Source organism: Varibaculum cambriense, from assembly GCF_022133705.1.
GTDB lineage: Bacteria > Actinomycetota > Actinomycetes > Actinomycetales > Actinomycetaceae > Varibaculum > Varibaculum cambriense_A.
In genome coordinates, this window is the sequence record NZ_JAKNHJ010000004.1 from 57,336 (window position 1) to 115,006 (window position 57,671).

The 57,671-nt window shown below is 52.6% G+C and carries 53 protein-coding genes (2 of these 53 cut by a window edge); 9 read left to right on the plus strand and 44 right to left on the minus strand.

The window, feature by feature from the left end; translation table 11 throughout:
• Positions 1-406, plus strand: partial view of a BCCT family transporter gene (locus L0M99_RS02730; RefSeq protein WP_238127651.1) — the final stretch only. It extends 1,925 nt beyond the left edge of the window; the window shows 406 of its 2,331 coding nt (coding positions 1,926-2,331); the start codon falls outside the window, past its left edge; its stop codon occupies positions 404-406.
• Between the two features lie 126 nt (positions 407-532).
• Here L0M99_RS02730 and L0M99_RS02735 read toward each other — a convergent pair whose 3' ends face one another.
• Positions 533-1,426 carry a hypothetical protein gene (locus tag L0M99_RS02735; RefSeq protein WP_238127652.1) on the minus strand — a complete coding sequence of 298 codons (894 nt, stop codon included), beginning with the start codon at positions 1,424-1,426 and terminating at the stop codon, positions 533-535.
• A gap of 135 nt (positions 1,427-1,561) precedes the next feature.
• Between L0M99_RS02735 and L0M99_RS02740 the strand changes: the two genes are divergently transcribed.
• Positions 1,562-2,266 carry a DUF4191 domain-containing protein gene (locus tag L0M99_RS02740; RefSeq protein WP_024059070.1) on the plus strand — a complete coding sequence of 235 codons (705 nt, stop codon included), beginning with the start codon at positions 1,562-1,564 and terminating at the stop codon, positions 2,264-2,266.
• 74 nt (positions 2,267-2,340) lie between these two features.
• Here L0M99_RS02740 and L0M99_RS02745 read toward each other — a convergent pair whose 3' ends face one another.
• The 5 genes from L0M99_RS02745 to glgA all read right to left on the minus strand — a co-directional run bounded on the left by L0M99_RS02745 (position 2,341) and on the right by glgA (position 9,720).
• Complete coding sequence (locus L0M99_RS02745) at positions 2,341-3,042, minus strand: histidine phosphatase family protein (RefSeq protein WP_238127653.1); 702 nt, start codon at positions 3,040-3,042, stop codon at positions 2,341-2,343.
• A gap of 29 nt (positions 3,043-3,071) precedes the next feature.
• A complete protein-coding gene (locus L0M99_RS02750; protein ID WP_238127654.1) occupies positions 3,072-6,206 on the minus strand; it encodes a bifunctional [glutamine synthetase] adenylyltransferase/[glutamine synthetase]-adenylyl-L-tyrosine phosphorylase in 3,135 nt (1,044 codons plus the stop codon).
• A 2-nt stretch (positions 6,207-6,208) separates the two neighbouring features.
• Complete coding sequence (locus L0M99_RS02755; RefSeq protein WP_024059073.1) at positions 6,209-7,546, minus strand: glutamine synthetase family protein; 1,338 nt, start codon at positions 7,544-7,546, stop codon at positions 6,209-6,211.
• 72 nt (positions 7,547-7,618) lie between these two features.
• Positions 7,619-8,407, minus strand: a complete 789-nt coding sequence (locus tag L0M99_RS02760) for an ABC transporter ATP-binding protein (protein WP_238127655.1) — start codon at positions 8,405-8,407, stop codon at positions 7,619-7,621.
• 107 nt (positions 8,408-8,514) lie between these two features.
• On the minus strand, positions 8,515-9,720 hold the full coding sequence (gene glgA / locus L0M99_RS02765) for a glycogen synthase (protein ID WP_238127656.1): 1,206 nt from the start codon (positions 9,718-9,720) through the stop codon (positions 8,515-8,517).
• A 270-nt stretch (positions 9,721-9,990) separates the two neighbouring features.
• Between glgA and L0M99_RS02770 the strand changes: the two genes are divergently transcribed.
• A complete protein-coding gene (locus L0M99_RS02770) occupies positions 9,991-11,226 on the plus strand; it encodes a glucose-1-phosphate adenylyltransferase (RefSeq protein ID WP_238127657.1) in 1,236 nt (411 codons plus the stop codon).
• Positions 11,227-11,352: 126 nt separating this feature from the next.
• On the opposite strand, the gene L0M99_RS02775 is transcribed toward L0M99_RS02770, so the two are convergent.
• Complete coding sequence (locus L0M99_RS02775) at positions 11,353-11,841, minus strand: SixA phosphatase family protein (RefSeq protein WP_238127658.1); 489 nt, start codon at positions 11,839-11,841, stop codon at positions 11,353-11,355.
• Between the two features lie 51 nt (positions 11,842-11,892).
• Here L0M99_RS02775 and L0M99_RS02780 point away from each other — a divergent pair, with 51 nt between their 5' ends.
• Complete coding sequence (locus L0M99_RS02780) at positions 11,893-12,120, plus strand: hypothetical protein (protein ID WP_238127659.1); 228 nt, start codon at positions 11,893-11,895, stop codon at positions 12,118-12,120.
• 52 nt (positions 12,121-12,172) lie between these two features.
• Here the strand turns inward: L0M99_RS02780 and L0M99_RS02785 are convergent, their stop codons facing one another.
• On the minus strand, positions 12,173-13,837 hold the full coding sequence (locus tag L0M99_RS02785) for an ABC-F family ATP-binding cassette domain-containing protein (RefSeq protein WP_238127660.1): 1,665 nt from the start codon (positions 13,835-13,837) through the stop codon (positions 12,173-12,175).
• A gap of 142 nt (positions 13,838-13,979) precedes the next feature.
• Between L0M99_RS02785 and L0M99_RS02790 the strand changes: the two genes are divergently transcribed.
• On the plus strand, positions 13,980-14,711 hold the full coding sequence (locus tag L0M99_RS02790; RefSeq protein WP_238127661.1) for a hypothetical protein: 732 nt from the start codon (positions 13,980-13,982) through the stop codon (positions 14,709-14,711).
• Between the two features lie 272 nt (positions 14,712-14,983).
• Here L0M99_RS02790 and L0M99_RS02795 read toward each other — a convergent pair whose 3' ends face one another.
• Genes L0M99_RS02795 through L0M99_RS02805 form a run of 3 tightly spaced genes read right to left on the minus strand, consistent with a single transcriptional unit; the run spans position 14,984 to position 16,775 of the window.
• Positions 14,984-16,036 (minus strand): virulence RhuM family protein, encoded by a 1,053-nt coding sequence (locus L0M99_RS02795; protein ID WP_238127662.1) that lies wholly within the window; start codon positions 16,034-16,036, stop codon positions 14,984-14,986.
• 57 nt (positions 16,037-16,093) lie between these two features.
• Positions 16,094-16,339 carry a TfoX/Sxy family protein gene (locus tag L0M99_RS02800; RefSeq protein ID WP_238127663.1) on the minus strand — a complete coding sequence of 82 codons (246 nt, stop codon included), beginning with the start codon at positions 16,337-16,339 and terminating at the stop codon, positions 16,094-16,096.
• On the minus strand, positions 16,332-16,775 hold the full coding sequence (locus tag L0M99_RS02805; protein ID WP_238127664.1) for a MarR family transcriptional regulator: 444 nt from the start codon (positions 16,773-16,775) through the stop codon (positions 16,332-16,334). The genes L0M99_RS02800 and L0M99_RS02805 overlap by 8 nt, the downstream gene beginning before the upstream one ends.
• 182 nt (positions 16,776-16,957) lie before the next feature.
• Between L0M99_RS02805 and L0M99_RS02810 the strand changes: the two genes are divergently transcribed.
• Together L0M99_RS02810 and L0M99_RS02815 are read left to right on the plus strand one after the other, a co-directional pair.
• Positions 16,958-17,911 carry a sugar-binding transcriptional regulator gene (locus L0M99_RS02810; protein ID WP_238127665.1) on the plus strand — a complete coding sequence of 318 codons (954 nt, stop codon included), beginning with the start codon at positions 16,958-16,960 and terminating at the stop codon, positions 17,909-17,911.
• Positions 17,912-18,116: 205 nt separating this feature from the next.
• Positions 18,117-18,908: an HAD-IIA family hydrolase gene (locus tag L0M99_RS02815; protein ID WP_238127666.1), complete on the plus strand. Its 792-nt coding sequence runs from the start codon at positions 18,117-18,119 to the stop codon at positions 18,906-18,908.
• 90 nt (positions 18,909-18,998) lie between these two features.
• Here the strand turns inward: L0M99_RS02815 and argF are convergent, their stop codons facing one another.
• From argF to dxs, 23 genes are all read right to left on the minus strand, one after another.
• Positions 18,999-20,003 carry an ornithine carbamoyltransferase gene (argF, locus tag L0M99_RS02820; protein ID WP_238127667.1) on the minus strand — a complete coding sequence of 335 codons (1,005 nt, stop codon included), beginning with the start codon at positions 20,001-20,003 and terminating at the stop codon, positions 18,999-19,001.
• A gap of 51 nt (positions 20,004-20,054) precedes the next feature.
• Positions 20,055-21,284 (minus strand): arginine deiminase, encoded by a 1,230-nt coding sequence (locus L0M99_RS02825; protein ID WP_238127668.1) that lies wholly within the window; start codon positions 21,282-21,284, stop codon positions 20,055-20,057.
• Between the two features lie 43 nt (positions 21,285-21,327).
• Entirely contained in the window at positions 21,328-21,744 is a 417-nt protein-coding gene (locus L0M99_RS02830) for a metal-sulfur cluster assembly factor (RefSeq protein ID WP_238127720.1), read from the minus strand.
• Between the two features lie 130 nt (positions 21,745-21,874).
• Positions 21,875-22,336, minus strand: a complete 462-nt coding sequence (sufU, locus tag L0M99_RS02835; protein ID WP_238127669.1) for a Fe-S cluster assembly sulfur transfer protein SufU — start codon at positions 22,334-22,336, stop codon at positions 21,875-21,877.
• Positions 22,336-23,604 carry a SufS family cysteine desulfurase gene (locus L0M99_RS02840; RefSeq protein ID WP_238127670.1) on the minus strand — a complete coding sequence of 423 codons (1,269 nt, stop codon included), beginning with the start codon at positions 23,602-23,604 and terminating at the stop codon, positions 22,336-22,338. Before L0M99_RS02840 ends, sufU begins: the two co-directional genes overlap by 1 nt.
• A 51-nt stretch (positions 23,605-23,655) precedes the next feature.
• Positions 23,656-24,402, minus strand: a complete 747-nt coding sequence (sufC, locus tag L0M99_RS02845; RefSeq protein WP_024059091.1) for a Fe-S cluster assembly ATPase SufC — start codon at positions 24,400-24,402, stop codon at positions 23,656-23,658.
• Positions 24,403-24,747 carry a non-heme iron oxygenase ferredoxin subunit gene (locus L0M99_RS02850; protein ID WP_238127671.1) on the minus strand — a complete coding sequence of 115 codons (345 nt, stop codon included), beginning with the start codon at positions 24,745-24,747 and terminating at the stop codon, positions 24,403-24,405.
• Positions 24,744-25,925 (minus strand): Fe-S cluster assembly protein SufD, encoded by a 1,182-nt coding sequence (sufD, locus tag L0M99_RS02855; RefSeq protein ID WP_238127672.1) that lies wholly within the window; start codon positions 25,923-25,925, stop codon positions 24,744-24,746. The genes L0M99_RS02850 and sufD overlap by 4 nt, the downstream gene beginning before the upstream one ends.
• Complete coding sequence (gene sufB, locus L0M99_RS02860; protein WP_238127673.1) at positions 25,925-27,379, minus strand: Fe-S cluster assembly protein SufB; 1,455 nt, start codon at positions 27,377-27,379, stop codon at positions 25,925-25,927. Before sufB ends, sufD begins: the two co-directional genes overlap by 1 nt.
• A gap of 36 nt (positions 27,380-27,415) precedes the next feature.
• The gene (locus L0M99_RS02865; protein WP_238127674.1) at positions 27,416-28,108 is read right to left on the minus strand and encodes a helix-turn-helix transcriptional regulator; all 693 of its coding nucleotides are present in this window, start codon (positions 28,106-28,108) and stop codon (positions 27,416-27,418) included.
• A 190-nt stretch (positions 28,109-28,298) separates the two neighbouring features.
• Positions 28,299-28,967 (minus strand): NUDIX domain-containing protein, encoded by a 669-nt coding sequence (locus tag L0M99_RS02870; protein ID WP_238127675.1) that lies wholly within the window; start codon positions 28,965-28,967, stop codon positions 28,299-28,301.
• A gap of 32 nt (positions 28,968-28,999) precedes the next feature.
• A complete protein-coding gene (murJ, locus tag L0M99_RS02875; protein ID WP_238127676.1) occupies positions 29,000-30,610 on the minus strand; it encodes a murein biosynthesis integral membrane protein MurJ in 1,611 nt (536 codons plus the stop codon).
• 50 nt (positions 30,611-30,660) lie between these two features.
• The gene (locus L0M99_RS02880; RefSeq protein ID WP_024059097.1) at positions 30,661-31,575 is read right to left on the minus strand and encodes a hypothetical protein; all 915 of its coding nucleotides are present in this window, start codon (positions 31,573-31,575) and stop codon (positions 30,661-30,663) included.
• Positions 31,575-32,501, minus strand: coding sequence for a copper transporter (locus L0M99_RS02885; protein WP_238127677.1), 927 nt, complete (start codon positions 32,499-32,501; stop codon positions 31,575-31,577). Before L0M99_RS02885 ends, L0M99_RS02880 begins: the two co-directional genes overlap by 1 nt.
• Positions 32,502-32,517: 16 nt before the next feature.
• The gene (gene steA / locus L0M99_RS02890) at positions 32,518-33,714 is read right to left on the minus strand and encodes a putative cytokinetic ring protein SteA (protein WP_238127678.1); all 1,197 of its coding nucleotides are present in this window, start codon (positions 33,712-33,714) and stop codon (positions 32,518-32,520) included.
• A 9-nt stretch (positions 33,715-33,723) separates the two neighbouring features.
• Positions 33,724-35,409: a DNA repair protein RecN gene (gene recN / locus L0M99_RS02895; RefSeq protein ID WP_238127679.1), complete on the minus strand. Its 1,686-nt coding sequence runs from the start codon at positions 35,407-35,409 to the stop codon at positions 33,724-33,726.
• Entirely contained in the window at positions 35,410-36,243 is an 834-nt protein-coding gene (locus L0M99_RS02900; RefSeq protein WP_238127680.1) for an NAD kinase, read from the minus strand.
• Between the two features lie 25 nt (positions 36,244-36,268).
• Positions 36,269-37,102 carry a TlyA family RNA methyltransferase gene (locus L0M99_RS02905; protein ID WP_238127681.1) on the minus strand — a complete coding sequence of 278 codons (834 nt, stop codon included), beginning with the start codon at positions 37,100-37,102 and terminating at the stop codon, positions 36,269-36,271.
• 2 nt (positions 37,103-37,104) lie between these two features.
• On the minus strand, positions 37,105-37,308 hold the full coding sequence (locus L0M99_RS02910) for a hypothetical protein (protein WP_238127682.1): 204 nt from the start codon (positions 37,306-37,308) through the stop codon (positions 37,105-37,107).
• Positions 37,292-39,937 (minus strand): HAD-IIA family hydrolase, encoded by a 2,646-nt coding sequence (locus L0M99_RS02915; protein WP_238127683.1) that lies wholly within the window; start codon positions 39,935-39,937, stop codon positions 37,292-37,294. The genes L0M99_RS02910 and L0M99_RS02915 overlap by 17 nt, the downstream gene beginning before the upstream one ends.
• A gap of 233 nt (positions 39,938-40,170) precedes the next feature.
• Entirely contained in the window at positions 40,171-41,232 is a 1,062-nt protein-coding gene (locus L0M99_RS02920) for an NAD(P)H-dependent glycerol-3-phosphate dehydrogenase (RefSeq protein ID WP_238127684.1), read from the minus strand.
• Between the two features lie 41 nt (positions 41,233-41,273).
• Positions 41,274-42,236 carry a sugar-binding transcriptional regulator gene (locus tag L0M99_RS02925; RefSeq protein ID WP_238127685.1) on the minus strand — a complete coding sequence of 321 codons (963 nt, stop codon included), beginning with the start codon at positions 42,234-42,236 and terminating at the stop codon, positions 41,274-41,276.
• A gap of 147 nt (positions 42,237-42,383) precedes the next feature.
• The gene (dxs, locus tag L0M99_RS02930) at positions 42,384-44,255 is read right to left on the minus strand and encodes a 1-deoxy-D-xylulose-5-phosphate synthase (RefSeq protein WP_024059108.1); all 1,872 of its coding nucleotides are present in this window, start codon (positions 44,253-44,255) and stop codon (positions 42,384-42,386) included.
• A gap of 96 nt (positions 44,256-44,351) precedes the next feature.
• On the opposite strand from dxs, the gene L0M99_RS02935 reads away from it, so the two are divergent.
• On the plus strand, positions 44,352-46,151 hold the full coding sequence (locus L0M99_RS02935; RefSeq protein ID WP_238127686.1) for a chloride channel protein: 1,800 nt from the start codon (positions 44,352-44,354) through the stop codon (positions 46,149-46,151).
• 174 nt (positions 46,152-46,325) lie between these two features.
• Here L0M99_RS02935 and acnA read toward each other — a convergent pair whose 3' ends face one another.
• The 5 genes from acnA to L0M99_RS02960 all read right to left on the minus strand — a co-directional run bounded on the left by acnA (position 46,326) and on the right by L0M99_RS02960 (position 53,142).
• On the minus strand, positions 46,326-49,028 hold the full coding sequence (gene acnA, locus L0M99_RS02940) for an aconitate hydratase AcnA (RefSeq protein WP_238127687.1): 2,703 nt from the start codon (positions 49,026-49,028) through the stop codon (positions 46,326-46,328).
• A gap of 293 nt (positions 49,029-49,321) precedes the next feature.
• A complete protein-coding gene (locus L0M99_RS02945) occupies positions 49,322-50,740 on the minus strand; it encodes a hypothetical protein (protein ID WP_238127688.1) in 1,419 nt (472 codons plus the stop codon).
• Positions 50,741-50,748: 8 nt separating this feature from the next.
• Positions 50,749-51,540, minus strand: a complete 792-nt coding sequence (locus tag L0M99_RS02950; RefSeq protein WP_238127689.1) for a metal ABC transporter permease — start codon at positions 51,538-51,540, stop codon at positions 50,749-50,751.
• Complete coding sequence (locus tag L0M99_RS02955) at positions 51,521-52,204, minus strand: metal ABC transporter ATP-binding protein (RefSeq protein ID WP_238127690.1); 684 nt, start codon at positions 52,202-52,204, stop codon at positions 51,521-51,523. The genes L0M99_RS02950 and L0M99_RS02955 overlap by 20 nt, the downstream gene beginning before the upstream one ends.
• On the minus strand, positions 52,201-53,142 hold the full coding sequence (locus L0M99_RS02960; RefSeq protein ID WP_238127691.1) for a metal ABC transporter solute-binding protein, Zn/Mn family: 942 nt from the start codon (positions 53,140-53,142) through the stop codon (positions 52,201-52,203). The genes L0M99_RS02955 and L0M99_RS02960 overlap by 4 nt, the downstream gene beginning before the upstream one ends.
• A 419-nt stretch (positions 53,143-53,561) precedes the next feature.
• Between L0M99_RS02960 and L0M99_RS02965 the strand changes: the two genes are divergently transcribed.
• Positions 53,562-53,846, plus strand: coding sequence for a type II toxin-antitoxin system RelB/DinJ family antitoxin (locus L0M99_RS02965; RefSeq protein WP_238127692.1), 285 nt, complete (start codon positions 53,562-53,564; stop codon positions 53,844-53,846).
• A gap of 256 nt (positions 53,847-54,102) precedes the next feature.
• Here L0M99_RS02965 and L0M99_RS02970 read toward each other — a convergent pair whose 3' ends face one another.
• The 5 genes from L0M99_RS02970 to L0M99_RS02990 all read right to left on the minus strand — a co-directional run.
• Positions 54,103-54,423 (minus strand): type II toxin-antitoxin system RelE/ParE family toxin, encoded by a 321-nt coding sequence (locus tag L0M99_RS02970; protein ID WP_238127693.1) that lies wholly within the window; start codon positions 54,421-54,423, stop codon positions 54,103-54,105.
• The gene (locus tag L0M99_RS02975) at positions 54,420-54,725 is read right to left on the minus strand and encodes a type II toxin-antitoxin system RelB/DinJ family antitoxin (protein ID WP_238127694.1); all 306 of its coding nucleotides are present in this window, start codon (positions 54,723-54,725) and stop codon (positions 54,420-54,422) included. Before L0M99_RS02975 ends, L0M99_RS02970 begins: the two co-directional genes overlap by 4 nt.
• Before the next feature lie 462 nt (positions 54,726-55,187).
• Positions 55,188-55,862 (minus strand): DNA alkylation repair protein, encoded by a 675-nt coding sequence (locus tag L0M99_RS02980; RefSeq protein ID WP_238127695.1) that lies wholly within the window; start codon positions 55,860-55,862, stop codon positions 55,188-55,190.
• Between the two features lie 311 nt (positions 55,863-56,173).
• A complete protein-coding gene (locus tag L0M99_RS02985) occupies positions 56,174-56,662 on the minus strand; it encodes a TIGR00730 family Rossman fold protein (protein ID WP_238127696.1) in 489 nt (162 codons plus the stop codon).
• A gap of 203 nt (positions 56,663-56,865) precedes the next feature.
• On the minus strand, positions 56,866-57,671 hold the 3' portion of the coding sequence (locus L0M99_RS02990; protein WP_238127697.1) for a class I SAM-dependent RNA methyltransferase. 685 nt of this gene lie beyond the right edge of the window; 806 of the gene's 1,491 nt are visible here — the last part of the coding sequence; its start codon lies beyond the right edge, outside the window — the gene reads right to left on this strand; its stop codon occupies positions 56,866-56,868.

The window sequence follows — 57,671 nt, forward strand, 5'->3', positions numbered from 1 at the left end:
CACCATTAGACGTAATTTTGAACGTTCCGCGCTTTCTAAAGCAGTAGTAGGCGGCCTTAAGAGCTATGGTGATGATTTCAAGATCGTAGTGGTTCCCACTAAAGAAGGAGAGGGAGCGGGTGCAGATTTTGATTCCACCGCCCCTGAACTCACTGAATGGTATCGGCGCACCGATACCGAAGGTAATCCTATTGATTATGACTATTCCTCCCAGACTTATCTAGATAAGCATGGCAACCCGGTCTATTGGGACGAAGAGGAAGAAACCTATAAAGATCCCGAGGGACATCCGGTTCCCTCAGATAGCGTGGAGGATTCCTCAGTCGATCCAGAAAGCGGAACTGAGGAAACTATTTCAGCACCGGTTGATTCTGCTACCGAGACTGCCCGGGATAGCAGTAAGTAGCTGTTTTATTTCTGGCGAAGCACTGGACAAAGCGGCTTACCGGCTTGGCCAGACGCCAACCGCCCCCTAGATACAACTAGGGCGCGGTTGGCACTGCTAACTCACACAATGACTCAACGACAGGTTTTAGTAGCCTACCGCGAGCTGCCAAGAACCTAAGGCAAGTAAGGCCACTGAAGCTGGCGGTATCATGCGACGCAACCACAGTTTCCAGGCGGCGACAGGCTCGGTGAGAATCTCAATATCCCCAAAATCGGTCTGCTCACTGGCCTTGGTCTCCCGCTTGGCCTTGGCTTTTAGTCTCTCCCACATGGGTTTAACCAGATAGGTTTCGCTGTCCGAGGCGGGCGCACTTGCGGGCGCCGGAGCGCCACCAGCCGCTCGGGGCGGCGAGCCTGTTTTTTCTGTCTCAGTTTTTGGGGCAAATACCGAGGGCGGGGCTGCCGCAGGTTTTGCTGCAAACGAAGCTTTCCCCGGTAAAGCCGGTCTTACGGCAAGGGAAACTGCCCGGGGTTTACCTGCCGGCTTGAGCAAAGGGCTTTTTACGTTTAAGTCGGTTGCGGGGCTGCGCACTGCCGTCAGATCTAGGCTGGGGTTTAGGTTTGTTTGTGCTGACGGATCAGATACAGCAAATTTCCCGACACTATTAGCCCTGGCAATACCGATTTTTCTGGGTGCGGTCGCGATCCTAAGTCCCGTTGTTTTTGCCAGCTTTCCGTCAGGCGCTAGCGCCCCCAGTCCCCTACCACTTTTTAATTTTGCGGTTTGGCTATTTGTATTAGCCGCTAACAGATTTTGGGGATAGTCGGGTCGCAGGAGCCAGTTTTTTCCCTGGTCATCAAATATCAAGTGGGGACAGGGAAAAATAGTTCTCCCCTGCGGTACTATCAGTTTTAATAACGCCGCTTGCTCAGCGTCTACCGCCAGGGCTATCCAGTTGCTACCGGCGGCGTCCACGATATTTTTTTGCTTACTTCGCTGCGGACAAGTCGGATTGTTTAGGGCATGTTTAGTTTCCATGTCTCCACTAAAGTGCTTTGATCCTGATTTGTCACTGCTATATCCACGCTCGCCAGTAACATTTTTCCCAACTTTGCTTTGGGGATAACCGCGCAATATACGATTTACGCATTTTTTCGATAGGCTTAGAGCATCATGGCTACACAAAATAACCCACAGAAAAAGAAGCACTGGTGGAACAACTTCGCGGATGTTTACCGCGTAACCAAACGTACCTATCCGTGGATCGGGTGGGCGATGCTAGCCGTCCTGTTAGCGGTTCCTTTGCTAGTGCTGATAATCTGTCTACTCACCTCGGTGAGCATAGGACGCACCATCTTCTACATCATAATTGCAGCCTCGGTAGGAATGCTGCTGGCGACTACCCTGCTTACCCGTATGGCTAATAACGCCATGTATAAGCAGCTAGAGGGAGTTAAAGGAAATGTGTACGCAATTTTGCGTTCTATTAAACGCGGTTGGATAGTCGAAGAAGAACCAGTAGCTTTTAACCGCAAACAAGACCTGGTGTATCGCTTGGTAGGCAGGCCAGGGATTGTGCTTATTTCCGAAGGCCCCTCCTCGCGGGCTGCCGAGCTGCTAAATGAGCAAGAACGCAAGTGTCACCGAGTGGCACCTTCGGTACCTATTCATAAGATCCAGGCAGGGCAAGGGAAAAATCAGGTTCCGATCTCCAAGCTCCTTAAAACTATTAATCATTTGAAGAAAGAGATTAGTAAGGACGAGGTTCCGATTGTGGGACAACGGCTGCAGTCTTTGCAAAATAAAGCCTATCGTCTCCCCGGTGGAGTCGATCCCAACAAAGCAAAGATTAACCGCCGGATGCTGCGCGGAAAGTAAGCGATATAGCCGCACCGGATAACGGTTCCCATAGGACGCTAGTAAGACTAGCTCGGCAGGTTATCGCTTGCTTCCTATGCTTTTTTAGGAGTCCCGAGTACCTTATCTAGTAGCTCTTTCGAGGGACGCAGTTCAGTTACACTCTCGTCTACTTCCCAGTCTTCTACCGGACGCGAAGACCAGATCTGAGCAGAAAAGCTCCCGGGTTCGCCCTCGAAAACCGTTAGCGAAGCATTGGAAACAGGTTTCGTAGCAGCCAGCGCGAAAGTAATCTCCGGGCTATTCATATACGACCAATAGCGAATAATCGCGCCATGAGCGACAATTACCGCGCACCCATCAGCACCGACCTCATCTGCAGCCTGTGCGACCACCCGGTTAAAACGTGCCAAAATTTCTGCGCCGCTTTCTGCCCCCTCCATCCTTACCTGGGTATCTCCCTGCATCCAGGCTCCGATAGTACGCACATATTGTTCAACTGAAGCCAGGTCACTGGCCATTTCTAGTTTTCCCGCCTGCACTTCATTGGCGCCCCCGTTTTGTATCCGGGTTAGGGCGAATCGTTCTTCCAGAGGGCGAGCCGTTTGGTGGGTGCGAATCAGATTCGAGGTCACGATAAGTTGGGGGTCAGGCAGACCGAGTTCTTCCCAAGTCTTTACCGCTGCTCGTGCCTGCCGCTCCCCCTCGGCATTAAGGGGCGAACCCGGCTCGGCAGTATCCAGGGCTCCAGTAAGATTTGCGCTAGTTTGCCCATGACGCATCAAAACCAGTTTCATCTGTTCCTCTTTCGTCCTATTTGTGCATTTTAAGAATTGTAAAATACCCTCTCCATGACCGCACGAGCGCGGCGAGCCTGCCGTAAATAGTCTTCTCGCAAATCGTTCTCTTTGCCGGGAGCATATCCCAGCAATCGCGCCAGGGCATAGCTAGGAGCAGCAGCGGTAGGTAGGTAATCCAGTTTATTGCCACTCATTCGATTCGTAACCAAGACATTTCCGCACCGGATTCGGCATGCCAACTTCCAGGCCTGCGTCAAAACCTTTAGATCGGCATCCGACAGCATTCGTTGTTCACCGGCTACCTTTAAGGCTTCCAACGTTGACGTTACCCGCAACTGCGGGCAAGAATCCGCTCCCTGTAACTGCAATAACTGGGCAACCCACTCCACGTCACTTAGTCCCCCCGGCCCCAGTTTTACATGCAAAGATGCGTCCTGACCGCCGGGAATTCGCTCATTTTCCATACGGGCTTTAAGTAGACGTATTTGCCGGATACCGCCTTCACTAACGGGACGTTCATAGCGAATCTGATCAATAGTATTGGCGAAACGCGTGATTAGCTCCTGGTCGCCACAAAAAGCGCGCGCACGTAGTAGCGCCTGTATTTCCCAAGGCTCAGCCCAACGTTCATAGTAGTCACCCAGAGCCGTTAAGGAGCGAGAAAGCACTCCATCCTCGCCCTCGGGACGCAGTCCGTAGTCTATTTTCAAACTGGGGGCAGTAGCTGGCCGATTCATTTCTTCTTGCAGCCGCGTCGCGAATAGGACGGCAATCCGGGAAGCCTCGGGGGCGGATAGTTTAGCGTGAGACCGCAAAGTAGCACCAGGAGGAGTATTTTCCGTCCGCGGTGCCGGTATTGTTGCCACTGCCCCCGGCTCGCTCCAACGCGGATCAATTAACGGAGAATGTACCACTAGCAGATCAGCATCGGAGGCATAAGCAGATTCGCGTCCTCCCCCTCTGCCCATCGCCACTAGAGCAATCCGGGGAATAGCCTTCTCTTTAGCCGATAGTTCGCGCAGGATTACTTGGCTGGCGGCAGCAATGGTGGCATCGTTAATATCAGTGATGGCCGCCTGGGTAGAAATAGGATCTAAATGGTTAACCACATCGCGTAAGGCACAACGCAGTAATTCTCGCCCCCGGGTTTGGCGAATCAAATCTATCGCTGCCGAACTGTCCCGGTGACGCCGCGACAAGGCCTCCATTTCGGCATAAAGTTGAGCGTAACTGCGGGTAGCGAGCTTTTCATCATCGTCTAACCACTGCACCGCTTCCGGTACATGTTCAAGACGCTGAGCAATATAGGGACTGAGCGACAAAATGGTACACAGGCGGTGGGCAACCCGGGATGAATCCCGCAACAGTCCCATATACCAGTGGGATTTCCCAATTGCTTCCGAGAGGCGACGAAAACGCAACAAGCCCGCATCGGGAGACGGCCCCTCAGCCAACCAACCGAGCAGCACCGGCAGAATATGGCTCTGGATTTGACTGCGCCGAGAAACCCCGGCGGTCAGAGCAGCAATATGCCCTAAAGCTCCGCGAGTGTCCCGGTATCCGGCCAAGCGGAGGCGATCGGCTGCCGCCTGGGGATTGAGGGCGGCCTCGGCTTTGGACAGCCCCGCGGTTGCCGGCAGCAAGGGGCGGTAAAAAATATCTTGTTGCAGGGCACGGATCTGTGGTTTCAGCTTTTCCCAATAACTGGTGAGTTCCCCGCTCTTGCCAAAACGTTCTTGACGCAAAGACCTGCCCACCCGGCGCTCATCTTCACGATTTTGCGGGAATAAATGGGTACGCGCCATCCGCTGCATTTGCATCCGGTGTTCGACAACCCGCAAGAACCGGTAGGCGTCTGCCAACTGCCGGGCAGGATCCCGGCCGATATATCCGCCCTGGGCGAGAGCGTCTAGCGCTTGTAGCGTGGGGCGCACTCGCAGGTTCTCATCGGTGCGTCCATGCACCATTTGCAACAGTTGTACCGAGAACTCAATATCGCGCAGCCCGCCCGGCCCCAGTTTAAGTTCTCGGCCAGCTGTAGGGCTAGGGATTGATTCTTCTACTCGAATCCGCATTGCTCGAGTGTCGCTAAAGAAGCCTTCCCGCTCGACTGCTGTCCACACTAGCGGCCATACTGCCTGCATATAGGCATCTGCCACTCGGGGAGATCCAGCTGCCGGACGCGCCTTTAACAGCGCCTGAAACTCCCAAGTTTTTGCCCATTTTTGGTAATACTTGGCGTGAGCAGCTACGGTGCGACAAGTAGCTCCATCTTGCCCCTCCGGGCGCAGCGCTAAATCTATTGGCCACAGCGGCATCTCGATTCCTGGCCCAGAGCACCCGGCCGAAATACCGATTGCTAAGCGGGAAGCTACCTTAAGAGCCTCTTCTTCATTGAGACTGCCATTTTCAGCCGGCTCAGCCACATAAATCAGGTCGATGTCACTATGATAGTTCAGCTCTCCCGCGCCGGTTTTACCCAGGGCAATCACCGCGAAATCTACCTCGCCTGCGGGATCATATTTTCCGCGTGCCAGGGCGAGGGCTCCTTCTAAAGTAGCGTCGGTTAGGGCGCTGAGTTTTCCGGCTACTACGGAAAAGAAAGCTAAAGGATCGGGATGCGAGGCGTCCTCCGCAATTATTTGTAATAGCTGGGCGCGGTAGGCGCGGCGCAGATCATTGAGATTACTTTCCGGAGCTATCCAGGTATCATTGCGGATTTCTTGGGCATTAACCGCCTGTAAAATTTCTTGGCGCACCTGGGCGCGGTAGCGCTCAATAAAATCTAGTTCCTGACGGACTTGATAGCGTTTACCATCCCAATACACCTCTGACTGTGAGGCTTCTAGCTGTGACAGGAGCTGCGGATGGCTAATCAGGTAATCACCTGCAAAACGAGAAACTCCGCAAATAGCTATCACCAGGGCGCACTGGCGAGGATTCTCCGCCAGGTAGTCTCCCGTCCCCTCTATCGCCTCTAACAGATTGATTAAGCACACTAACACCTGGTCGGGGTGGGCAGAGGCTGACAATTCCCGCCAAAAGTCTTCATTTTGTACTAGCGGGGCAAAGACCGGGCTACTTACCCAGCCTTCGGCGCGCGCTACTTCGGTAACCCCGCTAGAGCGCAGGCGCGAAGCGAGACTAACTCTCCTAGCCATAGCTATACTCGCAAGAACTTTGCGAGTTCTCCCCGGGTTATCTGCGCCGAGTATTCGCGCCATTCGCGTTCTTTATTCCGCAGCACATAGGCAAAAACTTCCTCCCCCAATACCTTGGCCATGAACTCGGATTGGCGCAGCTCCGACACGGCTTCTTCTAAAGTTAGAGGTAGGGCGGGGATTCCTTGGGCGCGGCGTTCCTTATCAGATAGGCGCCAAACATCGTCCTCGGTTTCTAGAGGCAGTTTCATTTCTTTTTCAATCCCATCTAGTCCCGCAGCCAGCAGCGCGGCATAGGCTAAATAGGGATTAGCGGCCGGATCGGTTCCGCGATATTCGATGCGGGCATCGCCGGCTTTTTCTGGTTTATACAGCGGCACCCGCACCAGCGCCGAGCGGTTGTTGTGTCCCCAACAGATATAGGAGGGCGCCTCCGAGCCTCCCCACAAACGTTTGTAGGAGTTGACGTGCTGGTTTACTACCGCCGAGTATTCACGCGCGTGAGAGAGCAGCCCGGCGGTAAAAGCCTGTCCGGTGGCAGAGAGCTGATAAACATCGCTGGCACCATCGTAAAAAGCGTTATGCTCGCCCTCGAAAAGTGACATATGGGTGTGCATTCCGCTGCCGGCCTGCCCCGCCATGGGCTTCGGCATGAAGGTGGCCACCATCCGGTCTTGCATCGCGATCTCTTCAATCAGGATCCGGAAAGTCATGATGTTATCGGATCCGGTCAGGGCATCGGAGGCGCGCAGATCGATTTCGTTTTGCCCCGGCCCGTTTTCGTGATGCGAAAACTCTACCGAAATTCCCATTTCTTCCAGCATTGCCACTGCTCGACGGCGAAAAGAGTTGTCTCCCCCGTTAGGCACATGGTCAAAATAGGAAGCATTGTCGATAGGACGCAGTGGCTCATCCAAGGAAGTTGGTGGCTGCAGCAGGTAGAACTCAATTTCGGGGTGAATATTGAAAGTAAAACCAAGATCGGCGGCGCGCTCTAATTGCCGCTCTAGTACGCGGCGAGGATCGGACCGGGCGGGCTGCAGATCTGGAGTATAGACATCGCAAAACATTCGCCCGACTTCGGCGTCCTCGCCTCGCCACGGCAAGATTTGAAAAGTAGAGGCATCGGGACGCAGCAACATGTCAGATTCGTAGACGCGAGTAAAGCCCTCAATGGCGGAACCATCGAATCCGATTCCCTCGTTAAAGGCGTCCTCAAGTTCTGCGGGGTCAATTGCCACTGATTTTAGGGAGCCAGATACATCGGTAAACCACAGGCGAATGAACTTTACTCCCAGTTCCGCAATCTTTTGTAGTACATCTTCTTGCGCTGAGTCCACGATTCTTTCCTTACTGTTTACCAATATTTGGGGTTTAAATTTATTTGTTCCAGCTAGGACGGTTACCGGACACTACCGGGCGTGCGCCCACCAACGTCCGTCATCGCTGCGTCCACATTTTAGTGGCAAACTAAATGCTTCTGAAAGCTTTTCGCTGGTCAGAACCTGATCGATATCGCCGCTAGCCATGATTTTACCTTCCTTCATCAAGGCTGCGCGATTAAAGGATGCCGGTATTTCTTCTAAATGGTGGGTGACCATCACGATCTGTGGTGACTTTGGATCCGAACTGAGCTCATCGAGAGCGGAAAGTAAAAGTTCTCTAGCCTGCAGATCCACCCCCGCTACCGGTTCATCCAAAAGTAGGATCTCCGGATCAGCCATTAGAGCCCGAGCAATCAACACCCGCTGGCGCTCCCCATCGGAAAGCGTAGCTATCTTACGGTCTTGGAGAGCTGCCACCCCGAATAATTCCATCAGGTTTGTACGGCGCTGATAGTCGATATCTTCGAAATCTTGATCCCGTCCGCGCACCATAGTGCCATAGGCGGCGGAAAGAATCAGCGCCTTGACGGTTTGTGAGCGCGGGATTACCCGCAGCGCCGCCGTTGAACACAGCCCCACCCGCTCATGCAATTCTTGCACCGGTACTGCCCCTAGACGTTCCCCTAGCACTTTGGCTTTCCCACTGGAGGGATAGCTACGCGCAGCTAGAATCGATACTAGAGTGGTTTTCCCTGCCCCATTGGGGCCGAGGATTACCCAGTTCTCGCCCAGTTTGGTTTTGAAGGAAACATCCTGAAGGATCGGGTTTCCTCCACGCGAAAAACTGACGTGTTTTAATCGGAGCAGAGTATCCATATGTCCCATCTTAACCAGTGTGCTTGCCGATAAGTGGCGGGGGCGAGCATCTTCCCCAAAGTGCTCGCCCCCGCTGCAGCTAGCAGACTTCTAGCTGCGTATTGGCTCTATAACAAAGAGCGGTATAGTTCCACAGTTTTATCGGCAACAGTCTGCCAAGAAAATTTTTCTTCCACCCGTTTACGTCCAGCTTTACCCATTTTCTTGGCCAGCTCGGGATTTTCAACCAGCTTAGTGATGCGCTCGGCCATATCCCGGTGGAATTTATCTGGATTCGTGGGGGTACCGCTGCCGTCAGTTAACTGTTCGATCGGCACTAGATAACCGGTCTCGCCCTCGGCAATACAATCGGGAATCCCACCGGTAGCAGTTCCTACCACCGGCAACTCCATTGCCGCGGCCTCCAAATTGACAATCCCCATCGGTTCATAAATCGAGGGGGTAACAAAAACATGCGCTGCCGACAAAATGTTGACCAGCTGGTCGTGCGGGAGCATCTGCTCAATCCAGATGATTCCGTTACGCTCCGCTGATAATTCGTCAACCAACTCGCGTACTTCTTTTTCAATCTCCGGGGTGTCGGGCGCCCCGGCGCATAGCACTACTTGAGAATCTGCCGGAATCTGTTTGATCGCCTGCAAGAAGTGTGGCAGACCCTTTTGGCGGGTTATCCGCCCTACGAAAACCACCGTCGGTACATCCGGGTTAATGCCGTACTTAGCTAGGGTTTGGGCAACCGCTTCCTGGTCAGCAGGTAGCGCCCAATCGCTTAGATCCAAACCATTGTGGATAACATGAACCTTATCCGGGTCTATCTGCGGATAGGCACGTAAAATATCTTCCTTCATCCCGTGGGAAACCCCCACCACCGCATCGGCTGCTAGGTAGGCCGTTTCTTCTGCCCAGGATGACAGGTTATAACCGCCACCTAATTGTTCTCGTTTCCAAGGACGGAGCGGCTCTAAAGAGTGAGCCGTCACCACATGCGGAACCTCGTACAATTTCTTTGCCCAGTGACCAGCCATATTGGCATACCAGGTATGAGAATGCACCAAGTCGGCCCGGTCGCAATGCTGCGCCATCTGTAAGTCGATCCCCAGGGTACGCAGCGCGGCGTTCGCTCCGTCCTGCTTGCGGCAATAGTCGTATCCGGTAACCTGGATTTTCCCGCCACTATCGGGACGGGAGCCATCGAAACAATGTACCCCCACCTCAATTCTTTCCGCCAGCACCTTTGCCAACTCAGTTACATGGACGCCAGCGCCACCATAGACATGTGGGGGGTACTCACGACTCAACAAATCGACACGCATCTGGGGATCCTTTCCTAGGTGACCTTTAATTTTGCCGCTATCTACTAGATTAGTGGAATCGTGAAGGCGCGGGGCAAAAACGGGAAATCCTTCGCTCCTACCCCGCACCAAAAACGCTTATCCCGGGGAAAGTCTCTGCGCTGAATTCTGGGGCAAGGCAAAAAGCGGAAGACTAATATTTTGTAAATTCTACGTAAGCGGACTATTACCATTTAATTAATCAAGCTCAAATCCCCGCGCAAGCCCTGCAGCTTGGCATAAGCTGACGTCATGGGAAAAATTAATGTGTTAGCAATGATTCTGGCTGGCGGCGAAGGCAAGCGCCTGATGCCCCTTACTTTAGATAGAGCGAAACCGGCGGTTCCTTTTGGTGGAACCTACCGTTTGATCGATTTCGCGCTTTCCAATGTGGTGAACTCCGGTTATCTCCGCTCGGTGGTACTCACCCAATACAAATCGCACTCGCTAGACCGTCACTTAGCTACCACCTGGCGGATGTCAGACTTGCTGAGCAACTATGTTGCCCCGGTGCCCGCCCAACAGCGGCGCGGCAAGCATTGGTATTTGGGCAGCGCAGATGCGGTCTACCAGTCGCTAAATATTGTGCGTGATGAGAATCCCGACTACGTCCTGATTATTGGGGCGGACAATATCTATCGCATGGACTTTTCACAAATGGTAGATGACCACATTAAATCCGGCCTGCCGTGTACGGTCGCCGGGATTCGGCAACCGGTTGAACTGTCCAGCGCTTTCGGGGTTATTGATCAAACTAATGGAACGATTAATCGCTTCATCGAGAAACCCGATACCTGCGAGGGTCTGCCTGATGATCCCACCAAGTTCTTGGCGTCGATGGGTAACTACGTTTTCACTACCAAAGACTTGGTGGCTGCTTTAGAAGAAGATGCCAAGAATGAAGATTCAAAGCACGATATGGGTGGGGATTTGGTTCCCTATTTTGTAAAGCATGGCGGGGTTAACTGCTATGACTTCATTGAGAACGAAGTTCCGGGCGCTACCGACCGCGACCGTGATTATTGGCGCGATGTGGGTACGATCGATGCCTTCTACGAGGCCCACCAGGACTTGCTCTCAGTATCCCCAGTGTTCAACCTCTACAACTTTGACTGGCCGACCTACACAAAGCTAGACGCCTGGTTGCCCCCCGCCAAGAGCACTTTTAGTGACGAGAATCGCCGCGGCATGGCTCTGGATTCAATCGTGTCTCCCGGGGTAATTATTTCCGGGGCACGCGTGGAACGTTCCATGCTCTCTCCCCGAGTGCACTTGCATTCCTTCTCATCTGTGGACGGCTCAGTGTTAATGAATGGGGTAGATGTGGAACGCTCCGCCGTGATCCACAATGCCATCTTGGATAAGAATGTGCAGGTCGCCGAAGGGGTACAGATCGGCGTTGATCACGCTAAAGACCGCGAACGGGGCTTTACAATTTCCGAGGGCGGTATCACCGTAGTCCCCAAGGGAACTATCGTCGATCATTAAGCTAAAACTCTCTAAGTTGCTGGGGAGCACTTCTTTTGAAGTGCTCCCCGCACTGGCTCTAACAGTGCGTTAGGCAATTTAAGCCAAGTAGCAGCACAACGAAAATGTCAGGGTATGCGTCTGGGCCTAGGCGCGCGGTGGGGCGTGAAAAACTCCGGTTAGTTCCCCACTGGAAGAACCAAGGTGATTAAATCCGGTAACTTTAAAAGCAATAGCGGTAGCGGTGGATACTCCATAGGGAATACCGGCGTTGTCTGGAGCTAATAGCTGGGCAGTCATCGAGATAATCGGTTCGTGTCCCACTACCAAGATGGCTGTACCACCGACGGGCGCATACTCCCCCACTAGACGGAGTAGCCGCTCCGGGGAGCAGTGATAAAGCTCGTCCTCTGGCAGTAGTTGCGCGTCTGGGTATGATTGCCCAAGCTGCTCCGCACTTTGAGCCGCGCGAGTCGCCGTAGAATGCAATATCAGCTCGACCTCAACGCCCTCTTTAACCAATAACGTCCCCAGCTGCCGCGCCTGCCGCACCCCAGCTGGAGTCAAGGGACGGCAGTGGTCGCCGCGGCCGTAACCTGCCTGGGCGTGGCGTACCAGGGTAAATTCGTAGCTCATAGCCCTATCCTAGCTAAGCCTTTAGAATGAAAATCAAGGACAAGGAGGAACATGGCTTTAGCTAAAGGACCAGAAGACAATATTTGTTCAGCGCGCCGGTGCGAAAACCCGGCAACCAAAGCGGTACTGTGGCGCAACCCCAAGATTCCCCGCCCGGTACATAAAACCTGGCTAACCTGCGATGAACACACCGAGTTTTTGCGCCAATACCTGGCTTATCGCTCTTTTCCCACTAAGGTAGTTCCCTTTAGCGAGGTCGATACGGCAACTTTGGATTAGCGCAGGATTATTAGCTAACCTCAGCAAAGTTCCGAGCAGAGCCAGCGACTAGCTACGTCAGCTCGACCAAATCTAGGTAGTCATCACTCCATAAATCCTCGTCCCCATCCGGCAGCAACAACACCCGCTGCGGATTGAGCGCCTGCACGGCTCCCGGATCGTGGGTGACCAGCACCACTGCCCCCTCGTATTGGTCGAGGGCGTGCAAGATTTCTTCCCGAGACGCCGGATCTAGGTTATTGGTAGGTTCATCAAGCAGCAGCACATTGGCGCCGCTAACCACCAAGGTGGCTAAAGCTAGCCGGGTTTTTTCTCCCCCCGACAGCACGCTGGCCGGCTTAAAAGCGTCCTCACCCGAAAATAGGAACTGTCCCAAAATGTTGCGCACATGGGTTTCATCCAGGTCGGGAGCCGCCGCTGTCATATTTTCGTACACCGTGCGGGCGGGATCTAGGGTTTCGTGTTCTTGGGCGTAGTAGCCTAGTTTCAGGCCGTGACCGGGAACGACTTCCCCCGCATCTAGCTCCTCGATCCCGTTTAATAGGCGCAGCAGCGTGGTTTTCCCGGCACCGTTTTCCCCTAAAACCACCACTTTGCTGCCGCGATCGATTGATAAATCAAGGCCGGAAAATACCTCTAGGCTGCCATAAGATTTCGCGAGGCCGCGCGCATTCAGCGGCACTTTGCCGCAAGCTAGCGGAGTGGGAAAACGCAGGCGCGCGACTTTTTCGGCTTTGGTTTCACTCCCGGCCTCTTTTACCAGTTCCTCGGCCCGGCGCAGCATTTGTTGCGCCGCGACAGCCTTAGTGGCTTTGGCGCGCATTTTTTCGCCCTGTTCGCGCAATGCCTGCGCTTTCGCCAAAGCGTTTTGCCGCTCCCGGCGCCGCCGCGCCTCATCTTGGGCGCGCTGCTTCAGGTAGGCATCCCACCCTAGTTTGTATTGATCGATGACCGCCCGGGAGGCATCCAAATACCAAACCTGGTTTACCGTGTCTTGTAGTAGCGCCGTAGAGTGGGTGACCATTACGAAGCCGCCGGCATAGGTGCGCAAGAAATCGCGGAGCCAAATGATGGAGTCATGGTCTAAGTGGTTGGTGGGCTCATCTAAAAGCAGTACGTCCGGCTGGGAAAACAGTACTCGCGCCAGTTCTACCCGGCGGCGCTGTCCTCCGGAAAGAGTCGCCAGTGGCTGAGTAAGCGCGGCTTGGTCTAACCCTAAGTTATGGGCTATCTGCATAGCTTCCGAGCGGGCAGCATACCCCCCTAACCGGGTAAACTCTTCATCCAGGCGCGCGTATCTTTCTATCGCCTTCGCCTGAGTTTCCCCGCTCGTGGTGGACATTTTTTCTTGGGCATTCTCGATTGCTCGCAAAGTGCGATCCAAATCCCGCACCGCCATAATCCGGGAAATCCCGTCCTTTTGTTTCACTCCGACCGTCGGGTCCTGTGACAGATACCCTACCGACCCGGAGGAAGTAACTTTGCCTTGAAAATCGATATTGTCGATTAGTTCTTGGGCTTCTTCCTCACTGAGGGAACCGCTGGAGCGATGTTTACCGAGAGCCACTAGCGCCGCAATTAAGCGCATAGTAGTGGTTTTACCAGCGCCATTGCGCCCCACTAGGCCGATGCGCATTCCTTTATCAATCCGCAAATTGGTGCGAGACACCAAGAGCCGCTGCCCGATCCGCACTTCCATATCTTGCGCATTAATCACCCCGCGATTCTACCCAGGAGCTGCCAGTAGTTAAAACTGCTGAGCCTATTGCTTGCCCCGCTACTTTCCCGTAATTTCGAGGATAGGAGTAGCTCGAAGCGAGTACCAGCCCCGGCAGAGCAGGTGGAGGTGAAGAATAACCATGTTTTGCGGCTTCCATATTTCCCTACTGGGAAAGCCAGATAGCCCCCTACCGGAGATTACAGAGGATAGCGAACCGCTGGTTAATGCTATCTACGCCTGGCAGCACACTTTTATCGATAATTTTCCGGAGCGATGTGACAGTGGAGAAACCTGGCAAGTTGCAGAAGTTACTGTAAAACCCGGACTGCAGCATACTGAAGCGACCGCATATTTTATTGCTCCCAGCTTTACGGATTCACCAGCTGCTATATCTCAGACGCTGGAGGCATTTTGGAAAGCTACTGAAAAGCTGTACCAGCTCCAGATTTCAGAAGTTATTTTTCAGTTTGATCCCACTACCAGCGCAGATTTTTCCCAGCTGACTCCGAATTTCAGCAGCTACCACGCAGCTGCGCAGTGGATGGATTCCGAATTAATTCCTGCGAGCACCATCGCTAATTTATCCGTCACCGCAGATACCCGGTTACCCGGGGAAGTTGCTAGGGAAACGATAGCTTTTATTAACTCCTGCGGAATTTCCGTAACCGATGACACTTCGCGCGGTTCCGTCCTCCCTAAAAATACCAACGCGAAAATACCTGAGGATCGTTACCGGGCACTTATTCCGGGGTGGGATTCCATCAGTGTTTCTTGGCTTTTGGCTGCGCTAGTTGCCAGCTATGCCCCGAAGATTCGGGAAAAGCTTACTATTTCTATTGGGCTAGCTCCCTTACCCGGCGATTCAAAATGATAGATATAAGCAAGCTCATTTAATACACAGTGGACGCACAGTTTTTGCACATAATTGCAGCGCTTTCCCTTGTAATGGCCTATTTTGATGTTGAGTGAACCTTTGCGGAGCAAGCTGTATATCTCCGTTCGCCGGGCGGTTTCCGGTGTTTACAGAGCTTCGCGGGCGTGAACCGCTGACAAGTATCAGAGCCACAATAAAGTGTCGAAAGAGATAAAGGTTTGCGGATGTAGGGGGACAGAGTGACGGGCGAGAGTGCGTAGCTTTCGGAATCAGAGAGTGTCTTGCCCAGTCTTTTGGACTCTAGTCTCAAGCCTTTTAATGGTTCTCAGATAGTCTCGCTCGACCTGAGAAAGTGTGTTTGTCTGGTATTTGCGGTACTCAGCAGTTGCCTTGGCGATCGCGTTTTGGTGACTAATTTTTCCGGCTCCCTGAAGCTGCTGTTGCCCAGTCGCTGCCAGAACATTGTCAAGATGTTCAACGTAGTCGCTCATATGCATGGGGCGGTGATTCATAGCTTGAACTTCCGCAAAATCAAAATAACCGGAAACAAGACGATTCAGAACCTTTAGCTCGTCCTCTGTCAAGTAGTTTTTAGCCACCTTTATTTCCGCAAGTGCGGGTTGGTCGCCCTTGAAAGTAGTCAGTCCCATAAAAGGCTTGGAAGCGTCCGCCCGCTCGTGGATTATTTCCGCCGCTGTGTGTCCGTGAGCCGCGTAATGCAACTTGTTCTGAACCATCTTGAAAAACGCAATCGACTCTTGGCTCTTCGGGTCATAGTCCACACTGGTGGCATACAGATCCAGCACTTGTCGGTACATGACTTTTTCCGAGGAACGAATATCGCGGATGCGTTCGAGAAGTTCATACCAGTAAGGTCCGCCGCCGAGCTTCTTAAGTCGCTCGTCATCTAAGGTGAAACCTTTGAGAAGATATTCTTTTAATCTCGCAGTCGCCCAACGTCTAAACTGCGTAGCAGTTTTTGATTTGACTCGATATCCCAAGGAAATAATCATGTCCAGGTTGTAGTGAGGTAGCGTCCTTGCTACCTTGCGGCTACCCTCAAGGCGAACCTGTCGGAATTCCCGACAGGTTGCCTCCTCATCTAACTCTCCCTCGGCATAGATATTGCCAATATGTTCCACAACATTAGACCTAGAACTCTGAAAAAGCTCCGCCATCTGCTGCTGCGTAAGCCAAACCGTCTCGCCCTCAAGCCTGACCTCAATACTGACCGGGCTCTCAGGATCCTGATAAATCAGCATCTGCCCTTTGGGTTCAACGGGTCGGCTACCGTCCTCTACGGTCATGGAACTGCCCTTCATACGAAAACATCTATTCAGGTTACTTGCGCTCGCCCGTAAGTAACTAACTACACCCCATCAACCACTAAGTGTTTCCTGCCGCAATCGTTCGCGAGTTTTCTGGTCAAGTAAGCTTTTAGGAATACCTTGAAGCGCACCCTCAAGAGCAAGTAACGAGTGCAGACAGGTGAATTGAGGATGAACCCGCCACCACGCCTCTATGCTTCCGAGATCGGCTAGTTTCTCAGGGGTGTCAATCCCTACCTCAATAAGTGCCTGTGCTAGCTTTGGCCCGATATTTGGAAGATCAGTCAATTCATTCATCAATGCTCCATTGCTCCAGTCCGAAAGCACTTAGCGCAATCTCAAATCCTCGCTTCATTACCGCCAAATCCTCCGGATTAATCTGCTGCGTTCGTAGCCGTACCGGCCCTACTAGTGGAACCCTCGACAGAAGATCCCGCCCCTGCTCGGTTACGACACATACGCGTCGACGTCGATCCACAACATCGTTTTCTACCTTAAGTAAGTCGTGACTTTCCAGACGGCTAATTGCTTGCCCCAAAGACGCTGGGTGCCAGTCTAATTCCTCCCGGAGACGGAGAATCGACACCGGATCACGCTCCTTAATGATGCGCAGTAAGGCCACCTGAGATCCAGTTACCCCTACCTCTCGCTTCACCTGAGCGTCGAACTTGGCGCGTGCACGTTCCAATTTCCACCAAGAGCGAATCGCGCTAATCGATTCATTATTTGACACATAACAATTATATGCAAAGCAATCCTCCAAGTCGAGCAATTACCAAGAATTGATTGGCGCTCACCCGGAAGCATACTGAGTAACAACGCGAGCATTCGCGTTTCGGCGGAGTTACTTCCCCCCGCTATCGGACAGGATTACAATAGTGCTGTAGCAAAGGTGCCGTCACAAAGGGAAAAGCCATGCCCGTAAATCTGAGTCGCAAAGACATTCAAGCTATTGATGCCGCCAAAGCCTACTATGGAGGTCTTCCCCAAAATGAAGTGGCGGCGCGCCTAGGAATCTCGCGTCCTACCGTTTCTAAGCTGCTGCGTTATGCCCGCGCCAAAGGATATGTGAAAATCACGGTTAATGACCCCCGACTAGCAGACTCGTCGACTGCGAAGGCTCTGATTTCACGTTTTGGCCTGGAGGAGGCGGTGGTGGTTTACCCCAGCGCTCCCGCAGATAACGAAGTCCGCAAAGCGCTAGGGGAAGCCGGGGCCCGAATGGTGGAAAAGGTGATTAAAGATGGTGATACCGTGGGGGTTTCCTGGTCGCGAACCGTCGAAGAAATCTCTAAAAACCTCACCGCCCAGCCGCGCAAGCAGGTAGAGATCGTGCAACTGCGCGGAGGGGTAGGCGGGTTCGCGCGCGGACAAAGCGAAATCGAGGCGGTCAATCGTTTCGCCGAGGCTTTTAAGGCCAAGGCACACCTTTTAGGAGCACCCACCGTATTTCAAAGCGCCGAAGCTAAAGAGGCAATGACGAAAGAAAAGCAGGTGGCGTCAGCTTTGAAACGAGGACGAGACTCCCGGGTAGCCGTTTTTACCGTGGGAGATGCGGCCAAAAGTTCCTATCTTTTGACCCTGCCTACCCTCTCACGCGATGTGAAACTGTTTTTAGAGCAGAAAGCAGTCGGCGATATTTGTTCTCGTTTCATCGACACCCATGGCCGGGTGTGTCTGCCGGAACTAAACGACCGCACGATGGCGATCACTCTCGCGCAACTGCGCAGAATTCCCGAAAAAATAATGGTTGCTGGCGGAGGCGCAAAAGTAGCGATCATCAGAGTCGCCCTGGAACACGGCTACGCTAATCGGCTAGTAATCGATGCGGCTACCGCTGCTCAAGTGCTAGATATGCGGGCAAACTAGCCGTTGATCGGAGAGTTAACCGTCGCGTTCGTTTTATTTCCACGACGCGTACTACATAAAACTGCCCCTGGATTTGCAGCGCTTTCACACCTGGAATAGATCCGGTGGCTCGGCATTGATTACTTGTGCCTTCGCGATGGTAAATAGGCGGATAACAGGACTTTAGAGATAAGCATTTGCGGTATGTCCCCGCTAGGATGGGGGTATGAGCGATATTAGTGAATTGCGTAAACCTAAAGCCTGGATGAGCGATATGGATGGGGTGCTGGTGCACGAATCCGTGGCGCTACCAGGAGCATGCGAGTTTATTGAAACTCTAAAAGGAAACAGTATTCCGTTCTTGGTACTGACCAACAACTCTATCTATACCAACCGCGACCTATCGGCACGGCTGGCATCCTCGGGATTAGAGGTTCCCGAAGACCGCATCTGGACTTCGGCTAATGCTACTGCCGAATTCTTAAATAGCCAGTCCCCTAACTCGACCGCGTTCGTTATTGGCGAGGCCGGTTTAACCACTGCGATCCACGAAACCGGTTATATCATGACTGAAACCGATCCGGAATATGTAGTCCTGGGTGAAACCCGCTTCTACGATTTCGTGAATATTACCAAAGCGATCCGACTAATCGAAAAGGGCGCGAAGTTCATTTGCACCAACCCGGATACTACCGGTCCTTCCGAGGACGGAACTCTGCCCGCGGTGGGTTCAGTGGCGGCAATGATAACCAAGGCTACCGGGCGCCAGCCCTATTTTGTGGGTAAGCCGAATCCGGTGATGTTCCGGGCTGGACTCAATAAGCTGGGCGCCCACTCTGAGGATGCGGCCATGGTTGGTGACCGCATGGACACTGATATTCACGCCGGTGTAGAAAGCGGTATGGATTCCTACCTAGTGTTATCAGGTTCAACTTCTCGCGAGGATATCCAGAAGTTCCCCTACCGCCCCAAGGCGGTGTTCAACGGGATTGGGGATCTACTACCTCTACTTGGATAGCCTAGTTAGTACACCTAACTGACGGTTAAATCATTAGGGGTGGCTCCCGGCCATTGGCCGGGAGCCACCCCTTTTCAGTACCTGATTATTCTAGTCAGTTAGCGTCCCCAAAGTAGCTACCATCACGGCTTTAATGGTATGCATCCGGTTTTCAGCCTGGTCAAACACTACTGAGCGTTCCCCACAGAAAACCTCATCGGTAACTTCCAAGGCATCTAGACCCGTTTTTTGGTAAATATCCTCCCCCACGGTGGTGGCGCGGTCATGGAAAGCGGGTAGGCAGTGCAAGAATTTTGCCTGCGACCCCGCCGCGGCCATTAGCTGCGCATTCACCTGGTAGGGCAAGAGCAGCTTAATCCGCTCATCCCAGACTTCTTTCGGCTCCCCCATCGAAACCCAAACATCGGTATACAAGAAATCTGCGCCCTTAACCCCAGCAGCCGGGTCATCGGTGTGGGTGATTTTCGCGCCAGTTAGAGCCGCAATTTCATGGGCTTTATCAATCCAGCACTGTTCATTCCACAGCTGCTTTGGCCCGATAATCCGCACATCCATACCCATCATTGCCCCGGAAATCAGCAGCGAATTCGACATATTATTGCGGGCATCCCCCAGGTATGCAAAGGAAATATCGCGCAAGTCTCGCCCGGAATGCTCCATCATAGTGAGCTGGTCACAAAGCATTTGCGTGGGATGCCACTCATCGGTCAGGCCATTCCAAACCGGCACCCCCGATAGGCGCGCCAAGGTTTCTACGTCCTCTTGACGCCGTCCTCGAAACTCAATCCCGTCATAGAAGCGCCCCAATACTTGCGCGGTGTCCGCCATAGATTCCTTATGACCAATCTGGGAGGCCACCGGGTCAAGAAAGGTTACATGTGCGCCCTGGTCGTAGGCAGCTACTTCAAAAGAGCAACGCGTGCGGGTAGAAGTTTTTTCAAAAATGAGGGCGATATTTTTCCCTTTCAAATAAGGCTGTTCGCTTCCCGCGCGTTTGGCTGCTTTTAGCTGCGCCGCCAAATCCAGCAGATACCGCCACTCCTCGGCGGTGAAATCGAGTTCTTTTAGAAAATGGCGGCCAGATAGTAATGCCACAGTTTACCCCTTTCGATTTATTTCTTTCCCCTGTCTAACTGGGGTTTAAAGCTAGTTGTCGATGGCTTGGCGCTGAAGCGGACAAGTCATACAGCGCGGCCCTCCGCGCCCACGCCCCAGTTCTGCACTGGGAACTTCCAGAACCTTTACCCCCTGGGAACGCAAGTAATCAATGGTTTGCCAGTTACGGTCATAGGACGTAACCACATTTTCACGAAGCGCCAACAGGTTACAGGCATCATTCCATTGCCCGCGTTCGGCGCCACTATCGGATTGCGGGGTTTGCAAAATATTAGCCGTGTTTACCCCCGCCGCCTGGGCAAGAACTTCATGCATTTTGGCTTCCGGATGCATCTGCCAAGAGATTTGACCGTCTGCGCCCCGGCGAGCAGTAACACTCGCCAACATCCCCAGCTTCTTGTATTTATAAAAAGTATCCCGGTTGACCATAGTTAGCACCGTGTCCAGGTGCATTTGGGCTCGCTCCATCGGCATTAGCAGTCCCGTGACCATTTCTATTGACGAGGACGAGTCCCGGAGCAGACGGGAAGCAAGGCGCTCAAAGCCCGCGGGACTGGTGCGTTCCGAAATCCCGACCAGTATCGAGGTGGGAGACAGGACTTCCACATCTCCGCCTTCACAGGAGGCAGGAGTGTCGGCTAACCCCGCGCCAAACTGGGTAAGACTTTCGCTAAAATCTGGATGGAACCGGTAGATAGCCTGCAAGTTTAAGGTTTCCCGGCGACGGGCAGTCTTTTTCATGGCCGAGAGCATTACTCCCCGGCCAATCCAGGCGGAAGTATCCCGAGTGAACAGGTGGTTAGGGAGCGGCGCTAAGATAAAATCTTCTGTTTCTACTCGCGCCAAAACGGTGGAGGCTACCGCTCCTAATTGAGACTCAATTTCTGCGCGGGTAAGCCCGCTAATCAAGATTTGAGCCAGCTTCTGGCTCTCCTTCTCTGCCAGGAACTCTCTAAGCGGAGCGCTAAGCGCCACCCCCAAATGGCGATCATCGATAGTCTGCTCCAACAGCCATTTTCGTGCTGGCGCTAAGTCTAAAGTCTCGGCTAAGAGATCTTGCAGATACACAACTTGCGTGCCTTGGGAAGCAAGCGCCGCGCTAAAGGTATCGTGATCTTCACGCGCCTTCTCTAGCCACAAAATATCGTCAAAGAGTAGTTCCTCGCGATTTGAAGGAGTCAGGCGGTCAATTTCGCTCCCAGGCCGGTGTACCAGTACTTTTTCTAGTTTCCCGACCTCGGACCAGACTCCACGCATCATGGATTTCCCCTTGCTAGATTATCTGCAAGCCTATGTTATCCCATTAGACGTTAAAGCCGAGAGCGCGTAACTGTTCGCGCCCTTCTTCCGTAATCCGATCCGGCCCCCACGGCGGCATCCACACCCAATTGATTTGTACTCTGCTGGCCATTGAACCAAGCACCCATTGGGTCTGTTCTTCCAACATATCGGTAAGCGGACAGGCAGCCGAAGTGAGGGTCATCTCGACGATTACTGCCCCATCAGCTTGAATATCTACCCCGTAAATCAATCCCAAATCTACGATGTTAATCCCGAGTTCGGGGTCGATTACATCCTTTAGAGCCTCCAGGACGTCCTCTTCAGTAGGCAGAGCGCCCACAGGAGGAAGCGCCGCAGATTCTACGACAGACGCTGGATTTTCACCTGGATTAGCAGAAGCAGATTCTGCGGACTGGTCTGCGCTGTTAGCTGCTGGCAAGTTGTCGGTGCCCTCATTTCCGGCATGTTGGTGTACTTTAGAAGGCTGATAGGGACCGGCATTTTCATTACCGGCTGCCACTTCTTGAAAGCGCTGCGGCACCTCAGCGGTGTTTTCCCAGGGACGTTCTTCACTCATTTTCCTGCCTCGCTTGCGTTTTGGCGATTGATTCTCTAAGTGCCATCCACCCTAAAAGGGCGCATTTAACCCGGTTCGGAAACTTCGAGGTTCCTTGCAGGCTGGCGGCATCTTCGAGGGGATCTAGTATTTCGTCGGGAACTTCTTGCCCTCGCGAATGCATCATTTGGTCAAAGTCTTTCCAAAGCTGCTCGATTTCCGCCAGAGATTTCCCTGCCACTAGGTCACTCATCATTGATAGCGATGCTTGCGAGATAGAACAACCCTGCCCCTGCCAAGCAAGACGTGACAGCTTATCCCCCTCTAAAGCCACTTCTAAAGTAACCTCATCCCCACAAGTAGGATTAACTTGATGGGAGGAGGTATCCGAAGGTTCTACCTGAGCGCTGCCGTGTTTTTCGGCGGCGTGATCCATAATCACCTGTTGATAAAGCTGGTCAATAGCTGAAACCATTAATTCCCCCTCAAAAAGAAACTACGCACAACCTCTAGACCTGCGATTAAGCGGTCAATATCCCCGTATGAAGATGTCAGTGATAACGATGCCCTACATGAGGCTCGCAACCCATAGTGGGCGTGCAGTGGCAGGGCACAGTGATGACCCACCCTAATCGCCACGTCCTCGGCATCTAATACCTGCCCCACGTCATGGGGATGAATCCCCGCGAAATCAAAAGCCGCAAGTCCTACCCGTTCCCGGTAGTCAGCCGGTCCTAAAAGCCGCAGACCTTTTACAGTCGCCAATCCTTCCAGCAGGTACTGGGTCAAAGCCAATTCGTGGCTACGAATCCGCTCCATCCCCACTTCCTGCAGGTAATCGAGCGCCACCGCCCAAGCGTGAATCTGGGCTACCGCTTGCGAGCCGGCCTCGAAACGCTCCGGGACAGGTTGGAAACTGGTTTTATCCATGGTGACATCGGCGATCATAGAGCCACCTGCCAAGAAAGCTGGCAATTGCTCTAGCAATTCTCGGCGACCGTACAGGGCTCCAATACCGGTAGGACCTGCCATTTTATGCCCGGAAAAACAAGCGAAATCTGCGCCCAGGGCTTCAACATTTAGAGGCATGTGGGCACTGGACTGGCAGGTATCTAACACTACCCAAGCTCCCACCGCGTGAGCCGCCTGGATAATAGGCGCTATGTCAGTAATCGCCCCCGATACATTAGAGGCGTGAGTTACCGCCACTACCTTGGTGTTAGGAGTGATCGCGTCTAGAGTATCGAGATCGATACGCCCTTCGCGGTCTAGATCGAGATAAGCGAACTCGCATCCCGTGCGCTGGCTAAGTAACTGCCACGGCACCAAGTTAGCGTGATGCTCTGCCCTTGTAGTAACTACCCGATCACTTTTACCGATCAGCGGAGCCCCGCCATCAACCCCGGGGTTAGACAAGCCGTAGGCCACCAGATTTAGTGCCTCAGTTGCGTTCTTGGTCCACACGATTTCTTCCGGGCAAGCCCCCACAAAGCCAGCCAGTTTTGCGCGGGCGTCCTCGAAATATTGGCTAGATTCATCGGCTAGCAGGTGAGTACCCCGATGCACCGCTCCATTAGAGTTTTCGTAAAAAGCGTTTTCGGCCTCGATAACGGAACGCGGTTTTTGAGAGGTCGCCGCCGCATCTAAATAGACAAGCGGTTTTCCTCCCCGCCCGATGCGGGAAAGAATCGGAAAATCGGCGCGCAAACGCGCCAGTTCCGTATCGGAAAATGGAGAATCCATTAGCTTTGTCCTCTCAAAAACCAGCCACTTACCAGGCCACTAAACTGCGGCTTACAGGTAAGAGTCGTACCCGCTGGTTTCTAGTTTGTCTGCCAGCTCGCTACCTCCGGAATCCACGATCCGCCCGTTGGCGAATACGTGCACGAAGTCCGGCTTAATGTAGTTGAGAATCCGGGAATAGTGGGTAATTACCAGCAGGCCGCAGCCGAGTTTTTCGTGGGCGTGATTAACCCCGGCAGACACAGTACGCAAAGCATCAATATCCAGGCCAGAATCAGTTTCATCCAGAATGGCGAACTTGGGGTGCAGAATCTGCATCTGCAGGATTTCTAACCGTTTCTTTTCCCCGCCCGAAAATCCGGCGTTGAGGTCGCGGTTAGCAAACTGGGGGTCTACCCGCAGGTCTTCCATAGCTTCTTTAAGCTCTTTTACCCAGGTACGCACCGGCGGAGCCTGTCCATCAACTGCAGTACGGGCGGTACGCAAGAAGTTAGAGACGGTGACTCCGGGAACCTCCACCGGGTATTGCATTGCCAGGAATAAGCCGGCACGTGCTCGATCATCCGGGGATGATTCCAGGATATTAACCCCGTCTAGGAGCACTTCCCCGCCCTCAATATGGTAACCGGGGTGACCGGCAATCGAATAGGCCAGAGTAGATTTACCCGAACCATTCGGCCCCATAATCGCGTGTTTTTCCCCCGAATTCACCGTTAGAGAGGCACCCTTAAGAATATGTTTTATCCCTTCGGGAGTTTCTACCGAAACTTTCAGGTCTTTAACTTCTAGTTTCCCCATTTATTCATTTCCTTTACTGCGGCTGCAGGCGTCAACATAAACCGCCTGCCCTTTGATTTCAAGCTGATAACAGTTAACTGGCGCGGTGGCGGGCAAGGTGGGCTGTCCGGTATTGAGATCGAACTGGGCACCGTGCCCCCAACATTCGATCGCGCAGCCTTCTACGTCGCCCTCATCTAAAGCTACGTCTCCGTGAGTGCACAGGGCGTCTATTGCGTGCCAGCCGCCTTCTTCATCACGCACCACGGCGATCGGGATCTTGTTTCCCCGCTCGCCGGTTACTTCGGCGCGCAGCGCCTCGGCGGGCTCAAGGGCGCTAAGGTCGCAAACTTTTTCTAGGCTCATAGCGGATCCGGCCCTTTTTCCAAGCGGGCATCAATCGCGTGGAGCAGACGCTCTTCAATCTCCTCAATCCCGATTTGGCGAATCACTTCCGCGAAGAACCCATGCACCACCATTTTGCGAGCAATATCTTCGGGTATACCCCTAGAGAGCAGGTAGAACAGTTGTTCCTCGTCAAAGCGTCCGGTAGCCGATGCGTGTCCGGCTCCCGCAATCTCGCCGTTTTCAATTTCTAGGTTAGGCACCGAATCGGCTTTAGCGCCCTCGTTTAATACCAGGTTGCGGTTTTGTTCATAGGAATCAGTGTTGAAAGCCTGCTTACCAATCAACACATCCCCAATCCAGACTGCGTGTGCCTGTTGGCCTTGCAGTGCCCCTTTATAGTGCACATCGGAGCGGCAGTTTTCCGCGCTGTGGTTGACGAACAGACGATGTTCTTGATGCTGATCCGTGTCGGTGAAGTAAACACCGAACAGTTCAACTTCCGCGCCTGGTTTATCCAGTTCAATGTCGGGACAAATCCGCACCAGGTCGCCACCCAAAGTAATCGCAATATGCTTTAGCTTGGCATCTTTTTCCACGTTCATACGGTGGTTACTGGCGTGAACTGCCGTTCTATCCCATTCTTGGATAGAAACAAATTCTAGTTGCGCCCCCGATTCCACATCGATTTCTACCCCCTGGTTCAGCTGGGCATCCCCGGTGTGCTCCAGGATCACCAGAGCTTTCGCATCCGGTTTCACATCGATGCAGATATGTTGAGCTGCCGGCTGCCGGTTTTCCCCGATCACCTTAATACGTACCGGTTCGCTCAATTCTTCCGCGATTACCACGTTCACCAGCTCGCGGTGATTATTCCACTCCACAACGGCAGCGCGATCACCAGGCGCCCCTACTTTTCCGTGGATATCACTGTCAGCAGCTATTTCCACATAGGAGGACGTGCCTAGCTCTACCCGCTCAGTTTCGCTCACTACCTGCCCGGCAACTTCAACGCGGGGAGCCTTCCCCTCTAAAGCATCCGCGAGCAGCATTTTTATCCGCTCTAGCGGAGTGAATCGCCAATCTTCCTCGCGTCCGCCAGGCATGGGGATATCGGCGAGGTTAAACGAGGTGGGACGATCCGCTCGGGAAGGAGCCGCGACTACTTTATGGCCTGTCTTCTTTTCCATCTCGGCCATTACCCCACCGATCCTTCCATTTGTAGTTCAATCAGGCGATTAAGCTCTAGGGCGTACTCCATAGGAAGTTCCCGCGCGATCGGCTCAATAAAGCCGCGCACAATCATTGCCATCGCTTCCGTTTCACTAAGCCCCCGACTCATTAAATAAAAGAGCTGGTCAGCGCTAACTTTAGAAACCGTAGCCTCGTGCCCCATCTCGACATCATCAGTTTGAATATCCACGTAAGGGTAGGTGTCCGTACGGGAAATCTGATCGACCAGCAGCGCATCACACACTACTGAGGCTTTAGAGTGTTTCGCCTCAGGTGCGATCTGTACCAGGCCGCGATAGGAGGAACGACCCCCGTTACGCGAAATCGATTTCGAGACGATCGAAGAGGAGGTATTAGGCGCCAGGTGCAGCATCTTGGCGCCGGTATCTTGGTTCTGTCCCTCTCCGGAGAAGGCTACGGACAGAGCCTCTCCTCGCGCGTTCTTACCGGTCAAATAAACCGAGGGGTACTTCATATTAGTTTTTGACCCCATATTGCCATCGACCCATTCCATAGTGGCGCCCTCTTCACAGATCGCGCGCTGGGTCACCAGGTTGTAGACGTTAGTCGACCAGTTCTGAATGGTGGTGTAGCGCACCCGGGCATCCTTGAGGCAGAAAATCTCTACAATCGCGGAGTGCAGAGAATCAGATTTGTAGATCGGGGCGGTGCACCCTTCCACGTAGTGAACGTAAGAGCCCTCGTCAGCAATGATTAGGGTGCGCTCAAACTGCCCCATGTTTTCGGTGTTGATCCGGAAATAGGCTTGCAGCGGAATCTCTACATGTACCCCTTTGGGTACATAGATGAAAGATCCCCCCGACCACACCGCAGTGTTCAGGGCAGCAAACTTATTATCCCCGGCCGGAACGGCCTTGCCGAAGAAACGTTTGAAGAGATCTTCGTGTTCGCGCAAGGCAGTGTCGGTATCTAAAAATACTACTCCTTGTTTTTCCAGGTCACCGCGGATCTGATTGTAGACCACTTCCGATTCATACTGGGCGGCTACCCCAGAAACTAGGCTTTCACGCTCCGCTTCTGGAATCCCCAGCCGGTCATAGGTTTTCTTAATATCCTCGGGCAGGTCTTCCCAGGAATTGGCTACCTTATCGGTAGAACGCACAAAGTACTTAATCTGATCCATATCCAGATCAGATAGATCCGGCCCCCAGTTTGGCATGGGTTTGCGTTCAAAAATCTTCAGAGCCTTCAAGCGACGCTTAAGCATCCATTCGGGCTCGTTCTTCTCGGCAGAGATAAAGCGCACCACGTCCTCATCGAGGCCACGCCGAGCGCTTTGCCCTGCTGCATCAGAGTCGTGCCATCCGTACTCATATTGGGTGCCAATTGAGTCAATAACCTGCTGGTCAGCAGCCTCTTTTTCCTCTTTTGTGGCAATCACCGGCGGTGATGATGTCATTTGTGTTTTTGTTCCTTCTTGTCGTTTCTTCCTGCCCTAGTCTGCCATGTTCACCGATTTACGGAGAATTTTGGGAGAAGGAAACACTATCGGCACCGAGGTGGTGCACACATGCTCCCCATCCGCCAAAGTCGCTAATCGTTGCACATGCACGTCTAGTAGACGCGAAAAAGCTTGGGTTTCCGCTTCACAAAGTTGCGGAAATTCGCCGGCCACTTCCTGTACCGGGCAATTACCTTGACAAAGCTGTACTGCGAAACCGCCATTGCCTACCTCGCGCACCGTAGCGGCATACCCATCGGCGGTTAAAGCATCGGCGAGGGCACGAGCCCGAGCCCGCGGATCTGACCCCGCCTCTTTAATCAGGGGGGCGTAACGCCTTTCAATATCGCGAGAATGAGCGGCGGCGAAGGTATCAATCCCGTCTGACCCTGCCAGCTGTTCTATAAACCCTAAAGCCCTGCTGGCCAGTTTGGAATAATCTTCACTCAGTCCTTCGCGCCCTTTGCCAGTCGCCACATAATGACGAGCCGGTCTGCCACGTCCGCGCTTGGTATGGCCATAGGTCTCATAGACTGCGATCCTATGCTCGGATTCCAAAGCGGTGATATGGCGACGCACCGCTGCAGTTGTCAGACTTAAAATCTTTGCCAGATGGGCTGCGGTGACGGGGCCTTTTTCAACAATTAGGTCTAAAACTGTTTGCCGGGTCGGTTCCGTTTCACTCACGCTTCCCTCCTTGCCAATAGACTTCAATAAGTCTAACGTATTTTAGAAACACGTGTCTTGCAAAAATAACCAGTGTTAGACAAGTGTGGCCGGGGCAACAAGCACCCTAGGTGCAAACCCGAGATATTAGACCTCCACCCCGGGCAGCTTAGCGGTTTTCTGCTTGTTCGCGTTTAGCTGATTTTTCCGCTTACCTTGGGATATTTAAGGGATCCGGGTTGAAGGGCGCGCCAGCTTCTCGCAAACCTGTCCACCCCTGCCGTAAGGCCGCAATTACCGCCAAGATAGAGGCCATAGCAGACGGGTTGTGTAGATCGCCAGCAAAGAGGGCATCTCTTGCCTGATCCAAAGAAAACCAGGCAGTTTCCATATCCCGTTCTTCCTCACAGGCTTCGAAACGCTTACCGGTGGCCTCAGAAATCCCTTGCGCCACAAACACTCGCAGATGCTCACTACTTCCTCCCGGGGAAGTAAAGAAATCCACTAGTACCTGCCAATTTTCCGCCTCAAGATTGGCTTCTTCCCAGAGTTCCCGTTTAGCAGCGCTGACCCGATCCTCCCCGGCATGATCCAACAGTCCCGCAGGAACCTCCCAGAGGAATGCGCGCACCGGATGGCGGTATTGGCGGACTAATAAAATCTCCCAATCCGAAATCTCTCGCGAGGACGGATCTGCCCCAGCTACCGGACGCACTGCCGCAATCGCCACTGCCCCGGGATGGGCAAGATAGTCCCGCTGAGCAGCAGGCTCGTCGGTATGCAGCTGCACCTTATCGGTTACAAAATCAAATACATTTCCCTGGTAGATCAGTTGATGATCCCCTACTGGGTAGTTAAAAGCCTCATCGCGCAATTCCATGTTTTCCCCCTTGCCCACGGTCTAGATCCTAACTATTGTCCGCTCTGATTTTCCGAGTTATCTCCGCCCAACGAGTCCGTAGAGTCCTTTCCCGCAGCACGATCTCGCTTTCGTTTTCGTAGCTGCGGAATCAGCAACGGACTCATTATTAGCGCGCTAATCAGCGCCGCAATTGCGGCGGCCACAAAAGTACCGATTATCCCCGGCCACAGCCCCATAAAAAACCCGGATACCCACCAGCCGGCAGCCGCCGCTAGCAGCGCCAGCAGAAAGGCTTTCAAAGCAGCTGTTCCGAGACCGCTCACTGCTTGCCTGCCCGCTAACTGCCGCAAGCCGATTATTAGCCCCACAGCCCCCAAAGTCATACCTACCGATTGGGCTAGCCCCAGAGCCAGTAAAATCCCATTTGCCCGGTTAGAGACTAATTCGGGTAGGACGGCACCCAAACCCCAGGAAAGTCCCGCAACCGTAAGCCAACCGGCAGAGGAAGCCACCACCGCTTGACGCGCCCCTCCCAAGGCATAAAGTACCCGAGAAACGTGATAGACCAGCCCATAGCCCACGATTCCTGGCGCCATCGCCACTAGCGCCCATAACATCCCTGGCACCGGATTGATGCGGGTGAAAATATCGGTCACCGGACGCGCCAAGGTAACCAGCAGCGCCGATCCAAAAAGCCCAACGATGGTGACTAAGCGGGTAGAGGCAGCACATTCGGGATTGAAAGCGGCTGTTCCACCCTGGTGCAAAAGTGAAGATAGCCGCGGAAACATCGCAGTAGCGATCGGCACTGCCAGTACCGCGTAGGGCAGCATATATACCGATTGAGAATATTGATAGATCGGCAAAGAGCCTTCCGCTCCATAGGTACGAGTCACCAGAATAATCACCAGCACCGAAATCTGCTGGGCGATCAAAGACCCCACTCCCGCGCCCGCTAGGCGCATCGCTTTGCGTCCTCGTCCCTGGCCTAAATGTAAAGTGGGACGCCAACGAATCCCCAGGCGGTAGATAGGGATGAACAGGGGAAGGCTCATCGCCGCTACTCCGGCAGTAGTTCCCCACCCCAGGATCAAGATGGCGTTATGAGCAACTTGTGCAGGATCAGAAACCGAGGGAGTAAGGTAACCAAAAATCGCGTAAGTAGTGATTACCACCAGGGAGTTAAGCAGCGGCCCTAAGGCGGGCAATAAAAACTTTTCGTGTGCCTGCAAAATACCGGTGCCTACTACACACAATCCATAAAGCGGAACTTGCAGCGCAAACATTTGCAAGAATACGCTGATCAAATGAGCTTGCAGCTGGGGGTCAACCCCTTGGGGACAAGGCATTACCTGCCCGATCCAAGGTGCCAACAAAAACACCGCCAGCCCTACCGGACTAAGTAGAAGTAAAGCCCAGGTAATCAGGGCAGACGATACCCGCTGCACATCTTTATGCATCTGATCTGCAATCGGGCCAGCCAAGATAGGGATGGTGACTCCCGCGAGCGCTCCCCCCGCTACTACCTCGAACAAAACGGTAGGTAGCTGGTTGGCGGTGGAGTAAGCGTTCGCGAAGGCTCCGGTGCCAACCCAGGCTGACTGGGTCAGCCAGCGGCCAAAGCCAAAAAATCGCGACAGTAAAGTGAGAACGGAGATCATCCCCACCGCCGAAGCGAGAGCGGGTAGCTTCCTCTTTACCCCGGGGTTTTTCACCGCCGACGTCCTAGTTGGTCAATAGTTCGCAAGCCCGGAGTTTTTGCAATTACCTGCGAGAATGAAATCTTTTCACTAGCGGCAGTGAGGGCTAGCACCCCAAGGACGCCGATAATTTTCCCGCCGGTGCCAGTCTTTTGGGCCCAGGCTGAGCCTAGTAAGGCCCCCAGGGCATTAGCACCGGTATCCCCTAGCATTTCTCGCTCCCCCAAGTCGGCAGGTAATGCCAGCGCACTGGTAGCAATAGCTCCTGCTGCTAAGGGGGTTGCGGTATCTTTAGCCGGAATAAGCGGCAGGGCCGCTAAGGTGGCAACTTTCAAGCAACGCCCCGGGCGCAGATCAAATAGGTTCGCCAAGTTAGCGCTACCCGCAATCAGAGTAGTATCCAGTACCCAGGTACCCAGCCCGGTTCCTCGCGAACGCCCTATCCCGAGCGCCCCCAAGGCAGCGCCAGTGCCGATCCCCACTATTTTCAGGGCTCCGGTAGTAACTTTTCCCTGCGAAAGCGCCTGTAGGTGACCATGAAATCCCTTTGGTACCGCCGGTTTTTCCTTTTTTGTTTCTGAGGTTTTGGGAGAAGATCCGGGAAGCGGTGCCGACTGTGCAGCCTGGCTATCTGCAGCCTTATCAGGCAGGTCAGCGCGAGTGTCATCCAAATAACCCAGAGCAGCCCCAGCCGCCACCGGTAGCATGGTGCCTACTCGCGCGGGTCGATCTGCTGCTAACGAAACGCCAGTTGCCAAACAGGCGGCGGCAACTTTAATTCCTCCTGTAAGCGAGACCGTTTGCCCATGAAAATTTTGCCGCCGGTAGCGCCGGGAAACCTGGGGGGACAGGTGGTGAAGCAAGTATTTCCGGGCTAAGAAAAACCCGGCTGTGGCAGATAGAGCTCCCCCGATTGCGCGTGCCACTACTGTCCCTCCACTTTAGCTTGCGGAATTGGGGGAATAAGTTGGGTAGCGTAATGCTCGGTGCCGTATGCCTGGTTATTTCCGGCTTCATCAGCTAAAAGAGCAAAGGGAGTAGAAACATTGCTCATCACCGATCCGATGCTATCAACCGTGGTAACTTCAATTTTTTCGACGCGAATCTGCGATAAATAGTCACCTTCGCTTTGGGCACTGCCTACTACTACCGTCCCTTTGGGAAGAGCGAGGTTAATACCTTTCACGAATTCTAAATCCGGTTTGAGCTGCGGATCCTGCCCTTCTTTTTCCTTGCTTTCCGCGGTGGCGACCACTATCAATTGCGCCGGATCAGTAACTGCCGAAGCGGAAATTAAGGGGGTATCTCCCGCCGAAAGGCTAGTTACCAGGGTCTGTATTTCTTTGTCGGAACTGGTCAGCCCCATCCCCAAAGCGGTTGCCAATACTTGTTGGCTAGAAACTTTCGCGTCGGCTTTATCTCCCAATTTGCTGGCTAAAGTAGAAGCTAAAGTGTCACGGTAGGATTGAGTATCTTCATTAAACCAGGAGTCCTTCACGGTAACCGAGTCAGTGATAGCAGCGCCTGCCATCTTTAACTGCGCGTTTATTCCGTTCACGGCCTCATTACTTACCCCGGGCATTCTCACTACGGCTACTTTCCTACCAGTCATAGTGCCCGGAGTTACCTTGCGACCCAAAACCCCGATATATTCATTGGAGCTATTTGCCTGTTTCACCAAATCTTCATTGGCCTGACGCAACTCAGTTTGCTGTTTAGATAGCGCCGTGACTTGCCCGGAAAGGGTATCGGAGATTTTCCCCTGCAAGGGGCCGGCTCCCAGAACCACCCCCATTGTGAGCGCGACCAGCACGGCCATCAATGATACTAAGTGATAGCGAAAATCAATCATTTTTCTCCTGCCTTGGTTAGCCCTTTAGTGAGGGAGCGACCCCGAATAGTTGACGGAAAAAGTCAATCAAATCATGCAAATAGATACCGGCAATCCCATAAAAAGTCTGCCCCACGGGGGTAACTGCTAGCGAAATTGCCACTGCCCCCACCCCGACCAGGGCGAGCAGTACCGTCTGCCAGGTAGATATTCGCGGCTGATAAAGCTGGGACACTCCTTTCGCGTCTACCAGTTTTGATCCCACTCGCAGGCGGGTAAGGAAAGTAGAAGCCATTCCGGAGCGTCCCTTATCTAAGAATTCCACCAAAGTCGCATGGGTGCCTAGAGCCACAATCATTTCCGCACCTTTATCGTCAGCCAGCAGCATGGCGACATCCTCGGAAGTGCCGGTCGCGGGGAAGAGCACGTGGGGGATGCCTTCTCTTTTCAATCGTTCCGTACCGGGAGCTTTACCATTCCGGTAGGCATGCACCACGATTTCCGCTCCGCAACGTAACGCTTGGTCAGAGACAGAATCCATATCTCCAATAATCATATCGGGGGTGTATCCCTGTTCCAGGATGGCGTCGGCTCCCCCATCTACTCCCACTAATACCGGTTTATATTCGCGAATATAGGGGCGCAAGGAACGTAAATCCTCTTGATAATGGTAGCCACGCACCACAATCAAAGCATGTTTACCTGCGAACTTGGTTTTAACTTTGGGAACCCCAACCCCATCTAGGAGGAGATCGCGCTCGCGGCGCAAATACTCCATAGTATTAGCGGCGAAAGCTTCAATCTGGGTGGAGACTCCTTTACGCGCCTCCTCTAAGTCGACAGCGATAGTTCCCGGAGTCTGCAAGACTCCCTGTGCGAGTAGCTCCCCCTTTTGGTAGACCGCATTGCCTTCTACGGTGACCGTGCTGCCTTCTTTCAGGTTCATGATCGCGCTACCTAGATCATCGATCAAGGTAATACCAGCATCAACAATGATGGAAGGCCCCATATTGGGGTAGCGTCCGGTAGTTGATTTAGCGGCATTAAGCACCGCGCTAGGGGCGGCCGCCACCAGAGTTTCTGCTGCGATCCGGTCAATATCAGCATGATTAATAACCGCGATTTCACCGGCTTGGAGCCGCTGAGTCAGATGCTTAGTTTTCTTATCTACCCGCACCCGGCAGCTAGAGGCGGGTTCTGCTGCTTTCGTTTTGCTCCGTCTAAAAAGTCCCACGGGTCAACATTACCCCACGCTACAGGCGTTAATCAGTTCCCGAGCGTGGTCAAGGGCAGATTTCGAGTCCGCTTTGCCGGCCAGCATTCGAGCAATCTCACGTTCTCGCTTGCTACCTGCAACTTCTCTGACCTGGGCAATATCGTTATTTTTCGACACCACCAGTTGTTTATCTGCCCAAGCCGCTACTTGGGGAAGATGCGTTACCACTATCACTTGCGCGTGTTTTGCTAGTCTAGCCAGGCGCTCGCCCACCGCGAGCGCAGTTGCCCCTCCGATTCCGGCATCAACTTCATCAAAAATAAAAGTAGGAGTCCCTTTAGCTAGAGACTTAGCGGCCAGGGTAACTTCCAAAGCCAACATAATCCGCGAGAGTTCACCCCCGGAAGCTCCTTGACCCAAGGGACGAATCTCCGCGTTAACGCCCGCCCGCAGACCAAAAGTCACCTGGTCGAAGCCATGAGAGTTGGGTTCAGCAAGCGATTTCAGTTCGATATCGAATCCGGCGTCCGGCATCTGGAGGGCAGCGAGTTCTCCTGCTACCTCCTTTTTCAAAGTTTTTGCGAGGGCGAGGCGCGCGCGAGATACTTTCTTTCCCAGCGTTTGTAGCTGCGATGCGGCTTTTTCCAGTTGTTCTTCCAGCACCCTGCCCTGGTTTTGCGGCCCGGACAGTTGAATAATTCTGTCTCTGGCAGTATCTGCCCAGGTTAACCAGCTATCTAAATCTTTTGCCCAGGTGCGATAGGCGTGACGTAACTGCGAAAGGCGACTTTGTGCCTGATCTAACAGCGCAGGATCCGCCTCGAGATTTGAAAGGTAGGCTCCAGCCTCGGCCGATATATCCAAAATGATTGAGGAGGCATCCCGGAGGCCACGCACCAATTCGGAAAGTTCTTCATCGCTTTGGGCACCCTTTTCCAGCGCTTGAATGGCCGCGCTCACCAGGGAGGCGGCCCCGGCAGAGTCGGAACCATCTCCCCCGAGATAGTTATAGGCCGCTTGAGCCGCTTCTCTAAGGTCTTCTACATTACCCAGTCGCTCAATCTTGCGGAGCAGATCGTCTTCTTCTCCCGGCTCTGGTTGCAGTTTTTCCTGCAGTTCTACCCCTTCTTTTAGCCGAGAAACCTCTATCTCCCGTGCTTGACGTTGGTTTTCCCAATCTTCTAACTGGGTTTGCAAATCCCGCCAAGATGTATAGGTGGCGCGAAATTCTGTCACCAATTCTTGATGCGCCGATCCCCCAAAAGAATCCAATAGCGCTAACTGTCGTGCCCCGCTGCGTAATCTAAGCTGCTCAGTTTGCCCATGTATCGTCACCAGTTCCCTTCCGATCTGGGATAATACTCCACTGGGAATGGTGCGGCCACCACCGTGACAGCGCGAACGCCCTCGAGCAGGAACCATGCGGGCTAGTATGATCTCTCCGTCCTCAACTAATCCGCCCGCCTCGGTAAGGAGCGCCGCTGCCTGCGAGGAACTGTCGGTGACAAAAATGCCCTCGACCGCCAGTTCTTTTTCTCCATAACGTACCAAGGCAGAGTCGGCTTTTTTACCGAGCAGCAAACCGATAGAAGACAACACCATGGTTTTGCCTGCCCCGGTCTCCCCCGTAAGCGCCGTAAAACCGGGTGAAAAACTCAGTTCCGCTTGCGGGATGACCCCCAAATTTTTGATAGTAAGCTGGTCAATCATCATCTATCCCAGCGAACGCCAGCCTTTAACCGGCAATTGGAACTTATGTACCAGGCGCCCAGAGAAAGGCGTATCTAGAATCTGGGCTAGCATTACTGGCGCTTTGCCTTTAGTTGCCCGCATAGAGGATGCCGGGGGTACTTCATGGCAACGCAAGCCATCTAGCCACAGCTGCATGGGGGTACGCTGATCAGGCAGTACCGAGATTTCCATAGTGGAGTCGGGGGATACTACCAGCGGACGAGTAAATAGGCCGTGTGCGCCCAGAGGCGAAACCACTACTGCCTCTACATCTGGCCATACAATGGGGCCGCCAGCGGAAAAACTATAGGCAGTGGAACCGGAGGGAGTAGCCACAATCAAACCATCGGCACCATAGGTGGTAATGCCACGTTTATCAATCCCCAACCCCAGGTGGGAAGGGTGGGCGCGATCAGTAGATAAAATCGCTGCCTCGTTAAGTGCCCAATCGTTTATTGCCTTGCCATCTGGCAAAGTGACGGTAACGTCTACCGTCATACGCGATTGCACCGTGTAGGAGCCGGCCACGATATGATCAATAACTTCGGAGATTCTATCGGGCTCTACCTCGGTTAAAAACCCGGTGTGCCCCAGATTGATTCCGATTAGGGGAACTGCTTGAGCACGCGCGTAGCGAGCCGCTCCTAGTAAGGTGCCGTCTCCGCCCAGGGCAATTACAATCTCAACGGCGCCGGAATAGGTCTCATCTACCGGGGTTATCCCATGGCTACGCAGCTCTTGGGCAATATTATCGGCGGTTTTTTCCAGATCAGGGCGCGAAAGGTGCCGGATTACCATCACGTGCCGCTCACCCATATGCTTCTCCCCTTTTCGTGGTGTACTATTTCGTTTTTTCTTGCCCAGCAGGACCATTTTCAATCGCGCAGCGCACCAGCTGCCGGATTTCGTCCTCACCGGGCATCATCGCGCCCCGCCCTAGGTATACAAAGTACTCTACATTTCCGGCCGGCCCGGGTAACGGCGAAGCCGCCACCTGTTTTAATCCTAACCCGTTTTCCTGAGCCGCCGCGATCACTGCCAGCACTGTGTGGAAATGATCTTCGGGATCACGAACTACCCCTCCATCCCCCAAATCTTCGCGGCCGATTTCAAATTGCGGTTTTACCATCAAAAGGTATTCAGCATCTTCAGTAGAAGCCCTAACCAGGGCAGGTATCACTAGTTTCAGGGAGATAAAAGACAAATCTCCTACTATTAACTGGGCAGGTTCCCCAATCTTTTGCGGATCCAGGTAACGGATATTGGTACGATCATGAACTTCCACCCGCGGGTCTTGTTGCAGACTCCAGCGCAGCTGGCCATATCCCACATCTACAGCGATTACGCTTTTCGCTCCCCGCCGCAATAAGACATCGGTGAAACCACCGGTAGAAGCCCCGGCATCTAGGCAGCGTTTACCTTTTATAACCGGGGCGTCTTGACCCAAAATATCGAGGGCGCCCGCCAGTTTGTAACCGCCGCGAGAAGCATATTCCTCATCCGGGCTGTCAGCTACCACCACCGCTTGGGCAGGATCAATCTGAGAAGCAGGCTTCGGCATGACTCGCCCATCGACACTGACCCTGCCAGCGGTAATCAACCGAGCCGCGTGCGCACGGGAAGTCGCTAAATGACGACGTACTAGTTCGCGATCTAGCCGACGCAGCCTACCCATGATTATTTTCTTTCTATCTGGGCATTTAGAGAATCCAAGGCGGCAGATAATTTGGTAGCTGCCGTCTGAAGGTCGCTTAAAGTAACCTGCGGATAGATACTGCCTACTTCAGTCGGCCAACTGGCTAATAGTTGGTCGATATCGGATTTGCGGGCTGCCAGTTCCAGGTCCTCGGGAGCGTCAGACAGGTTACTGTTCTTGTTCACTGTCAACCTCGCCAGGCAGCAGCAGCTCTAGCTGCAGATCTTCCCCGTCCGCTTCCTCATTACCGCTAGCTACCTCAGCCACCTCAGCTACTTTCGCGGCTTCCTTCGCAGCCGGTTCCGGTTCGCTCGCGGTTGCGTCCCCTTCCTTTGCCTTCTCCGCAGGTTCTTCCGCTGCCTCTTCCGGCGAATCGGCTACAACTTCTGAGGGCGCAGAATCCAAATTCTCTGTGTCCACCTCGGCGGAACGTGCAGGTACTTCCGCTACCGAGGATTGGTTCTCTTCCGCAGATCCGTCGCCTGCGGGCACATTAGACTCCGAGGTTTCGACCTCGCGTACTACCTCAATATCCGGTAGATGAACAAATACTCCCTGATCACGCACATCCCACACAGCGGCAACTAATGCCCGATAATCTTCCAGGCTGAGCACTGCCCCGTTATCTACCGGTTCATCTTCGCGCATCACCCGTCCATCTTCGGCCACCATAAAAGCGGCAGATTCCCCGCTAGTCCAAGCTCCAGTAGGTTGATGCACCGGGCCGGGATGCACACGGGTTAGATCTGTAAGATCTAGCCCCAGATAGGAAGGGCGCCGATCAGGATAAGCCAATGCCACGGCTTTGGCATCGGAGACCCCGGTGAGCACATGGAAACTGAGCATATCGGCAGCAACCGCTCCCGCAATATCGGTATCGAGACGATCCCCTACCACTAGGGGTTTACTGGCGCCTGCATGGGCTGCTGCTTTCCGATAAATCCCCGCAAAAGGTTTTCCTCCGGCGAACGGTTTTTGTCCTGTGGCATGTTCTACCGCTGCCACCAAGGAACCATTTCCCAAGGCAAAGCCCTTTTCAGTGGGCAAAGTAGCATCCAGGTTAGTGGCCATAAACAGGGCGCCAGCATTGATCGCATAGGCTGCCTCGGAAAGCTCAGCCCAGCCTACCTCTGCTCCATAACCCTGGATTACCGCCGCCGGTTGTTCGCTGGCTTTGCTAACTACCTCAAACCCGGCTTGAGCGACAGTATCACGCAGCGCCTGCGTCCCCACCACCAGCACTTTGGAGGCGGGTTCGATTTTTTGGGTGAGGATTTCTACCGCATCCATCGCCGCCGTCATTACTTCTTCCGCAGCCGCAGCTATCTGATGCCCCTTAAGCTTTTCCGCCACCTGCTGCGGGTTACGGGAGGCATTATTGGTTACGAACTGGAACTTAATACCTGCTTCCCGGGCTGCCGCTAAACCGGCAGCCGCATTAGGAATATCACGGGTACCGGCGTAGCAAACCCCATCTAAATCGATGAGAAGCACATCGGCAGTCTCCACTAAAGGTTTACGACTTCCGTGCAGATCAGAGGGCACATAGGGGTTGTCGGCTTCGAGCACTTCTTCCAGATCAACAATGGCTACCGTGTCGGGAACCTCTGGGGTTTGCTCGGCAACTTTGTCGGCTTCTTCCTCTCTTCCAAGTTCGCGCAAGAGGTCGGCCTTATAGGAAAGAATCCTTGCCAAAAGTACGGGTTCTTCCAGTTGTTGCTGTTCTAAGAACTGATTTAACACTAGGAGGGCCGCGTCAGACTCCCCTAAATCGTGGCGCGCTCCCGCTTGCACGATAACTAGTTCCACCAGGTCGGAAAGACTATAGGACGAAGTATCAGTTTCGGAAATAATTTCTAGAGCTTTTTCGGGTTTGCCGAGTCCGCGTTCACAGTCCGCTTCAATCGCCCGCAAACTGTCAGTCCCATCCAAGCGGCGCGCAGCCCGTACTTCCCGTAGCGCTTCACTGTACTTGCCACTGGCGTAAGCTGCCAGCGCGCAGGCTTCCCGTACCGTTCCGATGCGACCTGCCCGGCTAACTGCCGCCTTAGCATGCAGATAGGCTTCTTCGGCATCTACATCTAGCAGGGATCCCGCCATCACCAGATGACGCGCTACTTTTTCGGCATTGTCCGGATCTAGCGAAGATAAGGCTGCCCGAGATTCTCTATCCAGGTCAGAAGCTTTTACTGCCGCCGGAATCTGGGGTTCATTATCGTGGCGCCATTCTTTGGCGCGGTAACGGGAATCCCGAACCCCGAAAGAATGCTTTCCGGAGCGAGGCGCTTGCGCTTCCCGTTCCCGGCGTTCATCCCGCCGATTATCTTGACGGTTATCCCGACGGTTATCACGATCAAAGCGCTTGCCACTCCGGTTGAACCCGCGGCGTGATCCTGCCTCATTTCGCTCACCCCCGCGATAGGAAGCGCGCCCTGAACGCTCTCCGCCTCCGCGAGATTCCCCACGGTCATCACTATAGTTGCGGCGTCCTCCTCGATTATCTTCCCGGTCACTCCGGTAGGAGCCGCCCTCCCCTCGATAGGAGCCGCGACGATCATTACGATCATTGCGGGAATTACCCCCGCGCCGATCCTGCCACTTGCCACCCCGACGATTGTCTTTGCGGTAGCCACCCTCGCGGTATCCTCCCTCGGAGCTTCCGCGCCGCCGGTATCCGTCACGATTGCCTTGCCGCTCGCCTGAAGAATCTGAGTAGTTGCGTTGATTACCGGAACCTTGCCCGCCGCCCGCTTGTGAACGTCGCTTACGCCATTGAGGTTCGCGTCCGCCACCATGCTGATTAAAATTGCTCAACTCTAGATCCTTATCTTTTATTGCTTAGTCGACTTCCTTCTATTCTAAGCGTAAAGAGCGCCCCGAAGCTGCTTCTAAAAGGTTGTCTATCCTCACTATTTCGCGTTCTCGCCCTAGGTACCAAGAATCGGCTCACCTATGGAGCTGGCTAAACTTTTCCAACGCAGTTCTGGCTGGTGAAGAACGACCTAAAGCCTGCTTCACCAGCCCGAAAACTTGTTTAGCACTTTCCCTTAGCGCTCTCCTCCAAAGAAGAGTGACCAGGGCATTTCGAGGGGCGCATCCTCAGCTACTACCGAGTACAGGTAGCGACACAGAGGGAAGTCTTCTTCTTTGATCACTCCTCGCTCAGTCAGTGGCTTGAGCGCCGCCCCGATTACTTGAATCGCGGCGACTCCCTCGAGGGTTACCCCTTTCATGAGGGAATCGCGCACTTCCGAGAACGGTACTCCCGAGCCCACATAACGGCCGGCTTTAACGTTGCGACCGCCCATAGAGGTTACGAACATATCGCCTACCCCGCCCAAGCCATCAGCGGTTACCGCCTCTCCCCCGAGTAGCTGCACGAATTGGCGTAGCTCTTTTTGTCCCTGCGCAAATACGGCCGCTCCATAGTTGAAGCGCACATATTTGGCATCGGTTTTTCCTTCCTTGTCCAGCAAGCCGTCGCCGAATCCGGCAGCAAACGCGTAAATGTTCTTGGTAGCTGCCCCGGTTTCATGCCCGATAAAATCGGTGGACGTCCACACATGGTAATAGTCAGTGCGGAACAGTTTAGAAAGCTTGTTGAGTACCTCTTGATCTTCTCCGCAAAAGACCACGCAGGTGTCGTGATGAACCGCGAGTTCACCAGCAATAGAAGGGCCTACAATGGCTGACCAGGAAACTTGCGAGGCGAGCTCTGGCCCTACTGCTTTCTGGAGTACCTCCGGCAAAATATGCATGGTGCCGTCCTCGTCGGCGCGCATCCCTTTGGTAATACACAATACGTGTTGTCCGGGTTTGAGCAATCCGGTTAGCTGCTCGCCAGCCCATTCGATCCCGAAGCTATTAACCCCACACATAACCACGTCTGCGTCCGCGAAGGCTTCTTCCGCGTCCTCCAACTGGTATGCTTTAACCCCTTCGTTAACCTTTAGTCCCAAGTCGGGATGGATACCCTTGGTTTTTATCGAGTCGATAATATCCCGATCCAAATGGGTACCCACCAGACGCACCTCATTACCGTTTTCGCTGGCAGGAAAGGAAAGAGCGGTTGCCATGATTCCCGATCCCAGCATTACAATCTTTGCCATTTTGTTTCTCCTAAGGGTGTTGTCAATAAGGTGTTCCTACATCAGTTTTCAGTGGGTATTTCAGCCGATTCTAATAGCGAGTGCGCCAGACCGGAATCCACTATTAGGGTGTCTACATATCCGCCTCTTAAGGTAGCCATGGTGGTGGCGGTTTTCCCACTACCGGAGGCGACTGCCACTTTCATGCGGGCTTCTTTCAGGGATTTCAGGCTAATACCAATTGTGCATTTATCTAGCTCTAGATCCGCCGGCAGACCTTCTGCATTTACAAAGCGGCACAGCAGGTCCCCTACTACTCCGCGGGAAATAAGTTTTTGTAGTCCCTGTTCAGAAACATAACCAGAACGCACCAGAACTGAATCTGCTTCTAGTTTTCCCGGTGAAAAACAGATCACGTCAGCGTTTGCTGCCGCCTCCAGGGTCGCCTTGATAGAAAAGTCACTGCGCAGAGCAGAGGCAATTCGGCTATCTCCTACCAGTGCTGGCGCAGGTAGAATCCGCCCAAAACCTCCGGCTTTTTCTGCGATGGTACGGATCGATTCGGATACAAAATTGTCTTGCGTGTAGCTCGGCCCACCATTGGTTTGGATCACGGTAGTGCCCCGAGACCATTGATCCGGAAGCTCCCTGGCCACCCGGGCAATCGTCTTCCCCCAAGAAACAGCCAAGGTTCGCGGCTGCGGACGTAGCGACTGCAAATGCCGGGCTGCGGCTCGAGCCACTGCGCGAAATGTAGCGTTTTCTCCGGTTTCTTGCGGAACCACTATCACTTTATCCAGATCAAAGTACTCTTTTAGTGCCTGCTCAAGCTGATAATGTTCGGCCTGCGGGGGCTCAATAGTTATCCGCACAATTCCGCGGTCACGGGCTTCTTGAATTAAACGGGAGGCTGTCCAGCGACTAAAGCCAAGCTTTTTTCCAATCTCGGCGTGGGTGAGAGAATTCTCGTAGTACATGCGAGCTGCCTCCACCAGCAGATCTACTCGATATTCTTCGCCGCTCATGGTCTCCCTTTGGTTTTCTTCTCTTTTCTCAGCCTAAGCTGTTCCCTTTGGTCAGAATTATCAAAACCAATCCTTTGCAACAAAAGTGCACGACGGATACTACTTTGCCCTATCTTGGTAAAAAGCCATGCTCAACAGTGCCAACGCCTAGTCAAGCAGGTCTGCTAATTCCTTTAGCATCGTCGAGGGCGTCATATGCGAACTTTCCAGCAAGTTATCGCGCGAATCCGTGGGCAAGAACGCCCGAGGAATACCAAAAGATTTAATCGGGGTGAAACAATTATTTCCCGCACAAGTGGTACGCAGCAAAGCTCCTACCCCATTGGTTACTTCCCCGTCCTCGACAGTCACCACTAAATCGGCGGCCTCCACCTGGGCTAACAGCGCCGGAGAAGCTGGGATTACCCAACCGGGATCTACACACTTGACCGTATGCTCGCGCGCGGCAAGTTCTTTTGACAGGGAGATCGCCGCATCCGCCATGGATCCTACTGCCACCACCAAAATTTTCTTACCGGTACTCGAAACCCGGAATAATATATCGAGACCGTTTTCGGTTGCTTCTGCCTTAATATCAGGAGGCACACTACCTTTGGGATAACGCACGATTGTAGGTCCGTCCTCAATCGAAACTGCCTGCCCCAATAGTTTGCGCAAGGTGCTGGCGTCCCGAGGCGCGGCTACTCTAATTCCGGGAATCATGGCGGCGATCGCCAGATCCCACATCCCGTTATGACTAGCCCCATCAGCTCCGGTAATACCCGCACGATCCAAAACCACGGTAATACCTTGTTTATGCAGGGAAGCATCCATTAACAGCTGATCGAAAGCCCGGTTTAAGAAGGTAGCGTAAAGGGCAATAACCGGGTGACACCCGGCAAAGGAAAGACCGGCGGCCATCGTCATCGCGTGCTGCTCCGCGATCCCCACATCAAATACCCGCTGGGGGAACTGAGATCGCAGCGGTTTTAAACCTACCGGCTCCATCATAGCTGCCGATATCCCTACAATCTTGGGGTTACGTTTAGCAAGCTGCACAATTTCTTCCGCAAATACCGATGTCCACCCGAAGCGTTCCTTCTTTACCGGCAAGCCAGTTTCGGGATGAATCGGGCCGACAGTATGGAAATGATCCGCATCATTTTCTTCTGCCGGAGAATATCCCCTACCTTTCTCCGTGATAACGTGCACAATGATCGGTCCGGAAAACTCTTTCGCCCGGGCAAGTTGGAATTCGGTGGCCACAATGTCGTGACCGTCAACGGGGCCGGTATATTTAATTCCCAGGTCGGAAAACATTACTTGTTCAGAAGAAACCATATCGGCCATTCCGCGTTTAATCCCATGCAGGGCGTCATAGGTGAGTTCTCCGGGTTTACCGCGAGACTTAAGATGCTGTTTTCCCCAACGTAATGCCTTCTCATAGGCGGGAGAAGTACGTAGCGCATCCAGATGGTGCGCCAGTCCCCCGATAGTGGGCTCATAGGAACGACCGTTGTCATTAACTATGATAATCAAGCGAAGATCGGGACGTTCAGAGATATTGTTCAAAGCTTCCCAAGTCATTCCCCCGGTCATGGCACCATCTCCAATGACTGCCACCGTATAGGAACGATCTCCTTTAAGTGCTTTAGCTTCCGCTACCCCCTGCGCCCAAGACAACGCGGTAGAGGCATGGGAGTTTTCCACCACATCATGTACCGATTCCGCCCGCGAAGGATATCCCGACAGCCCTTGCGCCGTGCGCAGCTGGGCAAAATTTTTGCGTCCGGTAAGGATCTTATGAACATAGGCTTGATGCCCGGTATCGAAAATAATGGTGTCGGTGGGGGAAGAAAACATGCGGTGGAGTGCAATCGTTAGCTCTACTACCCCCAGGTTAGGCCCCATATGCCCCCCGGTTTTTGCCACGTTCTCTACCAGGAATGACCGAATCTCCCCGGCCAGGTCTGCCAGCTCTAGGCTAGAAAGCTTCTGCAAATCTGCCGGGTTATTTATCCGATCGAGTATTTTTGCCACCCAGCCAGTTTAGCCACATTTTGTATTAATGAGGGCGGGGATGGATTTATCTACTACTTACTTGCGTGAGCCCGCCCGGCGCGCCAAACTGAAACCATGGGTAAAAAACCTTCCGGACGTGCCAATTCTTTCTTGAACTCTCGCGCGGGACTCACTGCTTTGGCGATCACCATCGGAGCAATAGTAGGCCTAGTGGCGGTAGGTTTTTACTACTTGATATCCGGTTGGAGTTACCTGACAACCGGTTATACCGATTACCCCGCTCACGCAGGGGCAGCCCACGGATTCCTCGGTTTATCACCGGCGTTTATCATTGCAGTTCCCGTGCTGTCCGCCCTGCTATATGGACCGGTAGTGGAATATTTCACCCCCGGCAGTCGCGGACACGCCGTCCCGGAAGTGATGTTCGCTGTCCGCCGCAAAGGCGGGAGAATTCCTGGGCGCACCGCCCTAGTGAAACTTTTTGCCACTTCTCTGACCTTGGGAGGAGGGGGAAATGCGGGCAGAGAAGGCCCGATTGTGATGATTGGTGCCGCGATTTCTTCTTGGGTAGGAACCCGCCTGGGATTAATTAAACAACGGCTGATGTTCCTGTGTGCTTGCGGAGCTGCTGCCGGGATTGCCGCTACCTTTAATGCTCCCCTGGCAGGTGCCTGTTTCGCGGTAGAACTGGTGCTGGGAGCCTTAAGCGCGGAAGACTTTGTTTTCATTGTGTTTGCCTCCGTTTCGGCTTCCCTCATCTCGCAACAGTTTCTTCCTGACCAGGCCAGTGTGCCCCTCAGCCAATCTTTGGACGTGTTTTCCCATAGCGATTATCTGCTTGTGGCGTTGGCGGCTTTGGCAGCGACGTTGGCGGGGATCGGGTTTTCTAAACTTCTCTACCTGGTTTGGGATGGGATTGACCTGGTTTATCACTGGAAGGCTTGGTTTCGCCCGGTCGCTGGTTCATTGGTTCTGGGAGTATTCCTCTACTTTTTTCCCTTGCTCTATGGCACTGGGGAAAGCGTACAGTTGCGGGTACTCTCGGGTGATTTTCCGGTTTGGATGATTCTAGCGTTACTTTTTGGGCGCGCTTTGAGTGCCGCTTTCACTATTTCTATGGGGGGAGCGGGCGGAGTCTTCGGTCCCACCTTATTTGTAGGCGCCTGTGCGGGTATGGCGGTGGGACAGCTAGTCCAACCTTGGTCGGCTTCTTCTACTGCCATTTATGGAGTAATCGGTATGGGCGCGGCTTTCGCGGCTGCCTCCCGCGCACCCTTAACCGCAGTCTTCATCATTATCGAGATGACCAGGCAGTATTCCCTGATTCTCCCGATGATGCTGGCGGTAGGGATTGCCACCGGGATTTCGCTATTTATGACCCGCTCGACTATTTATACCCAAAAACTGCACCGTCGCGGTGACCGGCTGTCAGACCCGGTTTCGGCTACTTTACTGGGAACCAGTACGGCGGCGGATTTAATGCATCAGCCACCGCAAGTTTTAAACACTGATATTACTTTGAGGCAGGCCGAAAAAACCCTAGAAACCTCCGGAGAAGTCTCGCTGGCAGTGGTAGATGCGCAAGGAGTATTTCAAGGCTCGATAAGTGCCCTATTGCTGCGCGAAGAAATCGAAAAACGTGGCGAGGAGGTGCCCCTGTCTGAAATCCGCCTGGTATCAGCGTTTTGTTCTCCCAGTGAACTCCCTAGTCAAATCCTCAAGGAGCTGGCGCAGTCCTCACTTTCGAACCTGCCGGTAGTGGGACGCTCCCAAGAAGTCTTGGGTTATGTGCGAGGACGCGACCTGATCTTCAAGCTTTACCGGCAGCAAACCCGCGCGCTCAACCAACGCGACCTAGGCGATTCCCTGGGCAAGCGCATTCGCAAGCGCTGGAAACATCGCCACCACCGCTAACGCCACTCTGGGCACGGTAAAAGATGCGAGAGACCGGTTGCAATCTCTAACCGAAACATCGGAAACATACTTGTTTGTCTCAGTGAGATATTGCCTCTAGCCGGATGCAAGCACAGCTAATCTAGGTCCTCCGAGCGCTTTTACCGTGCCCAGAGCACAAGCGTTATGGCATTCCTAGGCAACTAGGTTGCGCAGCACGTATTGCAGGATCCCACCGTGGCGGTAGTACTGGGCTTCACCGGGAGTGTCGATCCGCACGGTGGCGTCAAACTCTACGACGGAGCCATCCGTCTTAGTCGCGGTCACCTTCATAACCTGCGGAGTTATCCCCTCATTGAGCTGGGTAATCCCGTTAATATCGAAGGTTTCAGTCCCGTCCAGACCGAGAGAATCGGCGCTTTCGCCCTCGGGGAACTGTAGCGGGAGAATCCCCATCCCGATCAGGTTGGAGCGGTGAATACGTTCGAAAGACCGCGCGATAACCGCTTTTACGCCTAGCAGCAAAGTTCCTTTAGCGGCCCAGTCACGCGAAGATCCGGTTCCGTATTCTTTACCACCAAGCACCACCAGGGGTACGCCGGCCTGAGCGTAGGAAACCGAAGCGTCGTAAACCGGCACTACCGGAGCATCCGCTTTGGTGAAGTCCTTGGTGAACCCGCCCTCGACATTGTCAAGTAGCTGGTTACGGATACGGATATTTGCGAAGGTGCCGCGCATCATCACTTCGTGGTTACCGCGCCGCGAACCATAGGAGTTGAAGTTGCGCCGTTCCACTCCGTGGGAGCTTAGGTATTGACCAGCCGGCGTCTTGGAGGCAAACGCACCTGCGGGAGAAATGTGGTCGGTAGTTACCGAATCTCCTAGTTTCAGCAGCACTCTAGCTCCGGAAATGTCTGCTACCGGATCCGGGGTTTCCGGCATTCCTTCAAAGAAAGGTGCCCGGCGTACATAGGTGGAGTCATCATCCCAGGCAAAAGTGGATGAATCGGGTACCTCCAGCGATTGCCAGCGGTGATCGCCCTCGAATACGCTGCGGTAATCCTGCAGATACATATCGCGATCGATAGCTTGACCGATAGCTTTTTCTACTTCTTCGGCAGCTGGCCAAATATCACGCAGGTAGACGGGATTCCCGCGGTTATCCGTTCCCAACGCCTCGGTTTCAAAATCAAAATCCATAGTTCCCGCGAGCGCGTAGGAAATCACCAGGGGCGGGGATGCTAAGTAGTTCATCTTCACATCGGGGTTAATCCGTCCCTCAAAGTTACGGTTACCAGACAGCACGGACACCACGGTCAGGTCTGCGTCCGCTACCGTGTTGTGAACTTCCTCTGGCAGCGGCCCGGAGTTACCGATACAGGTAGTACAGCCGTAGCCGACAATATCGAATCCCAGCTGCGACAGATACGGCATTAGACCAGCCTTTTCGTAGTAGTCGCGTACTACTTGGGAACCGGGAGCTAGCGAAGTTTTCACCCAGGGCTTAGGCGTTAGTCCCCTTTCAGTGGCGTTCTTGGCAAGTAAACCCGCCGCCATCATCACCGAGGGATTCGAGGTGTTAGTACAGGAAGTAATGGAGGCTATCACCACGTTGCCGTGATCCATGGCTACTTCTTCCCCACCGGCCAGTTTCACCTGGGTGGGGCGGGTAGGACGCATAAGTGTCGGATCAATGGTCTTATCGCCGGCAACATAGTCGGGCAAAATCTTCTTGAAGGAATCTTTAGCCATTGCCAGTTCGATGCGGTCTTGGGGACGCTTCGGACCGGCAATCGAGGGCACTACCGTGGACAGATCCAGTTCCAGATATTCGCTATACCGTGCCTCGCGAGCAGGGTCATGCCACAGTCCTTGCCGCTTGGCGTACTCGCGCACTAGGGCGCAGGATTCTTCGCTGCGACCGGTTAGGTGCAGGTAGTCAATAGTGACCTCATCGATCGGGAAGATAGCGGCAGTAGAGCCAAACTCCGGAGACATATTGCCGATAGTGGCGCGGTTAGCTAGAGGAACTGCCCCCACTCCCTCGCCATAGAACTCGACGAATTTGCCGACTACTCCATGGTCACGCAACATTTGGGTAATGGTGAGCACCACATCGGTGGCGGTGGCTCCCGGCGCGATTTCACCGGTCAGTTTGAAGCCCACTACCCGCGGAATCAGCATCGATACCGGCTGGCCGAGCATGGCTGCCTCAGCCTCGATTCCGCCGACGCCCCAGCCGAGGACGCCTAGGCCGTTAACCATGGTGGTGTGGGAGTCGGTACCTACCAAAGTATCGGGGTAAGCCAGCGCGCCGTCCTCGTCCTTATCGGCGAATACTACCCGCGCCAGGTATTCGATATTTACCTGGTGCACAATCCCGGTTCCCGGGGGTACTACCCGGAAGTTTTCGAAGGCGCCTTGCCCCCAGCGCAGGAACTGGTAGCGTTCCTGGTTGCGCTGATACTCGATATCCATATTTTTTTCCACGGCATCTTGAGAGCCGAATACGTCGATCTGCACCGAGTGGTCAATAACCATTTCCGCCGGCACCTGCGGGTTAATCAGGTCAGGGTCTTTGCCCAGGTTCACCACCGCGTCCCGCATAGTCGCCAGATCCACGATGCAGGGAACACCGGTGAAATCTTGCATTAAGACTCGAGCCGGGCTGTACTGGATTTCCTGGCTAGGCTGAGCATCCGGATCCCAGTTCGCAATCTGCGTGATCTGCTCTTTGGTGATATTTTTCCCGTCCTCGTTACGCAGCAGGTTCTCTGCCAGGATTTTGAGGGAGTAGGGTAATTTTTCGGTGCCGGGCACCGCTTTCAGGTCATAGATTTTATAGCTCTTATCGCCGACTTTTAACTGGGTCGCGGCGCCAAAGCTGTTCAAACTCATTGCAACCTCCCGCAGGGAATCAAAATATTTTCTCTTGATATCAAGATACTTTGCGGAGCGCGCGAATGCCAGTGTTAAGAACTTTTTGACTCTTAGAGCGGACAGAAAGCTGCGCAGCGGAGAGCAAATAATCCTTTCCACCTGAGAGGACGAATACGCGGGCTGAAGATAGAGCGTCACTCTGTCTTCAGCCCGCGGGCACGATTACATCCCTAAACGTCAAGGATTTATAAAAGAATTTCCTTACCTAATTTTCTTTTACGTTACTTTTCAGAAAGCATTCTTAGAAACTCTTAGGACGCAACCTCGGCAGCGCTCCCCCACCCGTTTTCTCCTTTGGGGCGAGCTTCGGGGTGCATTATCAAATACTTCAAGGTAGCAACCACCTGCCGGGCGCTGTAGCCATGGAACATATTGTCTTTACCACCTTTGGCGAACTGAATAATCGTATCCAAAGTCATGTAGTGGTAGTGATCGTAATGAGGAATCACAAAGCGCTGTTTTTCATGGTCATACCGGGTGGTGTGGGTGACATTGCCGTAAGTGATGTACTCCAAGGGGACTATCAATTTCGCCTCTACCTCGTCATAAGTGAAACGTTCATCTTCCTCAATCGGCGAAGTATCTTTCGGTTTTTCTTCCTGATATTCGGTGATTTTAATATCGGGATATAGCGCGGAGGGATCTGTATAACTAATCCCCTCGTGCCCATCGGCAAAGTGCAGATGCCAATGGTCACCGTGGCGTTCAATTCTTACTACCCGTTCCGGATCATTGGGGTCTTGTTTTCCACTTCCCGGTTTAGGCTTTGGCTTTGGCTCTGCTTCCGGCTTTGGGGTTTGCCCTTTATCGGGCTTGCTTGCACTCCCGCTACCGGAATGCGATCCGGCGTATTGCCCAATCTTGATTCGCGGGAACACCTTGACAGGATTATCGTAAGTAATATATTCCTGCCCGTCCTTGGTGTAGGCATGATAGTGATCTCCGTGTTGCAAAATCTTCACGATTGGCAGTTTCGCCAGCTGCTGCAAGGAAACGACCGACACAAACGGCAGTTTTCCTCCCGGAGCCGGTTTCGTATGGCTACCGCTGGTACCTTTGTTTCCTTTGGAGCTAAGTGCTGGGTTAAATGGGGAGGACGGGCCAGCCGGACGCGGTGACCATACGCTAGGTACGGTTACTTTTCCATTCCCGTGACTACCGTTATAAGTTCCGACCGCAACCCCAGGGTATAGAGAGCGCGGATCACTATAGGTAATAAACTCTCGACCATCAGCAGTGTAAACATGGTAGTGATCACCGTGTTTCAATATCTTTACTACCCCGTTTGACGCGAGCGAGGACAGTTGAGAAGTAGAAACTACTTTCGCAGCCCCTTTTAGCTGACCAGCATTCTTTGCTTTTGAAGGGTCAGTGTAGGTAATGATTTCCCGGCCGTCCTTAGTGTATACATGCCAGTGATCTCCATGTTTCCTGACTCTTACAATCTCATTGTTAGCAACTTCCGCGTCTACTAACACTTCAGTGGTTTCATCTTGTTTATATTTGGGCTCTTTTGGTTGCACTCTCGCGCCTCCCGCAGTGGAGATACCACTCCCTCGGGATTGAAATTCATTGCTGCCCCCAAAAGCCAGCCCCAGCGCGAATGCGCTTGAGGTAAGCACCAGGGTTAATGCCACTGCAACCCCAATTATTACTTTATTAATTTTCATTTTTCTCCTTACTTTTTACGAAAGACTAAGGCCGTAAGCAGCCCGAATACGGATATGAGGACGATTACCGCGCCGGGGCGCAGGTTTTGGTAGTACGAGATAATTAGCCCCGCGTACACGAACACGAGGGAGGCTCCTATCGAAACTAGGAGCGTACCGCGATAGGTTTTAGCCAATTGCATAGCGCAAATTGAGGGGATAACCAGGATAGAGGACACTATCAGCGACCCAATGGTTTTAGCGGCTACCGAGACTGACAGCGCCACCAGCAGCGAGAACACAAAGTTCAGCTTGCGGGAGTTAATCCCCAGTAACCTGGCCACTTCAGTATCAAATAGGGTGAGATAGAGGCGCCGGTACAGGAGTTTGTAAATGATCAAAACTACCAACCCCACCCCCAACACCAGATATAACTCAAGGTCACCGAGGGTAACTATCGAGCCAAATAGATAGGTGGTGATGGCGCTAGAGCCACCGGAGAAACTGGTGAAAATCCCCGCCAGCCCGATTGAGGCAGCCAAAATAATGACGGTAGATATTTCTTGATAGGCACGCAAACGAGCCCTCAGCGCCTCCACCCCTAAAGCGGCAATTACGCAGGCAACCACCGAACCTACTAGCGGATTAAACCCGAACGCTAACCCGGCGGCTACACCCGCGAGAGAGGAATGCGAGAGCGTATCCCCCATCATTGACAGCCGCTTCAACACAATCGGTAATCCGATTAGAGGTAAAAGTACTGCCAGGATGGTTCCTACCAGAAAAGCGCGCTGCATGAAGTCATAGGCAAGCAGATTCACCGGCACTCCTTTTATATTCTTCCAGCTGAAGGCGAGTTAAGATTCCTCTTTCAAGGCGGTAGGCTTCATCTAGAAACAAGGCGGCTTCCGCTAGATGATGGGTAATCATTAGGACGGAGTTGCCCGCTAGGCATTGCCGGCGCAATATCTGATATAGCTCTAGGGAGAACTGTTGGTCTACCCCACCGGTTGGCTCGTCAAGAAGAATTAGGCGCGCCTGTTTCAGCAGAGCCACTAGCAGACCTACCCGTTGCAATTGCCCGCCAGAAAGTTCACTTAAACGATGATTTTGCACCGCCGTTAGCCCCACGTTTTCCAGTAACACTTCCGGGTCTGTTTTCTGTTTAAGCTGCGCTAAATACATCTTTAGTAGTTCTTTAACCGTGGTGGGAAAGTTTCGGTATCTGCTGACAGCTTCTTGGGATAGGTAGGCAAGGTCGCGATAGTGATTATCTACGCTGAGCGAATCTTCAAACAGCCGGATTTGTCCTGTTTCTGCTTTGAGTTTTCCGAGAATTAGGTTCATCAAGGTGGTTTTGCCGACACCGTTTCCCCCTACTATCGCCGCGAACTTACCGGCTGCCAGCGAGAAATCAACTCCTTGCAAGAGCGGATATTCTCCATAAGTAAAGTGGAGTTTTTCTATTTCCAGTACCTTACTCATCGGAAGGATTCCATCAGGTTAGTGAGATTTTTCTGCATTAGCCCGAGGTATCCCAGGTTTTCTTCCTCTTTCGTGAGGTGCTCCATGGTGTAAAGAGTTCCGGTTTTCGTTCCGGTAGTGCGCGCTAGAGTTTCCGCTACTTTCGGAGTGGCTTTACCTTCAAAGAAAATGGTGCTGATTTGATGCTTTTTAACGAATTCAGCAATCGTAGCCAATTGGTTAGCCGAGGGCTCGTCCTCGGGAGATATTCCGGTGACTGCTACCTGTTTTAGCCCATAGTCGTCCGCCAGATAGTTAAAGGCCGCATGGGAGGCAACAAAGTAACGTTTTTCAGCAGGGATTTTAGCTATTTCTTGTTGGAACTTTTTATCTAGTGCCTGGAACTTTTCTTGGGCTTTCTTTAGATTTTCCCGGTAGTAGCCGGCATTATCAGGGTCAATAGCACTTACTTTTTCGTAAATGGTCTGTAACTCGATTTGCGCGTTTTTTACGCTCAGCCAAGTGTGAGGGTTGATTGCGGTGTTATCAGTGCGCGCGGCATCTTTGTTTTTTAGTAGCGTTAGTCCTTGCGATAAATCAAGGAATTTTTCGTCTTTCCCGATTGCTTCGCGTAAATCTGAAATAAAGCTTTCCATGCCGGCTCCGTTGTAAACAATCAGATCGGCTTTTGAGAGTTCCGCACGATCGCTGGTTTGCAGTTCAAAATCGTGAGGTTCCTGCGTGCCTCTAATAACCGTTTTGACTTCCATCTTGTCGCCGACGATCCGGCCGGTCAGATCGGCTACCGGGAAGAAAGTGGCATACAGGAGGGGTTTTTTCGACTCGGATTTATTGCCCACATTCACGCTTTGAGAGTTGGTTGCACATCCGACCGTAGACAGCAGAAAAACGGCGGCAATGATGGAAGAGACCAGTACTTTTAGTCTATTTTTTTGCACGATATTCCTAACGGCTTTCTAGTTTGGTTTGATCTGACTTTTTACTTACTCACAAATCTTAACGGTAATGAGAATGGTTATCAATTTACGAGAGTTGGGGATACTCACAAACCGGAGGGCGAGGCTGCCCACTCCCCCGCTACAGCCAATCGTCGGAACAGATTAGCGCCAATCATCGGAACGAATTACAGCCAACCATCGGCCCAGAATGCCGCCAATCGTCGGAACGCGCTGGTAAAGACCGCAATTATGGAGGACTTGAGAATAGAAATAAGCTAGTTCCCTATTCCGAGATTAACCACTCAACCTGGAGACACTGAGCCCTGAACCTAACGCCACAACGAGGAAATAACTTCTAGATTTGTATTGCAACTGTTTTACACACTCAGTAGCATTTAAGCATCAGGAGGCATAGAACCATGGCTAAAACTGCAAATATCAGCATCCGGATTGAACCAGATGTAAAGCATAATGCGGAAGATATATTTGGCAGCTTTGGCATTTCTATTACTGATGCCATCAACATTTTCTTACGCACCTCCATTATGGAAGGCGGTTTTCCTTTCGCCATTAAGCAGCCAAGCTACAATATTGAAACCCTGGCTGCTTTAGCTGAAGCTCGCGATATTTTCTCCGGCAAGGTTCAAACCAAAACCTACAACTCACCTGAAGAACTGTTTAAAGACCTAGATGCCGAGGATTAAGTTTTATGCTTGAGCTGCAGACAACAGCCAGGTGAAGAGTTCCAGGTTTTGTTCCGTTTGAGTAGAGGGACAATCTGGATTACACCCAAGGGATTTGATCAGAACGCGAAGAATCGAGTGATTTGCCTTGTCGAGAATCGGCATGGTCAGAGAAAACGTACTTGCGGGAAGCGTGTCAGGCAACTGCGCCCCGGCTTGGTGTTTCCCTCGACAGTTGGTACACCCGTTTTACGATGGGAAAATATCGCAAAAAGGTTTAACCACCATTCATAAGTTTTTCAATATCCCGTTTCCCATAAAGAACACGGGAAATCACAACTTCCTGCTTTCCTTCGCGAATAAAATAAAAAATAAGAAAATTATCGCACGCCATGATCCTTAAACCTCGACTTCTCCAGGGCTCAAAGCCAACTAAACGATGCGCAAGAGGGAACTGATTAAGACCCAATATTGCTGTTTCTATCCTGTCTATTTGTCCTCTAGCATTTTTAGGTGACAATAAATTAAAGGTGATATATGCATAAATGCCACGTAAGTCCTCTTCTGCTTCATGTGATATGCAAACTGCATAGCTCATAAGCCAAATTCCCTGTGCAAAGATTCAAACACCTTATCCGCAGGCTTCACATCACCAGATAAAACCGACTTGTATCCCTTTTCTAACTCGCCATTCAACTCATCTTGAGTCATAGAACTTACATCACGCGGCTCTCTGTACCCCAATTTCACATCAAAAGGAAGCCCCTGTTGTAAAACCACCTGCTTATAAAACATGGTGATAGCACTAGAAGGAGGAAGACCCAAAGAATTCAATATATACTCTGCCTGCTGTTTTAGTTCAGGATCAATACGCGTATACAAGTTAGCTGTTTTTGCCATATAACCACCCCTTGTTTCTTGCGATGATTATATAACATTGCATTGGCATTGCAATTACGTTTGCAAACTACACTCATCGGTAAGATTAAAAGCCAAATCGCACTCAAAAATCGCAGGAAACGGCTTAATCCCTCTAACGATAGAACCTTGCTCCCTACCATACAAAGGTAACAATACTCCACCCCTCCTGCTAACCTCTCGACAGCAAAGCAACACACTCGAAATGGTGGGTATGGGGGAAGAGGTCGAAGGCCTGCAAGTCCGAAGGCGGGTTCTTGGAGTAGAGGCAGGTCGGCAGATCTTGAGGTGTTTCATTACGCACGTGAGATCAAAACAACCCGTTCAAATCACCAAAAAAATACCCCTACATCAGACAGTCTTACTGTATGCGCATCCCATGACGGCAGTTGATAAGAGAAATACCTGGTAAGCGCAGGATTCAAAATCTACTGAAACTGATTTTTACCGTTTGAGAGATTTTAAATAGTCTTTTTGTTTTGGTGTAATACGCTTACTTTCACGGGCTTTTTGTATCGCCTTATTATGAGTCCATTTATCTAAGCGGTTCTCTTCAATATATTTAATGCTCGCTTCCCATTGCTTTGCCAAAGCAGTTGCAAAGAACCAGGCAATGCCCATTTGGACGTAATACTCTTCGCTATTAACAGAAGCGGGTATTTCCAGATATGCAGGACTAAAATCATCATCAAGAAAGTAAGACATTAGCACCTTAATGCCAAAGCGACAGGTATACGATTTATCCGATGTTGACCATTCTTTGACTTTCCCCAAAAGTGCTGTTTTATGCTTGTTGAAAATCTTTGGGGACAAGACATCGCAAACAGCCCAATTATCTACGTAAGGCAGAAACTGATCGACCGCTTTAATGCAGGCACCATAATCCCTGATTTCGGAAAGAAGTAGTCCGTGGAGAATGTTTTCGTCATAGTATTTATGCGGTAAATCGCGCAGAAATTGCGAGGATTTCCCTTCCTTGGCAAGCATTTTGGCAAGCTTTCTAGCCTGGGGAACTCTGACTCCTATAAACATCTCTCGAGGGATGTTCGGGATCAATCTCGCCTGAAAATCCGCATACGAAATATCCTGCAAGGCGAATAATTCTTCTTTTATATTCACTTACCCCATTCTCCAAACTATTTTACGTTACTGTTCAGCTATAGATTTTTGGCATTAAATATACACTCACCACATGGAATGACTGCAGCAAAAAAGTCGATTTTAGTGTTGATTGTTCGAAACATATCCTTAAGCCTTTTAATGATACATCGGCGCGATCATTAATACGTGCACTGCCTTCGGAGCCGGAGGTTACAGAATCCGTTCAGACAGTTTAAACCCTCTCTATCCGGTATCTTCGTAATACAACTCTTTGAGCTTTGGAAATTTATTTACCTATTCCTTATTATTTCCTTACACACGCGAAGGTATTAAAATTCTAGAATCCTTTTTATCTCGGCAAGATTTTCGGCAAAATAGATTCCCTCTTGGCGCTCTTTGGAGGAAAGTCCTTTTTCAATCATATGATTCAGAAATGCTTTCAAATCGTCGTAGTAACCGTTGAGGTTATAAAGAATGCAGGGTGCATCCAGTTGTTTCAAAGACACCTTGGACATGACCTCCGCAATTTCTTCCAATGTTCCCGTGCCACCAGGGAAGGAGATAAAGGCGTCACCCAACGCAATCATTTTGTTTTTACGCTCTGTCATATCTTTCGTCACGATTAACTTGGTTAATCCATCATGCTGAAATTCGTTTTCGATAAAACAATTGGGTTCAATACCTATTACTTCACCTCCAGCATTCAAAGCACTGTCCGCAACGATACCCATCAGTCCGGATTTAGAGCCACCATAGATTAGCGAATTTCCGCTATTTCCAATCCACGAACCTAATTCCTCGACTTTTTTCTTAAGCATGGGTCATTCCCTTCATTTGCACCAAGATAAACGGTAATATTCATAAAAATTTTTGTCCTCAAATTCCGATTTGTTTCTTTTATGTGTTTTATAGCGCATTAGATGAAAATTGCGTATACATCAACCTCAAATACACAATCCAACATCTGTCCAAGTCTGGATAGTTTTTAGAAGCCCCTTATTCTCAAGCCTTTCTATTCCATTTAGCCCTTGGTCTTTACCATCAAGCAGACACTCTCCAGATGGTGGGTGTGGGGGAAAAGATCGTAGGCCTGCAAGGACGCGATCTGGTAGCCATGGGATACGGCGACTTTTAAGTCGCGGGCTAGAGCTGCCGGATCGCAAGCCACGTAGATAACCTTCTCCGGCTCTAGGCGCGTCAGCGCTGCCATCACTTTTTGTCCCGCGCCGCTACGCGGAGGATCCATCACTACCAGGGGCGACGCCTTCCTTTTGCCGCCATAGTCCGCAAGCGCCCGGGCATCCACCCTGCCGGCGCGAATCTGTAGGCGTCCAGGCACTCCCGACAGGTTCTTGCGCGCCATTTTCACTGCCGGCTTTGACCCCTCCAAAGTTGTGAGGCGTCCTCCCCTGTCCAGAATGCTAGCTAGCGGACGCGAAAACAGCCCGGCACCCGAATACAGTTCCAGGACTTCTTTCCACCGTCGGTTCCCGGGTGTCAGCGGGCGGTCGCTACTAGCGTCTGCCTCGCTATGCTCGCTAGCCTCGGCACTCCCGCCTGCCGCGTCACTGCCAGCGTGTCCTTGCCCCACACCTGGAACAGAAAGTGTCCCGCTATCTAGCTCGTAGTCGCTGGTAGCCGCCGCCATTACTTGCTGGCCTAAAATCCGTGCCGCCTGGCGGTGCGCCTGCCAGAAACCGCTCGGTGCCACCAGGTAGTCCCCGAAACCGGGAACCGATAAACGCACATTCTTTTCTGCAACCGGCTGAGCTGATTCGTCAAAGAGGGCGTGCCCATTCCACACTCTCAGCCCGTTAGCACTCGCCC

What these genes read in the sequence shown, in the direction of transcription:
- L0M99_RS02870 (WP_238127675.1), bottom strand. Translation starts at nt 28,967, where the DNA reads ATGGAATTGCGCGATGAGGCTTTTAACTACCCAGTAGGGGATCATCAA.
- glgA (WP_238127656.1), bottom strand. Translation starts at nt 9,720, where the DNA reads ATGCGTGTCGATTTGTTGAGTCGTGAGTACCCCCCACATGTCTATGGT.
- L0M99_RS02985 (WP_238127696.1), bottom strand. Translation starts at nt 56,662, where the DNA reads ATGCTTAAGAAAAAAGTCGAGGAATTAGGTTCGTGGATTGGAAATAGC.
- L0M99_RS02795 (WP_238127662.1), bottom strand. Translation starts at nt 16,036, where the DNA reads ATGAAGGGCAGTTCCATGACCGTAGAGGACGGTAGCCGACCCGTTGAA.
- L0M99_RS02970 (WP_238127693.1), bottom strand. Translation starts at nt 54,423, where the DNA reads ATGAGCTATGCAGTTTGCATATCACATGAAGCAGAAGAGGACTTACGT.
- acnA (WP_238127687.1), bottom strand. Translation starts at nt 49,028, where the DNA reads ATGAGTTTGAACAGCTTTGGCGCCGCGACCCAGTTAAAAGTCGGCGAT.
- L0M99_RS02745 (WP_238127653.1), bottom strand. Translation starts at nt 3,042, where the DNA reads ATGAAACTGGTTTTGATGCGTCATGGGCAAACTAGCGCAAATCTTACT.
- L0M99_RS02775 (WP_238127658.1), bottom strand. Translation starts at nt 11,841, where the DNA reads ATGAGCTACGAATTTACCCTGGTACGCCACGCCCAGGCAGGTTACGGC.
- L0M99_RS02740 (WP_024059070.1), top strand. Translation starts at nt 1,562, where the DNA reads ATGGCTACACAAAATAACCCACAGAAAAAGAAGCACTGGTGGAACAAC.
- L0M99_RS02815 (WP_238127666.1), top strand. Translation starts at nt 18,117, where the DNA reads ATGAGCGATATTAGTGAATTGCGTAAACCTAAAGCCTGGATGAGCGAT.
- L0M99_RS02925 (WP_238127685.1), bottom strand. Translation starts at nt 42,236, where the DNA reads ATGAGCGGCGAAGAATATCGAGTAGATCTGCTGGTGGAGGCAGCTCGC.
- sufD (WP_238127672.1), bottom strand. Translation starts at nt 25,925, where the DNA reads ATGGCCGAGATGGAAAAGAAGACAGGCCATAAAGTAGTCGCGGCTCCT.
- sufU (WP_238127669.1), bottom strand. Translation starts at nt 22,336, where the DNA reads ATGGTTTCAGCTATTGACCAGCTTTATCAACAGGTGATTATGGATCAC.
- L0M99_RS02945 (WP_238127688.1), bottom strand. Translation starts at nt 50,740, where the DNA reads ATGAAAATTAATAAAGTAATAATTGGGGTTGCAGTGGCATTAACCCTG.
- L0M99_RS02935 (WP_238127686.1), top strand. Translation starts at nt 44,352, where the DNA reads ATGGGTAAAAAACCTTCCGGACGTGCCAATTCTTTCTTGAACTCTCGC.
- L0M99_RS02920 (WP_238127684.1), bottom strand. Translation starts at nt 41,232, where the DNA reads ATGGCAAAGATTGTAATGCTGGGATCGGGAATCATGGCAACCGCTCTT.
- L0M99_RS02800 (WP_238127663.1), bottom strand. Translation starts at nt 16,339, where the DNA reads ATGAATGAATTGACTGATCTTCCAAATATCGGGCCAAAGCTAGCACAG.
- L0M99_RS02825 (WP_238127668.1), bottom strand. Translation starts at nt 21,284, where the DNA reads ATGATGCGTGGAGTCTGGTCCGAGGTCGGGAAACTAGAAAAAGTACTG.
- L0M99_RS02975 (WP_238127694.1), bottom strand. Translation starts at nt 54,725, where the DNA reads ATGGCAAAAACAGCTAACTTGTATACGCGTATTGATCCTGAACTAAAA.
- L0M99_RS02965 (WP_238127692.1), top strand. Translation starts at nt 53,562, where the DNA reads ATGGCTAAAACTGCAAATATCAGCATCCGGATTGAACCAGATGTAAAG.
- recN (WP_238127679.1), bottom strand. Translation starts at nt 35,409, where the DNA reads ATGATGATTGACCAGCTTACTATCAAAAATTTGGGGGTCATCCCGCAA.
- murJ (WP_238127676.1), bottom strand. Translation starts at nt 30,610, where the DNA reads ATGATCTCCGTTCTCACTTTACTGTCGCGATTTTTTGGCTTTGGCCGC.
- L0M99_RS02955 (WP_238127690.1), bottom strand. Translation starts at nt 52,204, where the DNA reads ATGAGTAAGGTACTGGAAATAGAAAAACTCCACTTTACTTATGGAGAA.
- L0M99_RS02840 (WP_238127670.1), bottom strand. Translation starts at nt 23,604, where the DNA reads ATGGATTCTCCATTTTCCGATACGGAACTGGCGCGTTTGCGCGCCGAT.
- L0M99_RS02735 (WP_238127652.1), bottom strand. Translation starts at nt 1,426, where the DNA reads ATGGAAACTAAACATGCCCTAAACAATCCGACTTGTCCGCAGCGAAGT.
- L0M99_RS02810 (WP_238127665.1), top strand. Translation starts at nt 16,958, where the DNA reads ATGCCCGTAAATCTGAGTCGCAAAGACATTCAAGCTATTGATGCCGCC.
- L0M99_RS02770 (WP_238127657.1), top strand. Translation starts at nt 9,991, where the DNA reads ATGGGAAAAATTAATGTGTTAGCAATGATTCTGGCTGGCGGCGAAGGC.
- L0M99_RS02885 (WP_238127677.1), bottom strand. Translation starts at nt 32,501, where the DNA reads ATGATTGATTTTCGCTATCACTTAGTATCATTGATGGCCGTGCTGGTC.
- sufC (WP_024059091.1), bottom strand. Translation starts at nt 24,402, where the DNA reads ATGGGGAAACTAGAAGTTAAAGACCTGAAAGTTTCGGTAGAAACTCCC.
- L0M99_RS02780 (WP_238127659.1), top strand. Translation starts at nt 11,893, where the DNA reads ATGGCTTTAGCTAAAGGACCAGAAGACAATATTTGTTCAGCGCGCCGG.
- L0M99_RS02790 (WP_238127661.1), top strand. Translation starts at nt 13,980, where the DNA reads ATGTTTTGCGGCTTCCATATTTCCCTACTGGGAAAGCCAGATAGCCCC.
- L0M99_RS02760 (WP_238127655.1), bottom strand. Translation starts at nt 8,407, where the DNA reads ATGGATACTCTGCTCCGATTAAAACACGTCAGTTTTTCGCGTGGAGGA.
- sufB (WP_238127673.1), bottom strand. Translation starts at nt 27,379, where the DNA reads ATGACATCATCACCGCCGGTGATTGCCACAAAAGAGGAAAAAGAGGCT.
- L0M99_RS02905 (WP_238127681.1), bottom strand. Translation starts at nt 37,102, where the DNA reads ATGGGTAGGCTGCGTCGGCTAGATCGCGAACTAGTACGTCGTCATTTA.
- L0M99_RS02850 (WP_238127671.1), bottom strand. Translation starts at nt 24,747, where the DNA reads ATGAGCCTAGAAAAAGTTTGCGACCTTAGCGCCCTTGAGCCCGCCGAG.
- L0M99_RS02900 (WP_238127680.1), bottom strand. Translation starts at nt 36,243, where the DNA reads ATGGGTGAGCGGCACGTGATGGTAATCCGGCACCTTTCGCGCCCTGAT.
- L0M99_RS02750 (WP_238127654.1), bottom strand. Translation starts at nt 6,206, where the DNA reads ATGGCTAGGAGAGTTAGTCTCGCTTCGCGCCTGCGCTCTAGCGGGGTT.